This window comes from Bradyrhizobium canariense, from assembly GCF_018130465.1.
Taxonomy (GTDB): Bacteria; Pseudomonadota; Alphaproteobacteria; order Rhizobiales; family Xanthobacteraceae; genus Bradyrhizobium; species Bradyrhizobium canariense_C.
In genome coordinates this window covers 57,019-113,873 of record NZ_JAFCKJ010000005.1, presented here as the reverse complement: position 1 = coordinate 113,873, position 56,855 = coordinate 57,019, and the positions used below count along the sequence as shown (strand labels likewise).

The window sequence follows — 56,855 nt, the reverse complement described above, 5'->3', positions numbered from 1 at the left end:
CGCAAGGTTCGCTGGACTAAACCATGGCGCCGCGCCTGAAGCTGCGAGACATCGCGTTCTTTGAACGACCCGTGCATTTCGCGCGGCCGTTCCGCTTCGGCGCGATCACCATTAATGCAACGCCCCAGCTCTTCGTGCGGGTTGAGATCGAGGTCGAGGGTAGGGGAAGTGCGGTCGGTGCCAGCGCCGAATTGCTGGTGCCCAAATGGTTCGACAAGCGGCCGGAGTTGTCGCCGGCGCAGACCGTCGATGACTTGCGCCGCTCGCTGGAGATCGCGCGGGGGCTTTATCTTGCGCGAACCGGATTTCTGACGGCATTCGATCTGCATGCCTCGTGCATCGGTGCCCAGGTCGCAACTTGTGCGAAAAAGAACATTCCGGCGCTTGCGGCGGCTTACGGCCCCGCGGAAATCGACAAAGCGATCCTCGATGCGCTGCTCCGTGCCGCCGAGACCAATTTTTTCGACGGCATGGCCGGCAACATTGCCGGCATCGATGCGCGGCTGTCGCCCGACCTGAAGGAAGCGGATCTCACGACGTTTCTATCCGGCCGGAAGCCGCTGTCGCGTGTTGCCATCAGGCATACCGTCGGCCTCGACGATGCGGTTGAAGGTGAGGGTGGGGTTGCCGATGCCCGCGAGAACTCCGGTGTAAGATACTTCAAGCTGAAGCTGTCGGGTGACCCCGTAGCCGATGCGGCGCGGCTGGCGCGCATTGGCAAGGAGCTCGATGCGCTGGAGCGTGACTACAAGGTGACGCTCGATGCCAACGAGCAATATGCCGATCTCGCGGCCTTGCATGCACTGATCGGCCGGCTCGACCATGATCCCGCGCTGCGATCGATTTCATCCAGGCTGCTCTATGTCGAGCAGCCGATGCCGCGCGATGTCACGAGGCAGTCGCCGCTCGGCTCGCTCGCGGCGCGCGGCTTCATCATCGACGAAGCCGACGATTCCTACGACGCATTTCCTGCGGCACGCGCGCTCGGCTATTGCGGCATCTCCTCGAAATCCTGCAAAGGGCTTTACAAGTCCATCGTCAACGCGACGCGCGCGGCGAAATGGAGCGCGGGCGGCGAAAGAGTCTTCGTGACGGGTGAGGACCTCACCTGCCAGGCGGGCCTCGCCGTACAGCAGGACCTCGCGCTGGGCGCGTTCATCGGCATCGCCCACGCCGAACGCAACGGCCATCATTACGTCGACGGCTTCGGTGACACGCCTGCCGCTGAAGCCCAGGTCTTCGCCGCCGCGCACCCCGATCTCTACGTCAATGCCGGGCAGGGCATCCGCCTCTCCATTCACGACGGCGATCTCCTGACGGGATCGCTCAATGCAACGGGCTTTGCGACGTCGATCCATCCGGACTGGTCGGCACTGCGTACGCTCGAACAGCCAAAATCACTTCAGGAGCAATCGGCATGACCACCCAACGCCTCGGCCTCATCATGAACGGCGTCACCGGCCGCATGGGCCTCAACCAGCATCTGGTCCGCTCGATCGTCGCGATCCGCGAGCAGGGCGGCGTCCGCTTGAAGAACGGCGACCGCGTGATGCCCGATCCGATCCTGGTCGGCCGCAGCGCCGAGAAAGTCGAGGCGCTCGCGAAGAGATTCAACGTTGCGCGCTGGACCACCGACCTCGATGCGGCCCTCGCCGACAAGAACGACACCATGTTCTTCGACGCCGCGACCACGCAGGCACGGCCGGGTCTTTTGACCCAGGCCATCAATGCCGGCAAGCATGTCTATTGCGAGAAGCCGATCGCGACTAATTTCGAGGAGGCGCTCGAGGTCGTCAAGCTCGCCAACGCCAAGGGTGTCAAGCACGGCACGGTGCAGGACAAGCTGTTCCTGCCCGGCCTGAAGAAGATTGCCTTCCTGCGCGACTCCGGCTTCTTCGGCCGCATCCTCTCGGTACGCGGCGAGTTCGGCTATTGGGTGTTCGAAGGCGGCTGGCAGGAGGCGCAGCGGCCGTCATGGAATTACCGCGACGAGGATGGCGGCGGCATCATCCTCGACATGGTCTGCCACTGGCGCTACGTGCTCGACAATCTCTTCGGCGAGGTCGAGAGCGTGAGCTGCATCGGCAACACCGACATTCCCGAGCGTTTCGACGAGCAGGGCAAGAAGTACAAGGCGACCGCCGACGACTCCGCCTATGCGACGTTCCAGCTCAAGGGCGGCGCCATTGCCCACATCAACATGTCCTGGGTGACGCGCGTCTATCGCGACGATCTCGTCACCTTCCAGGTCGACGGTACGCTCGGCTCGGCCGTCGCCGGCCTCTCCGACTGCATGATTCAGGCGCGTCAGGCGACGCCGCGGCCGGTGTGGAATCCCGACGAGAAGCGGCTGCACGATTTCTACGGTGACTGGCAGAAGCTGCCGGATAATGTCAGCTACGACAACGGCTTCAAGGAGCAGTGGGAGATGTTCATCCGCCACGTCTATGAGGATGCGCCCTACAAGTTCACGCTGCTCGAAGGCGTCAAGGGCGTGCAGCTCGCCGAATGCGCCCTGAAGAGCTGGAAGGAGCGGCGCTGGATCGACGTCGCGCCGATCAAGGTCTGAGTCTACTGGATAAGTGTCGATGTCATTGAGCCGTCATTGCGAGCGAAGCGAAGCAATCCAGAATGCCTCCGCGGCGAGAGTCTGGATTGCTTCGTCGCTTCGCTCCTCGCAATGACGGGGAGAGGTCTGAAGTCATGAACAAGCCCGTCCAACCCAAGCCCGTCCCTTCAACGTCGTCATTGTCGCTCAAGCTGCCCAAGGCCGATCGGTCGATCGAGACCTATCGGCTTGCAGCATCGCGCACCTTTCCCGCAAAGCTCGAGGGCCCGCTGAACCGCATCGCGTTCTCGGCCGTGCACACGGTCGTCGATCCCTTCGCGGACAACGACCCGTGGCTCTCCGTTGCCGTCGACTGGGACAAGACCATCGCGTTCCGCGAGCATGTCTGGGACCTCGGGCTCGGCGTTGCGGAAGCCATGGACACCGCGCAGCGCGGCATGGGGCTGGACTGGCCGACCTCGCTGGAGCTGATCACGCGTTCGGTATCTGCCGCCAAGCGCCGCAACGCGCTGGTGTTCTCTGGAGCGGGCACCGATCATCTCGCGGTCGAGGATGCCAGGAATCTCGACGACGTGATCCGCGCCTATGAGGAGCAGATATCGGCGGTCGAAAAGGTCGGTGGCCGCATCATTTTGATGGCGTCGCGCGCACTGGCGAAGCTGGGCCGTAACGCCGACGACTACGCCAAGGTCTACGACCGAGTGCTGTCGCAGGTTCGGGAACCCGTGATCATCCACTGGCTCGGCGAGATGTTCGATCCGGCGCTGACGGGATATTGGGGCACCAACGATCTCGACAAGGCGATGGATACGGCGATCGCCATCATCAACGGCAACGCCGCCAAGGTCGACGGCGTCAAGGTTTCACTGCTCGACAAGCAGCGCGAGATCGATATGCGTCGTCGTCTCGACAAGCGCATCAAGATGTACACCGGCGACGATTTTAATTATGCGGAGCTGATTGCCGGCGACGGCGAAGGCTTTTCGCACGCGCTGCTCGGCATCTTTGATGCCATCGCGCCGGCGGCGTCTTACGCACTTTCGCGGCTCGCGGCCGGTGATGAAGCCGGCTTCCACGACGTGCTGGGACCGACGGTGCCGCTCTCGCGCCACATCTTCAAGGCGCCGACGCGCTTCTACAAGACCGGCGTTGTCTTCATGGCCTATCTCAATGGCCACCAGGATCATTTCACCATGGTCGGCGGGCAGGAGAGCTCGCGCTCGATGCTGCATCTGGCCGAGCTGTTCCGCCTTGTGGATCAGGCCGGCCTGCTCGCCAACCCTGAACTTGCGACGCGGCGGATGAAGACCGTGCTGGCCTCGCACGGAATCGAATCCTGATGCGTGATTTCTCGTCCGACCACCGCTGGCTGTCGCTGAACACGGCGACGATCCGCAAGCAGGGTAACCTCGTCGAGATCATCGACGCCTGTGCCAGGCACGGCATTCGCGCCATTGATCCCTGGCGCGACCAGGTCGCGACCGTCGGTCTCGATCGCGCGGTGCGCGCCGTGCGGGACGCCGGTCTCGATCTCTCAGGCTATTGCCGCGGCGGCATGTTCACCTCGGATGCATCGCGCCGGGGCGAGGTGCGTGACGACAACCGCCGCTGCGTCGACGAAGCCAAGGCGCTGGGCGCGCCCTGCATCGTTCTCGTCGTCGGTGGCCTGCCGCAATATTCGCGGCCTGGCAGCGAGGCGTCGAAGGACATCGCCGGCGCGCGGACGCAGGTCGAGGAAGCGCTCGCTGACATGCTCGACTACGCCAGACAGGCAAAGCTGCCGCTGGCGATCGAGCCGCTGCATCCGGCCTATGCGGCGGACCGCGCCTGCGTCAACACGACGAAGCAGGCGCTCGACATCTGCGATCGGCTTGATCCTGATCGCAGCGGCATGCTCGGCGTCGCGCTCGACGTCTATCACATCTGGTGGGATCCGGAGCTGATGGGGCAGATCGCGCGCGCCGGCCGAGACCGCCTGCTCGCCTTCCATGTCTGCGACTGGCTGGTGCCGACCAAGGACATTCTCAACGACCGCGGGATGATGGGCGACGGCGTGATCGACATCAAATTTGTGCGCGACGCGGTCGAGGCGCAGGGCTTTGCCGGCTATTCGGAGATCGAAATCTTCTCCAACGACTGGTGGGGCAAGCCGATGGATGAGGTGCTGCAAACCTGCATCGCGCGGCACAAAACGGTGGTTTAGGCTACCCCGGTATCCGTTGCGCGCAGTGTCGCTGATCGCCTGAACTATCAAATAGTTGCACGGAATTGCCCGGGCGTTCCGCGCCGGTAACCTTCTACTGTGCATGGGGTTGTTTTTCGCGTTTTTTGTTTTGAGGCCTCAGCCGATCGCGCAGGGCACGCTCAAAAAGCCGCGGAATCGCACCCGTCCGCCCCTGACCGGCTGGCCACTCACGGCATAGTTCGGGAAGCGCGCCAAAAAGCGTGAGACCGCGATGGCACCTTCCAGTCGCGCCAGCGCCATGCCGGCGCATTGATGCGCTCCGGTGGCGAAGGCGAGATGCCGGTTCGGCGTGCGCGCGATGTCGAAGCTCTCGGGGTCGGGAAACTGCGCCGGATCGCGGTTGGCAGCGCCGATGCACAGCGTGATCGACGTGCCGGCATCGAGCATGACGCCGCCGAGCTCGACCCGCTCCGTGGTCATGCGGTTGCCGAGCTGGTTCGAGCTCTCGTAGCGCAGCATCTCCTCGACGGCGGTCTTGATCAGCTCGGGGTTGTCGATCAGCCGCCGCTTCTGATCCGGGTTCCGGTCGAGCGCCACGAGGCCGTTGCCGATCAGGTTGGTGGTGGTCTCGTGGCCTGCATTGAGCAGGAAGATGCAATTGTGCAGCAACTCCTTCTCGGTCAGCCGCTCGCCGTTACCTTCTCCCTGGATCAGCCGCGTCAGCACGTCGCGCTCGGGGTTGCCGGGCCTCTCGCGCCGGCGCACCACCAGCGTCGAGAGATAGGCGAGGAAATCCTTCACGGCCTTGTTGCCGCGCGCGGCGGCCTCAGGTGACACCACGGGCTCCAGCGCTCCCAGGATCGCCAGCGACCAGTCGCGCAGCGGCGCGCGCTCGTCATGGGGAACGTCGAGCAGATTGCCAATCACCTCGATGGGAATGGAGGCGGCGAAGTCCTCGATCAGCTCGCAATTGCCCTTGGCGGCGATGGCGTCGAGCAGGCCGTCGACCAGCTTGATGATATCTGGCTCCATCCCCGCGATCGCGCGCGGCGACAGCGCGCCCATGATCAGGCGCCGCACGCGGGTATGCGCCGGCGGATCGTTGAAGACGAGGCTCGTGGTGTGATGCTCGTAGAGCGGGGTGTCGCCGTATTTGGGCGCGAACTCGCGCTTCTTGTCCGAGCTGAACGATCTGGTGTTCTTGTAGGTCGTGACGAGATCGTCATAGCGGGTCAGGAACACGGTGCCGTTGCGCAGGCGCTTGACCGGCTCGTTCTCCCGCAGTGCACGATAGGTCGGGTAGGGATTGTCGTAGAATTCCGCCGTCAGCTTCTCCAGATCGAAACTGGCCGCCAGTTCATTCGCACTTGCGTTCATGCCGCCATACTCGCCGGTTGAGCCCGATATGCTGTTTTCGCTCTTTTGAGCGGCGCGGTTCACCGTCTACAGTCGAGCCGTGATTTGCAAGCCGACCGGACAGGAAAATGCACGCCCGCGCTGACGCTGCCGATACGGCCGCCGAGTCCAGCACTCATTGGCCCGACGATATTTTCGCGACCTTGCAACGCTTCGACGTCCGGCAGGTGCCCTACGTGCCCGACGCCGGCCATTCGAGGCTGATCCAGCGCGTGCTGGCCTCGTCCACGATGCGTGGCATTCCGCTGACGACGGAGGAGGAGGGCGTGGCGCTTCTGGCGGGCGCCTGGGCCGGTGGACAGCGCGGCGTGCTGTTGATGCAGTCGAGCGGGGTCGGCAATTGCATCAACATGCTGTCGCTGATCCCGATTCTGCGCTTTCCCTTCCTCACGCTGGTGACCATGCGTGGCGAGTGGGGCGAGTTCAATCCGTGGCAGGTGCCGATGGGATCGACCACGCAGGGCGTGTTCGAGCTCTCGGGTGTCAAGGTGCTGCGGGCTTCGACCGCAGCCGAGGTGGCGGCCGTGCTCGAGGCGGCGGCCGCACAGGCCTACAACGCGCTCACGCCCACCGCCGTCCTGCTGTCGCAGCGCCTCATCGGCGCCAAGGTTTTCACCAAATGAGCAAGGCCAATCTCCTCGACCGCCGCCAGGTGGTGTCCACGCTGCTTGCCGACCGCAAGGACGTGGTTGCGATCGGCGGCCTCGGCGCCTCCACCAACGACATGTGCGCGGCCGGCGACCATGCGCGCAATTTCTATCTCTGGGGCGGCATGGGCGGCGCTGCCATGATCGGCCTCGGGCTCGCTTTGGCGCAGCCAAGGTTGCCGGTGCTGGTCATCACCGGCGACGGCGAGATGCTGATGGGCATGGGCAGCCTTGCCACCATCGGCCTCCAGAAGCCGTCCAACCTCTCGATCGCAGTGCTCGACAACGAGGCCTATGGCGAGACCGGTGGCCAGACCAGCCACACCTCTGCGACCGCCGACCTCGTCGGCGTCGCCAGGGCCTGCGGCATCGTGGATAGCCGGTCTGTTACGACCATGGCCGAGGTCGAGGCCTTCGCCAAAGCTGTCCACGACGTCACGGCCGGGCCGCGCTTTGCCAATGTAAAGATCGACAGCGCCAATCTGGAGCGGATTTTGCCAAGCCGCGATGGGACTTACATTCTCAACCGGATTCGCGGCGACCTCGGCTTCCAGCCGATCTAGGCGGGCCTTCCCGGCGTCCCCGTCCTGCACGGGGGCCGTGTGGGCAAGGTCAATTTCCACTGAAATCGCAACACATTCAGGTTGCGATGCAGCATAGTGCTTGACTTTTGCGTGGGTGAGTGCTTACTCACTAGCATGAGCTCATTGCGTATGACGAGCGACCTGAGGCGTCAATTGATCCTCGGCGCCGCAAAGCGTTGCTTTGCCCGACATGGCTATACCGGCACCACGACAAAGAGCGTGGCGGCGGCCGCCGCCATTTCCGAAGCGCTGCTGTTCAAGCATTTCCCCTCCAAGGCCGCGCTTTACGCCGAAATTCTCAGCGACGAATGCGAGGCGGACCCGGCGCTCATCGAGCTGCTCGAACGCGAGCCATCGACCGTCACGTTGGTCGAAGTGATCCGCGGCATGGTCGGGCATTTCCTTCACATCGCCGACGGGCCCGACCAGGAAGAGGCCCAGCGCCTGCGACTGATGGCCACGAGTCATTTGGATGACGGCGAATTTGCCCGTTTGCTATATGCCAAGATCGAGACGCTGATCGGGGCGGCCTTCGTCGCCTCACTCGAGCGCGCGGTTGCCGCCGGGGACGCGCGGCCATACAACGGCGAACCGCTCAACCTGTTCTGGTTTGCGCATCACACGGTGATGACGGCTGCGATGACCAGGCTGCCGGCCACGCCGTGTCTCGCTTACGGCAAGGCGAACGACCTCGAACGGCAGCTCTGTGAGTTTCTCCTGAGGGGTATCGGACTTAACGACGCCGCAATTGCTTCGCATTTGGGCCGCGATCAGGCCGCGTGTGCGGGCAAGACGGCGATTGCAGAGAGTGCATGACATGAACATCGTAACCGAACACAAGATTTCGGGCGAACCGATCGACAACAAGGCTCCCAAGCGTCCGGTCCGGCCGGTGCTCTGGTTCATCATCGTCGGCACGCTTCTGGGCGTTCTCGTCGGTGGCCTCGTCTGGTTCAACTATTTCCGCGGCCAGATGATCAAGCAGTTCTTCGCCAACAACAAGCCGCCGCCGACAGCCGTCAGCGCAGCCGAGGCGAAGTCCGAAGTGGTGCCGAATCTGTTGACCGCCGTCGGCGGACTCTTCGCCGTGCACCAGGTCGACGTCAGCGCCGACGTTAACGGCCGCGTCACCGAGATCAAGTTCGAGCCGGGCACGCATGTCGAGGCCGGCACTCCGCTGGTGCAGCTGTTCGACGCGCCGGAGCAGGGCGACCTCGCCAACTACAAGGCGCAGTCAACGGTCGCACAGCTGTCGCTCGACCGCGCCAAGCAACTGGCGTCGCGCCAGTTCGGTCCGCAGGCAACTGTCGATACCGCACAGGCCGCGTACGACCAGGCGCTGGCGGGTATCGCCAAGACCGAGGCAGTGATCTCGCAGAAGCTCGTGCGTGCGCCGTTCTCCGGCGATCTCGGCGTCCGCAAGGTCGAGGTCGGTCAGTACCTAACGGCTGGTACGGCGATGGTGTCGCTGACCGATTTGTCGGAGCTGTGGGCCAACTTCACTGTGACGGAGAAGGACTCGGGCAACCTGAAGGTTGGCCAGCCGGTTCGGCTCAAGGTCGACGCCTATCCGGGCCGCACCTTCGACGCCAAGATCACCACGATCGAGCCGCAGATCTCGACCGACACCCGCAACATCCGCGTGCAGGCGACCGTCTCCAATCCGGAGAAGATCCTGAAGCCCGGCATGTTCGTGACCACCACGGTGGTGCTGCCGGACAAGCCGGCCGTGGTCACCGTGCCGGAAACGGCGGTCGACTACACGCTGTACGGCGACTCGGTGTTCGTGATCACCGAGAAGAAGGAAGAGGACGGCAAGACCAGCCTGAGCGCGGTGCGCACTTTCGTGCAGACCGGCAACCGGGTCGAAGGCCGCGTCGAAATCGTCAAGGGCGTGAAGCCGGGCGACAAGGTCGTCGCCGTTGGCCAGCTCAAGCTGCAATCGGGCGCGGCGGTGTCGATTTCGACCGACCCGGCTCCGCAGATCCCGGCGCAGCCGCCGCGCTACTGACATCGTACACGTCGCAGCATGATCCGGCACGGCCGGGTCATGCGCTTTGCAAGTCAACGAAATCGAGATCGCCGCGATGCGCTTCACTGATATTTTCATCAAACGCCCGGTCCTGTCGGTCGTCGTCAGCCTGCTGATCCTGCTGATCGGTCTGCGCGCGGCGACGACGCTGCCGATCCGGCAATATCCGAAGCTGTCGAACACGGTCATCAACATCACGACCGTCTATCCGGGCGCGTCCGCGGACCTGATCCAGGGCTTCATCACCACGCCGATCGAGCAGGCGGTCGCTTCCGCCGAAGGTGTCGACTACATCACCTCGTCCTCGGTGCTCGGTACCTCGACGATCCAGGTCTACATCAAGCTGAACTTCGATCCGAACCAGGCGCTGACCGAGGTCCTGGCCAAGACGAACTCGGTCAAATATTTGATCCCGAAGGAATCCAACGACCCGATCGTCACCAAGACCACGGGCCAGACCACGGCCGTGATGTATCTCGGCTTCTCGTCCGAAGAGCTGTCGGGCTCGGCGATATCAGACTATCTGACGCGCGTTGTGCAACCGGTGCTGTCGACCGTCGACGGCGTGGCCTCCGCCGACATTCTCGGTGGCCAGACCTTTGCGATGCGGCTGTGGCTTGACCCCCTGAAGATGGCAGGCCGCAACGTGTCGCCTGCGGATGTCGCGACCGCGATCACCACCAACAACTTCCAGTCCGCGGCGGGGCAGACCAAGGGCTATCTCATCGTCTCGAACGTATCGACGAACACGGGCCTGACCGACGTCAACCAGTTCAAGAAGATGATCGTCAAGGCCAAGGACGGCGGCTTCGTGCGGATGGAGGACATCGCCACCGTCGAGCTTGCGGCCCAAAGCACGGACGCGAGCGTCGCCTTCAACGGCGAGCACGCGATCTTCATCGGCGTGCAGGCAACTCCGCAGGGCAACCCGCTGACGCTGGTCAAGGGCGTGCGGGCGCTGTTCCCCGAGCTCGAACGCAATCTGCCGCCATCGATGAAGATGAAGGTCGCCTATGATTCGACCAAGTTCATCCAATCGTCGATCGACGAGGTCGAGAAGACGCTGGGTGAAGCCGTGATCATCGTGATCGTGGTGATCTTCCTGTTCCTGGCGTCGTTCCGTTCGGTCATCATTCCCGTCGTCACCATCCCGCTGTCGATGATCGGCGTCTGCACGCTGATGCTGGCGCTGGGCTTCAGCTTCAACCTCTTGACCCTGCTCGCGATGGTGCTCGCGATCGGCCTCGTGGTCGACGACGCCATTGTCGTGGTGGAAAACATCCATCGTCATCTGGAGGAAGGGAAAACGCCGGTCCAGGCGTCGCTGGAAGGCGCGCGCGAAATCGTGGGTCCCGTCGTCTCGATGACCATCACGCTCGCAGCCGTGTACGCGCCGATCGGTTTCCTCGGCGGCCTGACCGGCTCGCTGTTCCGCGAATTCGCCTTCACGCTTGCGGGCTCGGTGGTCGTGTCCGGCGTGATCGCGCTGACGCTGTCGCCGATGATGTGCTCGGTGCTGCTGAAGAACACCGAAGAGGGCCGCTTCGCCAAGTTCGTCAACAAGGTGTTTGGCGCGCTGACGCGGTGGTACGGCCGAAGGCTCGACCGCTCACTCGACTACAAGGCCATCACCGGCCTGTTTGCGGTGACCATCCTCGGGCTCGTCGGCTTCCTCTACATGCACACGTCGAAGGAGCTGGCGCCTGAGGAAGACCAGGGCATCGTGTTCGCGGTGACCAAGGCGCCGAAATACGCCAACATCGACTACGTCGATTTCTACGGTGAAAAGCTCGACACGGAATTCCAGAAATTCCCCGAGACCGATCTGCGCTTCGTGTTGAACGGCATCAATGGCCCGCAGGGCGGTATCGCCGGCATGCTGCTCAAGCCCTGGGAGGACCGCAAGCGCTCGTCGATTCAGCTGAAGTCGCTGGTGCAGGCCGAGCTCTCCAAGATCGAGGGCGTGCAGGCGTTCGCGTTCAACCTGCCGCCGCTGCCGGGCGGCCCGGGCGGCCTTCCGGTGCAGATGGTGATCAACTCCACCGCGGGGTTCCAGGCGGTTTACGAGCAGATGGAGAAGCTGAAGGCCGCCGCTCGCAAGAGCGGCATGTTCATCGTCTCCGACAGCGACCTTGCCTACAACCAGCCGAACGTGAAGGTGACGATCAACCGCACCAAGGCGCAGGATCTCGGCGTCAACATGCAGAACCTCGGCAGCACGCTCGCGGTGCTGCTCGGCGGCAACTACATCAACCGCTTCAACCTCGAGGGTCGTTCCTATCAGGTCATCCCGCAGGTGCCGCGCGGCCAGCGGCTCTCGCCGGAATCGCTGTCCGGCTACTACGTGACGACCAACACCGGCCAGCAGCTTCCGCTGTCGACGGTGGTGTCAATCGAGACCAAGACCGAGCCGAATTCGCTGACACACTACAATCAGCTCAATTCGGCGACCTTCTCGGCGGTGCCGATGCCCGGCGTGACCGTCGGTGCGGCGGTCGACTTCCTCGAGAGCGAGGCCAAGAATCTGCCGCAAGGCTTCAGCCATGATTATCTCGCTGACAGCAGGCAGTATGTCCAGGAAGGCAACCAGCTCGCGATCACCTTCGGTTTCGCGCTGATCATCATCTTCCTGGTGCTGGCGGCGCAGTTTGAAAGCTTGCGTGATCCGCTGGTGATCATGATCTCGGTGCCGATGGCGATCGTGGGCGCGTTGATCCCGCTGTTCTTCGGCGTGGCGACGATGAACATCTACACCCAGGTCGGCCTGCTGACCCTGGTGGGCCTGATCACCAAGCACGGCATCCTGATGGTGGAGTTCGCCAACGAGCTCCAGATCAACGAGCGGCTCGATCGCCGCTCCGCCATCGAAATGTCGGCCCGCATTCGTCTGCGGCCGATCCTGATGACCACGGCCGCGATGGTGACGGGTCTGATCCCGCTGCTGACCGCGACCGGCGCGGGCGCGGCCAGCCGCTTCTCGATCGGTCTGGTGGTCGTCGCCGGCATGTCGATCGGCACGCTGTTCACGCTGTTCGTGCTGCCGGCGGTCTATGTGGTGCTGGCGACCGACCATCGCGCGGCGGCCGATTCCGAGCGAAACAAGCAGGTCAACGACCTCGACCTCAACGATAAGGCGCTGCGGCCGACCTGAGGTCGCAGGCAAGCGAACCCGAGGGCGGCAGCGGCCAATCCGCTGCCGCCCTTTTCTATTTGCATCGGGCGCCCCGGCTGCCATTAGAGCGTTTTCGAGCGAAGTGGATACCGGTTCGCGCGAGAGACAAGGTCCGGTCTTCTTGCTAGGTTCAGCGGGATGAGCCTTTCCCTCAATCCCGACACCCCGCAAGCACGGGCGCTGCCGAGCGCGGCTCCGGATGGCGTCGCGTCCGGTACGACGCCGGGGCAGGGGATCAGGACGCGGCTCTTCACCAAATATGTCGCGCTGTTCGTGGCCGTCGTCGCGATCGCGCTGCTGGCCAACGGGCTGTTCGAGGTCTTGTTCTATTATCGCGAGCACAAGGCCGCGCTGATCCGGGTCCAGCATGAACAGGCCGAGGCGGCCGCGGCCAAGATCGGTCAGTTCGTCAAGGAGATCGAGAGCCAGCTCGGCTGGACCACGCAGCTGCCCTGGGCGGCGGACTCGATCGAGCAGCGCCGGTTCGATGCGCTGCGGCTGCTGCGCCAGGTGCCTGCGATCACCGAACTCGCCCAGGTCGATGCGACCGGCAGGGAGCGGTTGCGGGTCTCGCGGCTCGCCATGGACGCGATCGACAGCGGGATCGACCTGTCGGGCGATCCGAAATTCACCGAGGCGGTCGCGCACAAGGTTTTTTACGGCCCGGTCTATTTCCGCAGGGAGTCCGAGCCGTACATGACCCTGGCGCAGGCCGGGTCGCGCAAGGATGCCGGCGTCAGCATCGCGGAGGTCAATCTGAAGCTGATCTGGGACGTCGTGTCCCAGATCAAGGTCGGCGAGCACGGACACGCCTATGTGGTCGGTCCGGAGGGACGCCTGATCGCGCACCCCGATATCAGCCTGGTCCTGCGCAACACCGACATGTCCAGGCTCGCGCAGGTGAAGGCCGCGCAGGCCGGCGGCGGCACCATGCCGGACGCGCTACAGGAGGCGACCAACATCCAGGGGCAGAAGGTTCTGACGGCGTCCGCCCCGATCCCACCGCTCGGCTGGACCATGTTCGTGGAATTGCCGGTCGAGGAAGCTTACGCCTCCCTCTACGCCTCGCTGCAGCGGCTCGCGATCGTGCTGCTTGCCGCGTCGATCTTCGCGGTGCTCGCGGGGGTTTTTCTGGCGCGCCGCATGGTCGGTCCGATCCAGGCGTTGCGCAGCGGCGCCGAACGGATCGGTGGCGGCGACTTCTCCCAGCGCATCTCGATCAAGACGGGTGACGAGCTCGAAGGGCTCGCCGACCAGTTCAACGATATGGGCGCGCGTTTGCAGGAATCCTATGCAGACCTCGAGAACAAGGTGGAGCAGCGGACCGCAGAACTCCGGCAATCCCTCGACGATCTCCGCGCCGCGCAGGACCGCCTGGTCCAGACCGAGAAGCTCGCGTCCCTCGGCCAGCTCACGGCGGGGATCGCGCACGAGATCAAGAACCCGCTCAATTTCGTCAACAATTTCTCGGCAGTGTCGACGGAGCTGATCGACGAGCTCAACGAGACCCTGCAAGCAGCCTCGCTTGGCGGCAAGACGAAGGAGGAGGTTGACGAGCTGACCGGCATGCTCAGGAGCAATCTCGAAAAGGTGGTGCAGCACGGCAAGCGCGCCGATTCCATCGTCAGGAACATGCTGCTGCATTCGCGCGAGGGTTCCGGCGAGCATTGCCCCAGCGATATCAACGCGGTCATGGAGGAGAGCCTCAATCTCGCCTATCACGGCGCGCGCGCCGAAAGGCCCGCCTTCAACGTCACCCTCGATCGCGACTTCGACCCCGCCGCCGGCATGGTCGATATCTACCCGCAGGAGATCGCGCGCGTCTTCCTCAACCTGATCTCGAACGGCTTTTATGCCACCGCCCAGCGCAAGGAGAGCACCGCGGACGCCTTCGAGCCCATCCTGCGCGCGACAACGAAAAATCTCGGCGACAGGGTCGAGGTCCGCATTCGCGACAACGGCACCGGGATTCCGGCCGAGGTGCAGGAGAGGATGTTCAATCCCTTCTTCACCACCAAGCCGGCCGGCGAGGGCACAGGGCTCGGCCTTTCCATGAGCCACGACATCGTGGTGAAACAGCACGGCGGCACGATCGACGTGAACACCGCACCCGGCGTATTCACCGAATTCATCATCACCCTGCCGCGCATGATGGCGGCGGGCGGCACTGCCGGAGGCAAGACTTGAACGTTTACATCCTGGTCGTCGATGACGAGCCCGACGTCGAGGCGCTGTTCCGGCAGCAGTTCCGGCGCGATTTGCGCGCCGGCCGCTTCCAGATGGAATTCGCGCCGTCCGCGCCCGATGCGCTGAAGCTCGCCGCCGAGGTGCGCGACCCCTCGTTGATCCTGATTCTGTCCGATATCAACATGCCCGGCATGAGCGGGCTCGACATGCTGCCGAAGGTGCGCGCCGCGCATCCGGATGTTCCCGTCATCATGATCACCGCCTATGGCGACGCCGAGACGCGCCGGAAGGCGATCGAACGCGGCGCAGTCGGACTTCTCACCAAGCCGATTGATTTCGCGCTGCTGCGGCAGGAAATCGACACGAGGCTCGAGCAAGCCGCATGACCGCGACCATCCTCTTCGTCGACGACGAGCCGGATCTCGAGGCGTTGGTCCTGCAAAAATTCCGCAGGCAGATTCGCGATGGGCTGGTGACTATCATATTTGCGCGCGACGGTCTTGAGGCGCTGCAGTCGCTCGAGCAGAATCCGCATGTCGACATGGTGGTCTCCGACATCAACATGCCCCGGATGGACGGGCTGTCGCTGCTGGCGAAGCTCCAGGAAGCCGAAGACAAGAAGTCCACCATCATCGTGTCGGCCTATGGCGACATGAGCAATATCCGCACTGCGATGAACCGCGGCGCGTTCGACTTCCTGACCAAACCGATCGATTTCGCCGACCTAGAGATGACGATCCAGAAGACCATCCGCCACATCGAAATGCTGCGGGAGGTGCGGCGCCGCCAGGTCGAAGCCGAGCGCGCCCACGCCGCGCTCTCGCGTCATTTCTCGCCCGAGCTCGCGAAGCGTCTGGCGGCAGGGGGCGAAGGTGAGGAGATCGAAGTGCAGTGGCGCGATGTCGCGACCATCTTCACTGATATTACCGGCTTCACCTCGCTGGTCGAGAGTGCGCCTCCCGAGACACTGGGCGCGCTTCTCAACGAATACGTCGGCGGCATGACCGAAATCGTCTTCGCGCATGAGGGGACGGTTGCCAAGATCATCGGCGATGCGATCCAGGTGCTCTTCAACGCGCCCGGCGATCAGCCCGATTATGCGACGCGCGCGGTCGCCTGCGCGCACGATCTCGACGCCTGGGCGGAGGATTTTTCCGCGCGCTGGAAGGCGAGAGGCGTGAATTTCGGCACCACCCGCATCGGCATTCACGCCGGGCCGGCACTGGTCGGAAATTTCGGCGGCAACCGGTTTTTCGACTACACCGCGTACGGGGACGCCATCAACATCGCGGCGCGGCTGGAGGCCGCGAACAAGCATCTGGGAACGCGGATTTGCGTCAGTGCCAGCATCGCCAACGCGGCTGAGAATTTTCGAGGTCGTCCCGTCGGTGAGCTTATGCTGCGCGGACGCAGCGAGCCGCTGCGCGCGTTCGAGCCGCTGGCGCCGGCCCAATTCGCTGCTCCGGAAACGGCGCTGTATTCCGAGGCTTTTGCCAAGATGGAGGCCGGTGATGCCGCGGCCATGCCGGCCTTCGCCGCGCTGGTCGGCATGCATGCCGACGATTCCCTGGCCGGCTTTCACCTGAAGCGCCTGCTTAACGGCGCCAAGGGCATTCGCATGCAACTGGAATAGGAGTCCGACATGATTGGTGAATTCTCCGCCGGCAATTACCGTTTCATTCCGTCCGTATTCCAGTATTCGGCCGGTGCGGCCGCTGATGACGGCTATGAGATCGAGCGCGTCCGCTTCGACCGGCTGGTGCCGCTCGCGGAAGGGTTTGCGCTCGCGGCGAAGTATATACAGGAGGCGGGGCGGCCGCTGACGGCGTTCTGTGCCTGCGAGCTGCGCTCACCGGCGGCCTTCAGCGAGGAAGGCTTTCGCGCGTTCAACATGCACTATGTGAAGACGCTGTCCGAATGGGGCATCTTCGACGGCACCACCAATCCGGTGGCGCGCAGCAATGTCTGTCCCGAGATCGATCCACCGGCCGAGCCGTCGTTCTACGCTTTCTCCTTCACGCGGCCGACAAGTTCGAAGATGCCGAGCTTCGTGATCGCCGGCGGCGCCGAGGCGCGCGAGGGCAGCGGGACCTATGTCGAGCGTACCGTGCGCTACCGCGACCTCAGCCCGGAAGGCCTTCGCGAGAAGGTGCGCTTTACGACGACGTCCCAGATGGAGAACAGGATGACGGCCTTCGGCTTCGGCTGGAAGGACACGACCGGCGTGCAGGCCTATTCCCTGCACGACTTCCATCACGCGCTGGTCGACGAGCTGGTCCGCCGCGGGGCGTTGCGCTCCGGCCTGACCTGGCACTATGCGCGGCCGCCGGTGGTCGATCTCGAATACGAGATGGATTGCCGCCGCGTGATGCGCGAGACCGTGATCTGAGGTCCTCGTCCTGAGGAGCGGCCGTCAGGCTGCGTCTCGAAGGATGGCCGCGGGAGCGGGGCCTTATGGTTCGAGACGCGCGCGAAGAGCGCGCTCCTCACCATGAGGAACGTTTAGCGCTGGCGCGGATCGAGCGCGTCGCGCAGGCCGTCGCCGAGCAGGTTCAGCGACAGCACCACGAGGAAGATAGCAAGCCCCGGCCAGATCGCCATCCAGGGCGCCTGGGTCAGGAAGCGCTGTGCCGCGTTGAGCATGCTGCCCCAGGACGGCGCCGGCGGCTGCTGGCCCAGGCCGAGGAAGGACAGCGCGGCTTCGGCGATGATGGCGGCCGCAATCGACAGCGTCGCCTGCACCAGCAGCGCCGGCAAGATGTTCGGCAGGATGTGCGAGAACGCGATCCGCCACGGCGGATTGCCGAGCGCGCGGGCCGCCTCGACATAGTCCTCGGCCTTGACGACAAGCACCTGTCCGCGGGTCAGGCGGATGAAGATCGGGGTTGCCGAGATGCCGATCGCGATCATGGCGTTGCCGAGGCTCGGGCCGAGGAATGCGGCGAGCGCGATCGCCAGGATCAGGAACGGGCAGGCCAACATCGCGTCGGTAATCCGACTGATCAGCGCATCGACGAAGCCGCCGCGATAGCCGGCAAGCAGGCCGAGCGGAACGCCGACGCCCAGCGCGATCGCGACCGAGATGAGGCCCGCGAGCAGCGACGCGCGAGCGCCGTAGACAACGCGGCTCAGGATGTCGCGACCGAGTTCGTCGGTGCCGAACCAGTGCGCCGCAGTGGGCGGCTTGCGGACCAGGCTCCAGCTCGTCGCGATGGGATCGTAGGGCACGACGAGCGGCGCGAGCAGCGCGACGCCGACGAACATCGTGATCATGACAAGTCCGAACACTGCGGCCTTGCGTTTGAATAGGCGCCGCCGGGCGCGCCGCGCCGGGCTGTCCAGCTCGTAAGCCTGCGTGATCGGAGCGGCGGGCAGGGCGGCATCGGTCATGAGTCTAGCCCCGCAACCGCGGATTAACGAGGATGTAGGCGACATCGGCAGCCAGGTTCAGCGTGATGTAGACCGTCGCCGTCACCAGCACGACGCCCTGTACGACCGCGTAGTCACGGTTGAACACGGCGTCCACGATCAGTTTGCCGAAGCCGGGAATGGAGAAGATCTGCTCGGTCAGAACCGCCCCCGACAACAGCGTGCCGAGCTCGAGCGCGCCGAGCGTGATGATCGGCGTGAGTGCGTTGCGCATGGCGTGCTTGAGGATGACGGAGCGTTCGGATAATCCCTTTGCGCGGGCGGTGCGGACATAGTCGCTTTCCAGCACCTGGAGCATGGCGCTCCGGGTATGCCGCATCAGGACCGCCGAAATCGCGTTGCCGAGCACGAAGGCCGGCATGATGGTGGCAGCTAAGCTCGCGCGCCAGTTCTCGGTCAACGGCACGTAGCCGGACGCCGGCAGCCAGCCGAGTTCGATCGAGAACAGGAAGATGAGCATGATGCCGAGCCAGAAATTCGGTGTCGAGATGCCCCACAGCGCGAACAAATTGGCGGCATAGTCCCAGACGGTGCCCTTTTTCACGGCGGAGACGATGCCGGCGGGAATGCCGATCAAGAGCGCGATCAACATTGCCATCGAGCCGAGCTGAAGCGTCACCGGCAGCTTCTGCGCGATCAGCTCGCGCACCGGCATCTTGTTGCGCAGCGATTCGCCGAAATTGCCGGTCAGGACGCCCTTGAGCCAGTAGACGTACTGCACGGGGATCGGCTGATCGAGCCGGTATTGCTGGCGGATCTGCTCGATCACGGCGGGATCGCGCTCCTCGCCGGCCATCACCAGCGCGGGATCACCCGGCAACAATTGCTGGAGCGAGAAGATCAGCACCGACACGAAGAACAGTGTCGGCACGATCTGCACAATGCGGCGAGCGAGGAAGTTCAACATGGTGCGACTCGTGTCCCGGGCGCGGCGCAACATGCAATGTTGCGCTGCTGAACCGGGACCCATCTATCACGACGAGCCCGCGCTATGGGTCCCGGCTCTGCGGTGCAGCGCTTACGCGCTGCGCCGCGTCCGGGACACGCACTCATCGGCACCACGCTCACTTGAACTTCAGTCCGACCACCCGCACCAGCCCGTCGGGCATCTGCTTGTAGCCCTGGAGCTTGGTCGTGTGCGCAATCAGAAGCGTGCGGTGGTAGATGTAGATGATCGGCAAATCGTCGAGCAGGATCTTGGTCATCTTTTCGTAGATCGCCTTGCGCTCGGCGACGTTGGCCGTCGTGCGTCCGTCTTCCATCAGCTTGTCGGCTTCCGGATTCGCGTAGCCGCCGTCGTTCTGCGGTGCCTTGCTGCGCATGAAGATGTAGGAGTTGCCGTCCGGGTCGATGCGGCCGCTCCAGTTGATCTGGAAGACCTGGAACTCGCCGGCCTGGGCCTGCTTGAAGGTGGTCGCAAATTCGACGGCGCGGATCTTGATGTCGAATCCCGCTTCCGCGGCCATAGACTGCACGACCTGAGCGACGGCCTCGTTCTCCGCGCCTTTGGGAATCATGTAGTCGACGGTCACCGGTGAAGTGACGCCGGCTTCCTTCAGAAGCGCCTTGGCCTTCGCGATGTCCCGGCCACGAACCGGAAATGCCTTCTGGTAGTAGGGATGTGTGGGGCTGACCCATTGATTGCCCGGCGTGAATTCGCCGTTGAATACGACCTGGTTGAGGGCTTCGCGGTCGATCGACAGATCGAGCGCCTGGCGGACTTTCGCCGACTGACTCAGCGGTCCCTTGGCCTTGTCGTTGCCGATGTTGACTGTGAGGCCGAGATAGCCGAGTTCCGGCGCCGTCGACAGCACGAGCCGCGAGTCCGCGCGCACGTCCTTGATGTCGGTGGCGAGCACGCGCTCGATCAGATCGAGCCCGCCGGACTTCAGGTTTGCGAGCCGCACCGTGGCATCGACGATCGGCAGGAACACGACGCGGTCGATATGGATATTGTCCTTGTTCCAGTAGTCGGCGAACTTCTCGAATACCATGCGGTCCTGCTGGACGCGCTCGACGAATTTGTAGGGACCAGCGCAGACCGGATGCAGGCCGAACTTGTCGCCGGCTTCCTTGGTTGCCTTGGGCGACACCATCATGCCGGAGCGGTCGGTCAGCTGGGCGATCAGCGGCGAGTAGGGGGTCTTGAGCACCAGCTTGATCGTCAGCGGATCGACGACCTCGACATGGTCGACGCTGGCGAGCTCGGATTTGCGGAACGAGGTCGGCAGCGTCATGTGACGCTCGATCGAGAATTTTGCAGCTTCCGCGTCGAGCGGCTCGCCGTCGTGGAATTTCACGTTCGGCCGGAGCTTGATCGTCATCTCCTTGCCGTCGGCCGACGTCTCGTGGGACAGCGCAAGCTGCGGCACGATGTTGAGCTTCTCGTCGATGTCGAACAGCTTGTCGCAGAAGGCGGAGAACACGATGCGGCCGACATAGGTGCGGCCGATGCTGGGGTCGAGGATGTCGGGGTCCTCGGCGATGCCGATGCGAAGGGTGCTCTGAGCCTGGGCGGCACCCACGAGCGACGTCAGCAGGGCCGACGCCAGGATGGTCAAACGCATGATACTCATCGCTCTCAACCTCTGTTTTGCGGCTATGCCGGGTCTGTTCCCAATGAACTAACCCCGCGGCCGCGGACTGCTTCCGGGCCGCCGCTGAAGGCGGCGACCAATTTTTCAAGGACCGGCGAAAAGCCGCCGTCGGTGGGGACGATCGCCGCGGAGGACGGCAGTTCCGACGTTCGGTGGCACGCCGTTGCATGTCTGGTGCCATCCTGCACGAGCAGAGGCATTTCGCTGCGGCAACGGTCGACCACGTAGGGGCAGCGGGTGTGGAAGCGGCATCCCGGCGGCGGATTGAGCGCGCTGGGGATCTCTCCCTGCAGCACAATCCGGCTGCGCTTTGCCCGCGGTTTAGGCACCGGGATCGCGGACAGCAGGGCACGGCTATAGGGATGACGCGGCGCGGCGAACAGCGCATCCGCCGCCGCCGTCTCGACGATCTGGCCGAGATTCATCACCGCCACGTGGTCGGCGATGTGCTTGACCACCGCGAGGTCGTGCGAGACGAAAATGTAGGCCAGCCCAAGCCGGTCCTGGAGCTCGCGCAGCAGATTGAGGATCTGCGAGCGGATCGAGACGTCGAGCGCCGAGACTGGCTCATCGCAGATGATCAGTTTCGGCTCGACCGCGAGCGCTCGGGCGATGGCGATACGCTGGCGCTGGCCGCCGGAGAACTCGTGCGGGTAACGCCGCGCCAGCCGCGGCTCCAGCCCGACCAGCCGCAAGATCTCCTCGACACGTTCGCGCCGCCGGGCGGGCGGCACCAGATTGTGCAGCGCCAGCGGCTCGGTCAGGATCTGGCCGACGGTCATGCGCGGATTGAGCGAGGCGTAGGGATCCTGGAAGATGATCTGTGCCTCGCGGCGAAAGGCGCGCAGCGCGCCGGCGTCGAGGGAGAGGAGATCGCGGCCTTCGAAACGGATCGTGCCTGCATCCGGCTCGATCAGCCGCAGCACCAGGCGGCTCACGGTGGATTTGCCGCAACCGGATTCGCCGACCAGGGCCAGCGTCTTGCCGGCCTCCAGCGAGAAGGAAACGCCGTCGACGGCTTTGACGTGCGCCAGCGCCCGGCCGAACAGCGAGCGCTCGGCGACGAAATGCTTGACCAGGCCATCGACCTCGAGGAGAGCGGTCATCGTTCGCGCTCCCCAGGAAGCTCGGTCTCGTGTCCCGGGCGCGGCGCAGCACGAAGTGTTGCGACGCTGAACCGGGACCCATTTCGTTGCCACTTGGCCCCCGGTTCAGCAGCGCACCACGGCGCTTCGCTTGTGCTGCGCTGCGCCCGGGGCACGAGAGGAGAGAACGAGGCCATCACGACACCAGACGTTCGAGCGGCGCGCGGATGCAGCGCGAGAGGTGGCCGGGGCTGATTTCGACCAGCGGCGGCGGCGCCTTGGTGCAGGCGTCCAGCACGAAGGGGCAGCGTGCGGCGAAACGGCATCCAGCGGGCGGCTGCGCCATGTTCGGAACCATGCCCTCGATCGTGGCAAGCTGTTCGGCGCGATGGTCGAGCCGCGGGATCGAGCCGAGCAGGCCGACGGTGTAGGGATGCTGCGGCGCCGAGAACAGCTCGTCCACCGGCGCGCGCTCGACGATCTCGCCGGCATACATCACCGCGACCTCGTCGCAGACTTCGGCGACGACGCCGAGATCATGAGTGATCAGGATGATGGCGGCGCCGCTCGCCGCCTTCAACTCTCGCATTAGTTCGAGGATCTGCGCCTGCAAGGTGACGTCGAGCGCGGTGGTCGGCTCATCCGCGATCAGCAGCCGCGGGTCGCAGGCCAGCGCCATCGCGATCATGACGCGCTGGCGCATGCCTCCGGAGAGCTTGTGCGGGTATTCGTCGATCCGCCGCTCGGGCGATGGGATGTGGACGCGACGCAGCAGATCGATCGCCCGCTCGCGCGCACTCCTGCGCGAGCCGCCGCGGTGGCGCAAAATCGTCTCGATGATCTGATCGCCGATGGTGAAACTCGGATTAAGCGAGGTCATCGGCTCTTGAAAGATCATCGCGAGCCTGTTGCCGCGGAGGTCGCGCAGCGTCTGGTCCGACGTCTTAAGCAGGTCGAAACCGTCAAAACGGATCGCGCCGGAGATTTCCGCGCTCTGCTTCGGCAGCAGGCCCATGATCGCCAGCGACGTCACGCTCTTGCCGCAGCCGGATTCGCCGACGAGGCCGAGCGTCGCGCCATGGGCGACGCTGAGATCGACGCTGTCGACCGCGTGGGTGATGCGGCCGTCGTCGCCGTGAAAACGAATGCGCAGATCCGTGATCTCGATGAGGGGGCTCGCGTTCATGATCGGTTTGCGCGCGCTGCGGCGATGCTGGCGTCGATGACGCTGCGATCGGTGTTGCCGGCCGGGTTCTGCCGCGTCGGCATCGAGGCGCGGAAATGTACCCAGAGCTCGTGGCTGACGCGCTCGAGCCGCTCGAGCTCGCCGAGCGGATCGGGATGATCGTCGGCGCGCAGGTCCAATGCCGGCCATTCCTCCTCGCCGTGGATCAGGAGCGCGGCGGACTGCTTGCCGCGCTTGTCGCCGCCAGCGGCTTCGCCCGCGCGCATCGCCGCGAGCAGGCGGCGCGGGAAGGGCAGGCTGTCATTGGCGATATAGGTTTTTGCGGTCTCGTCGAGCACGTCTGCGCCCGCGAGCATGTTGCCGGCGATCGAGAAGCCGCTGCCCGCGATGTGTCCGCACCAATCGACGCAATCGCGCCCGGTATGCGCGGCAATCGCGCCACTCGCGTCCATGATGTGGATCTGGCGGCTCTCGCGGCCATCGTCGGTCGCAAGCAGGGCGGCCAGCACGTCGTGCGCGTTGAGACCCTCACGCAGCAGCTTGACGCCGTCGATGCCGTAATAGGGATTGACGAAGGCCTGCGTCGCGATGGCGCCGAGGCCCGCCGCGATGTAGGGGACACGCGCGCCGACGGCGAAGAAGCGCGTGGCAACGGCGATGCCAAACTGGCCGGTGGCGGGATCGCGCGCGATGATCGACCAGGTCATGTGCTGCCTTTAGCGCCCTGCGGCGTAGCCTTGCATGCCGCGCGGATTGGCGGCGGCGCGGCGGCGCGGACCGACGCGCGAGGCCGCGGTGAGACGGCCTTCCGACCAGTCCGGTCCGACCTCGACGATATGTCCGCGTTCGCGAAGATTCTCGATCGTCGCCTTCGGCACGCGGTTCTCGACCACGAGCACGCCGGGGCGTGCGGTGCGGGGCCAGAACGAGATCGGGAAATGCTCGGAGTGCCAGGCCGGGGCGTCGATGGCTTCCTGGAGATTCAGATTGCAATGGACATGGCGCAGGAAGAACTGCGTGATCCACTGGTCCTGCTGGTCGCCGCCGGGCGAGCCCCAGGCGAGGTAGGGTTCGCCATCGCGCAGCGCCATGGTCGGCGACAGCGTGGTGCGTGGCCGCTTGCCGGGCGCGAGCGAGCTCGGTTGGTTCTCCTCCAGATCGAACATCTGCGCGCGGCTGCCGAGGCAGAAGCCGAGCTCGGGAATGATCGGCGATGATTGCAGCCAGCCGCCTGATGGCGTCGAGGACACCATGTTGCCGGCCTTGTCGATGATGTCGAAATGCACGGTGTCACCGCGCACCTCGCCGAAGCGGCCCACCGTCGGTTCACCGGCACCGAGCGCTCCGACAGCCTCGCGCTGGCCTTCGGCGCGGCGCAGCTTGACCACGCCGCCAAAGCCCTCGATCGCACCGGGCCGGAGATCGAGCGAGGCCTTGTCGGTGACGAGCTTGCGGCGCTCGTTGTTGTAGGCATCCGACAGCAGCGTTCCGATCGGGATCTCGCTGAACTTGGGATCGCCGTAGAATTTTTCGCGGTCGGCGAAGGCGAGCTTGGCGCATTCGATCTGGAGATGGATGAATTCTGGCCCCGTCGGGTCGAGCCCATCGAGCGCAAAGCCCTTCAGCAGCGCGAGCTGCTGCAGCGTCACCGGACCCTGGCTCCAGACCCCGGCCTTGCAGACAGTGTAGCGGCCATAATCGTAGGTGAGCGGGGCCTCGACCGTCGGCTGCCAGCGCGCCATGTCATCGGCCGACAGCACACCGCGATGCGGCGAGCCGCTGACGTCCATCACCTCCTGCGTCCGGCAGAACTTGTCGATGGCTTCCGCGACAAAGCCCTGCGACCAGGCCTTGCGTGCGCGCTCGATCTCGGCGTCGCGGCCGCCGCCGCCGCTTTCGGCTTCGCCCAGGATTCGTGCGTAGGTCTCAGCCAGCGTCTTGTTGGTGAAGAGCGTGCCGGGCTTCGGCACTTCGCCATTCGGGAGATAGACGGCGGCTGATGTCGGCCAGTGCTTGCGGAACAATTGCTCGACGGTCTGGATCGTGGCGCAGGCGCGCTCGACCAGCGGATAGCCATCGCGCGCGTAGGAGATCGCAGGCTCCAGCACGTCGCGCACGCGCATCGTGCCGTAGTCACGCAGCAGCATCATCCAGGATTCGAATGTGCCGGGGACGCAGGCCGCGAGCAGGCCGGTGCCGGGCACCATGTCGAGGCCTTCGCTCTTGTAATGCGCGATGGTGGCGCGGGCCGGTGCCGGACCTTGGCCGCAGATCACCTCGGTGCGGCCGCGTTTCACGTCGTGCACGATGATCGGGACGTCGCCGCCGGGGCCGTTCAGATGCGGCTCGACCACCTGGAGCGTGAAGGCGGTGGCGACGCCGGCGTCGAAGGCGTTGCCGCCCTTTTCCAGGATGGCCATGCCGACGGCGGTAGCGATCCAGTGCGTGGTGGCGACGACCCCGAAAGTGCCCTCGATCTCGGGGCGTGTCGTGAAGGGATCGGGATTGACGTTGCTGGCCATAGACTACCTCATTTGCGGCGCGCGCAATTGATCACAGGGCCAGGCCGCCGCCAAATGCGCAGGCTGCATGGCACGCGCGCGTCACGCCGGTATCGGCGCGGTGTTGACCGCGTGGCAGGCGACGCCGTCGATCAGGCTCGGTGCTTCCTTGCGGCAGAGATCGAATGCCAGCGGACAGCGCGGATTGAAGGCGCAGCCGGGGGGCGGATTGATCGGGTTCGGGATCTCGCCCTTGACCGGAATGCGCTGGCGGCCGCTCATGGCGAGATCAGGCACGGCGCCGAGCAGCATCTTGGTGTAGGGCATGCGCGGGCGGGTGAACAACTCCTTGCCTTCCGCGATCTCGACGATGCGGCCGAGATACATCACGCCGACTCGGCTCGCCATGTGGCGGACCACGGCGAGGTTGTGGCTGATGAACATGTAGGTCAGGCCGAACTTGTCCTGGAGGTCGCGCATCAGGTTGAGGATCTGCGCCTGCACGGAGACGTCGAGCGCCGAGGTCGGCTCGTCGCAGACGATGAACTCGGCGTCGGAGGCAAGCGCGCGCGCGATGGCGATGCGCTGACGCTGGCCGCCGGAGAATTCATGCGGAAATTTCAGTCGGTCGTCGGGGTGCAGGCCGACGAGGCTGAGCAGTTCGCCGACGCGCGCCTGGATGTCGCGCTCGCCCTGGATCAGGTCGAAGGCGCGGATTGGCTCGGAGATGATGGCATCGACGCGGAAGCGCGGATTCAGGCTTGCATAGGGGTCTTGAAAAATCATCTGGATGCGGCGGCGCAGTTTTCGCCGCGCCATCGCGTGCCGCGGATCGGCCATCGGGATGCCGTCGATCAGGACGTCGCCGGAGCTTGGCGGCAGAAGGCCAACCACCATCCGTGCTACCGTGGTCTTGCCCGAGCCGGACTCGCCGACCAACGCAAAAGTCTCGCCCTTCCTGATGTCGAAGGTAACGCCGTCGACAGCCTTGAGATATTCGAGCTGCCCGCCTTCGAGCACACGGTTGAGCCAGGGCTTCGAGACGTCGAAGACGCGGCGCAAATTGGTGGCCTGGACGAAGGGGGCGCTCATGCCGCGCTCTCCGCCGGCACGCTGTCATAGAGATGGCAGGCGACGGATTGCGTGCCGCGCGGCAGCGGCTCCGGCCGGTCGATCCGGCAGCGATCGAAAGCGGACGCACAGCGCGGATTGAACGAGCAGCCGCGCGGGATCGCCGACAGCCGCGGCATCGAGCCGGGAATTTGCACCAGGCGCTTGTCCTCGCCGGCAAGCGTCGGGATCGCGCCCATCAGGCCTTTGGCGTAGGGATGCAGCGGATTCCTGACGACGTCCTGTACCGGGCCGATCTCGGCGACGCGGCCGGCATACATCACGGCGACGCGGTCCGAGGTCTCGGCGATCACGCCCATGTCGTGCGTCACCAGCATCACCGCGGTGCCGTGGTCGCGGCCGAGCCGCTTGATCAGCGAAATGATCTGGGCCTGCACGGAGACGTCAAGCGCGGTGGTCGGCTCGTCCGCGATGATCAGCTCCGGCTCGGCGCAGATCGCCAGCGCAATCACCACGCGCTGGCGCATGCCGCCGGAGAATTCGTGCGGATAGCCGTCGATGCGCTTGTCCGGTGCGGGAATGCCGACCTCGGCGAGCAGGTCGATGGCGCGGCGGCGCGCGGCCGTCTCGGACAAGTTCAGATGAGTTCTGATCGTCTCCACGATCTGGTCGCCGACCCGGTAGAGCGGATTGAGCGAGGTGAGGGGATCCTGGAAGATCATGCCGATGCGTTTTCCCCTGACGCGGCGCATGTCCTCGGGCGGCAGATTGTCGATGCGCAGGCCCGACAGGCGGATCTCACCGCCCGAGATGCGTCCGGGCGGATCGATCAGGCCGATCACGGCGAGGCCGGTGACGGATTTGCCGGCGCCGGATTCACCGACCACCCCTAACACTTCGCCCTTGGCGATGTCGAAGGAGACGTCGTCGATGGCGCGCAGCGTGCCGCGGCGGGAGGTGAACTCGACCTGGAGATTACGTACAGAGAGAACGGGTTCGGTCATGGGCAACGCATACTCATCGAAGTTTCGGGTTGAGCGCGTCGCGCAGCCAGTCGCCCAGCAGATTGATCGACAGGATCAGCGTCGCGAGTGCGATTCCGGGGAAGGCGACGATCCACCATTCGCCTGCGAACAGATAGCCGTTGCCGATGCGGATCAGCGTGCCGAGCGACGGCATGGTCTCGGGCATTCCCGACCCGAGGAACGACAGCGTTGCCTCGGTGATGATGGCGAGCGCGAGGTTGATGGTCGCGATCACGAGGATCGGTCCCGTGGTGTTCGGGAGCACGTGGCGCAGCATGATCACGGGGGCGGGCAGGCCGATCAGCTGTGCGGCTGCGACATAGTCCTTGTTCTTCTCGACCATCACCGAGCCACGCACCGTGCGCGCGTATTGCACCCAAAAGCTCAGGCCGATCGCGAAGACCAGGACCGCCAGCATGCTCATCTCGTCGAGCTTGTTGCCAAAGACCGATTTGGCGATGCCGTTGATCAGGAGCGCAATCAGGATAGCCGGAAATGAGAGCTGCACGTCGGCGATGCGCATGATCAGCCCGTCGACGGCGCCGCCGAAATAGCCGGCCGTCAGCCCGAGCATGATGCCGAGCGCGCCAGACAAGACGACGCCGAGGACGCCGACGAGCAACGAGATTCGCAGACCGTAGAGGATCGCGGACAACACGTCGCGGCCCTGCTCGTCGGTGCCGAGCAGGAACGGGCTCTGACCATCGGCAGTCCAGAGCGGTGATATCCGCGAATTCATCAGCTGGAGCTGCGCCGGGTCGAACGGATTTTGCACCGACAACACCGAGGCGAAGATCGCGATCAGGAAGAACAGTAGCGTCACCGCAGCCGCGATCATGGTGATCTTGGAGCGGCAGAACGAATAGAACAGGTCGCTGTCCAGTGCGCGCCTGAACCAGCCGGGTGCGGCGGCAGCGCGCTTCTCGGTTGCGTGGGGAACGACGGCCTCGCTCATGTCAGTGCGCCCGGCTGACCGTCGAGCGCAGCCGCGGATCGACGATAGTGTAGAGGATATCAACCACGAGGTTGATGGTGACGAAGATCAGGGACACCATCATCAGATAGGCCGCCATGATCGGGATATCGACGTTCTGAACGGCCTGAACGAACAGAAGTCCCATGCCAGGCCACTGGAACACTGTCTCGGTGATGATGGCGAAAGCAATGACCGAGCCAAATTGCAGGCCGGCGACGGTGATGACGGGAACCAGCGTGTTGCGCAGCGCATGGCCGAAATGGATCGCCCGCGTGGTGAGCCCACGGGCGCGGGCGAAGCGGATGTAGTCGGTGCGCATCACTTCCAGCATCTCCGCGCGGACGAGGCGCATGATCAGCGTCATCTGGAATAGGCCAAGCGTGATGGAAGGCATAATCAGCGCCTTCAGGCCGGACAGTGTCAGGAGTCCCGTCGTCCACCAGCCGATATGTACGACGTCGCCCCGCCCGAACGAGGGCAACCAGCCGAGGGTCACCGAGAACAGGTAGATCATGAGAATGCCGATCAGGAAGGTCGGCAGCGAAATGCCGATCAGCGAGACGGCTTGGAATGCATGCGCGAGCCAGCTGTCACGGCGCAGCGCCGAATAGACCCCCATCAGGATGCCGCTGAGCATTGCGAAGATGGTGGCGCAGATCGCGAGCTCTAGCGTTGCGGGCATCCGCTCTATCAGCAGGTTGGAGACCGGCAGACGGAACTGGTAGGAGATGCCGAACTTGAACTGCGCGGCGTTGCCGAGGTAGTGGCCGAACTGCACGATCACGGGATCGTCGAGGCCGAGCGACTTGCGGATCGAAGCGCGTTCTGCGCCCGACGTATCCATCCCGACCATCTGGTTTACGGGATCGCCGGCGAAACGAAACATCGAGAACGAAATAATCCCGACGGCGATCATGACACCGACGGCCTGGATGGCTCGGCGCAGTGTGAAAGCGAGCATTTGTTCCTTTCACATCTCTTCAGCAGCACGCATCATTGCGTTAGCCCGAAATAGCAAGTCCCGGAAGCCAGGGCTTCCGGGACTTCACAACTTGTCGACACCTACTCGTCCTGCTTGGTCGCCCAGTAGAGCAGCACCTGGTTGTCCGCGCGCTGGGTCAGCTTCACCTTTTTGGACACGCCCCAGGCCAGCGCCTGCTGATGCAGCGGCACGTAGGCCCAATCCTTCATCGAGATCTCCCAAGCCTGCTTGATCAGCAGATCGCGCTTGGCCGTATCGAGTTCCAGGAGAACCTTGTCCGCGAGTTCGTCGAATTGCTTGTTGCAGTAACCGGCGAGATTGGCTTCGCCGCGGTTGGGGTCCTTGGGATCATCGCGGCAACCCATGATGTCGTGCAGGACGTTGTGGGAGTCCAGCGTATCGGGGGTCCAGCCCAGCATGAAGAACGAGGTCTTGTAGCCGCCGGGCTTCAGAACCTTGGCGAAATACTGGGCCTTGGGTTGCGCCAGCAGCTCCACTTTGAGGCCGATGCGGGCGAGCATGCCGACGACGGCCTGACAGATCGCGGCGTCATTGACGTAGCGATCGTTGGGGCAGTCCATCGTGACCTCGAAACCCTCGGGATAGCCGGCGTCAGCCAGGAGCTTCTTGGCGGCGTCGGGATCGAGCTTCGGCCGGGTGAAATCCTTCGCGGCAAAGATCTCTGGTGCGACCATCAATGCGGACGGCGTGGACAGTCCGCGCATGACGCGATTCTTGATCAGGTCGACGTCGATCGCCCGGTAGACGGCTTCGCGGACGCGAACGTCCTTGAACGGATTCTTGCCCTTGATGTTGGAATACAGGAGCTCGTCGCGCGCCTGATCCATGCCAACGAAGATGGTGCGGAGCTCGGGCCCTGTCAGCACCGTGGCGTTGGGGCTTGCTTTGACGCGGTCGATGTCCTGGACCGGAACCGGCTCGATCACGTCAACCTCGCCCGACAACAGCGCCGCGACACGCGTGGCCGGGTTTGCGATCGGCGTGAAGATGATCTCCTTCAGATTATGTTCCGGCTTGCGCCACCAGTTCGGATTGGCCTTGAAGACGGTCTTCACGCCAGGCTGATGGCTCTCGATCGTGAAGGCGCCGGTGCCGTTCTCATGGAGCGAGGCGTAGCTCGGGGTCGTCGCGGCTGCGGGCGTCGGTGCCACTGCATCGTTCGCCTCTGCCCATTTCTTGTCCATGATGTACCAGGTCGCCCACAGCGCTGTCAGGATGGGATTGGGCGAGGTCAGGATGAAATCGACGGTGTAATCGTCGATCTTGACGGCCTTGGCATCGGCGGGAACGCGGCTCTGGAAATTCGAGCCTTTCGCTCGCACGCGCTCGGCTGAGAACACCACGTCGTCCGCGGTGAAGGGGTCGCCATTGTGGAATTTCACGCCCTTGCGCAGGTGAAAGCGCCAGCGTGTCGGCTCCGGCGTCTCCCAGCTTTCGGCTAGCGCCGGGATGATCTTCAAATCCTTGTCGCGGGCGACTAGGCCCTCGTAGACATGGCCGAGATGTGCACTGGTGGTCGACTCGTTCAGCGTGTAGGGGTCGAGCGATTTGAGCTCACCCTGGTTGGCGTAGCGCAGCGTCTGGCTCGATGCCGGCGAGGCCGCCAGCGCAAGCATACCGGCGAGCGTCGCCGCAAACAGACTTCGTCCGACTGACATTCTTGACCCTCTCCACTCGCCCGCACCGTCATTTTTGATTGTTCGGCGGGGCTGATCGATCCATGTTGCCCAGAGTTCTCGACCCGTGCAAGCGCCATTCCAGCAAGGAACGCGCCAAGTTGCACCGCTGTGCAGCAATGCTGACCGGCATTGACGGGTGGATGGGCGCGGGCGCGAGCGATTTTGATTGACCATATCCGCCGATCGCGGAAGCCGGAGCGCCGCGACCGGCCTCAGGTCGCTTGCGTTGCACACCGTCTCGCGGCGATACTGCGGCAGGGCGCTCGAATCTCATCCGGAGGGGACATGAAAGTTAACATCGAAATCGACTGCACCCCCCTCGAAGCCCGTCAGTTCATCGGATTGCCCGATCTGGCACCGATGCAGACGGCGGTGATGGACAAGCTGCAGCAGCAGGTTCTGAGCAATATCGACAAGGTCTCGCCGGAATCGCTGATCCAGAGCTGGTTCACCTTCGATCCGAAGCTCGCCGAGCGGTTTCAGGACATGTTCGTCACCATGGCCGGCCTCGGCGGCACGCGCAGCGGTGATAAGAAGAAATAATGCCGCCCGGTCCGGACGGACCGCAGACCCCAAGCCGGCTTCGTCCGCCGGGTCTTGGTTTGCTGCTCGCCGAAGCCCGTGGGCTGTTCGAGCTCAACGCCAGCCTGCTGCTGTCGCCGATCCTGATGCGGGCGCCCAAGGGCGATGGCCATCCAGTGCTGGCGCTGCCGGGCTTCCTCGCCAGCGACCTCTCGATGGCGCCGATGCGGCGCTATCTCAGCGAGCTCGGCTATGAGGCACATGCCTGGCAGATGGGCCGTAATTTCGGCGGGCTCGGACGAATGCGGGATTCGTTGCGCGCCCGTCTCGCCGAAATCCACGCCGCGAGCGGACGCAAGGTCAGCCTGGTCGGATGGAGTCTCGGCGGCGTCTATGCGCGCGATCTCGCGCTCCAGGTGCCCGACATGGTCCGCAATGTCATCACGCTCGGCAGCCCGTTTGCCAATGACGTGCGGGCGACCAATGCCACGCGGCTCTACGAGATGATGTCCGGCGAGCGTGTCGAGGATTTTGCCGAACTGCGCGAGGCGATCGCCGGCGATCTTCCGGTGCCGGCGACGTCGATCTATTCGCGCGCGGACGGCATCGTGAACTGGCGGACCTGCCTGCTGCGTCCCTCCGACCGTGCCGAAAACATCGAGGTGCACCTGGCGAGCCATATCGGGCTCGGGGTGAATCCGGCAGCGCTGTGGGCCGTGGCGGACCGCCTTGCGCAACCGGAGGGGGAGTTCTGGCCATTTGACAGGGCAGGGCCGTTTGCCATTGCATATGCCCCGCCGGAACAGGCAGTATTGGCCTGACGAGAAGCGCCACCTAAGGCGCCCGTCAAATACTCGGGAGGGAACTATGCCTGACGGTAAGAAGCTGTCGTCGCTGGACGCGTCGTTTCTCTATCTGGAAACGCCGGAAATGCCGATGCATGTCGGGAGCATGGCGATCTTTCGCCTGCCGGACGACTACAAGGGCGACTTCTTCGAAGATTTCAAGGCGATGATCCTCTCGCGCCTGCACATCGCGCCGATCCTCAAAGCGCGGCTGGAGAAGGCGCCCCTCGACATCGATCATCCCTCCTGGGTCGAGGACGATCAGTTCGACATCGACCGTCACATCTTCCGCGCCAGCCTGCCGCAGCCGCGCGACCGCGCCACGCTCGAACGCATCGTCGGCTGGATGCACGCCAAGCTCCTGAATCGCGCTCGCCCGCTCTGGGAGTTCTACGTGTTCGAAGGCATGAAGGACAACGAGGTCGGGCTTTATTCGAAGATGCATCATGCCGCCATCGACGGCGGCGCGGGTGCTGCGCTGACCAACATGATCTACGACATCTCGCCGATCCCGCGGAAGGTCGATCCGCCGACCGCGGGAGCCAAGCCCGGACAGGAGCCGCGCGACATCGCAGCGAACCTGGTCGATTCCTACCAGCAGCTCTTCACCCAGCCGCTCGATGCGTCGGCGGCCGCGAAGAATCTGCAACTGCCGCGCACCGGCAAGAGCGACATCGGCTCGATCCTGTTCGACAATGCGATGTACCAGATCGAGAGCGCAGTGCGCTTTGCCGGCAATATCCCGACCATGGTCAAGAGCGTATCGGACGTGCTCGGCAAGATATCCGATCCAAAATCGCGCGAGAGTCTTGCCAGCATGGTGTCGCCGCCGACCATGCTCAACAAATCGATCTCGTCCGAGCGCAGCTTCGCCGGCGTGTCGATTTCGCTGTCGCGATCCAAGGCGCTGGCCAAGCAGGCTGGCGGCAAGCTCAACGACGTCGTGTTGGCGCTCGCCTCCGGCGTGGTCCGGCGCTACCTTCAGCAGTACAGCACGCTTCCCGCGAAATCGCTGACCGCCGCCGTGCCGATCTCGCTGCGCGAGGAGGGCAATACCGAGGCCAACAACCAGGTGTTCGGCATGATCTGCTCGATCGCGACCAACATCGACGATCCCAAGGAGCGGCTGCAAGCCATCATCGCGCAGTCGACCAAGTCCAAGGAGATGTCGCATCCGCTGCGGGCCCTGATGCCGCAGATATCCAATATCTCGATGCTGGGTGCGCCGATGATGATGCAGGTTCTGGCGCTGGTCTACAGCCGCTCGAACCTCTCGGACGTGTTGCCGCCGGCTGCGAACATCACGGTGTCCAATGTGCCGGGGCCGCGGCAGACGCTTTACGCCGCGGGCGCGGAGTTGTTGCACATCTTCCCGGTGTCGATCTCGACGCATGGACAGGCGCTCAACATCACCGTGCAGAGCTATCGCGACCAGCTCGATTTCGGCTTCATCGTCGGCGCCAACATCATTCCGCACGTGCAGGTGATGTGCGACATGCTGCCGGAAGAGTTCGCCGCGCTGGAGGCGGCCTATGCTTCGCCCGCGGCGGACATCAAGGGCGCCGCTGAGTAGGAATGTTCCGATGATTGAAATGCCACCGCTCAAGTTCGTGCAGACGAACGGAATCCGCATGGGCTACTACGAGGCGGGCCCGGTCACAGACAGGCCACCGATCGTGCTGTGTCATGGCTGGCCCGAGCTCGCATTTTCCTGGCGCCACCAGATCAAGGCGCTGAGCGAGGCCGGCATCCGCGTGATCGCGCCGGACCAGCGCGGCTACGGCGCGACCGACCGGCCAGAGCCGGTCGAGGACTACGACATCGAGCACCTGACCGGCGATCTGGTCGGACTGCTCGACCATCTTCAGATCGACAAGGCGATCTTCGTCGGCCATGACTGGGGCGGCTTCATCGTCTGGCAGATGCCGCTCCGGCACATCGACCGGGTCGCCGGCGTGGTCGGTATCAATACGCCTCATACCAACCGCGCCTGGGCCGATCCGATCGAGCTCCTGCGCGCGCGCTTCGGCGAAAAGATGTATATCGTGCAGTTCCAGGACCCGGCGCGTGAGCCCGACAGGATTTTTGGCAGCCGCGTCGAGCAGACGTTTGATGCGTTCATGCGCAAGCCGGCTCCGCGTGCACCCGACGCGCCGGCAGAGGAAGTGGTTGCCGGTGTCGGCGCTTCGCCGCGGGTCAATCTGGCATTTCCGCAGATGATTGCCGGCTATGACGCAAAGCACGATCCGCGCACGCCGATCCTGTCGCCGGACGAGAAGAAGGTGTTCGTCGACAACTTCACCAGGACCGGATTTACCGGCGGCATCAACTGGTACCGCAACATGTCGCGCAATTGGGTGCGCTCCGAGGGGCTCGATCATACGGTGCGCGTGCCGTCGTTGATGATCATGGCCGAGAATGATGCGGTGCTGCCGCCGTCGTCCGCCGATGGCATGGAGAAATTCATTCCGGATCTGGAAAAGTACCTGGTCCGCGATAGTGGCCATTGGACGCAGCAGGAGAAGCCGGAGGAGGTCAGCGCGAAGCTGATCGAATGGCGTAGAAGGCGGTTTAGCTAGCTCGCAACGACGGCGTTGAATACCGAGGCAGGGGAAGCACTTTTAATGTCATCGAAGAACCGTCTGGACCCGATCCCGCAGCCGCCGACCAAACCGGTGGTCGGCAACATGCTGTCACTGGATTCCGCCGCGCCGGTGCAGCATCTGACTCGGCTTGCCAAGGAGCTGGGTCCGATCTTCTGGCTCGACATGATGGGCTCGCCGATCGTGGTCGTCTCCGGCCACGATCTCGTCGACGAGCTCTCCGACGAGAAGCGCTTCGACAAGACGGTGCGCGGTGCGCTGCGGCGGGTGCGCGCGGTCGGGGGTGACGGACTGTTCACCGCCGACACCAGGGAGCCGAACTGGAGCAAGGCGCACAACATCCTGCTCCAACCCTTCGGCAACCGCGCCATGCAATCCTATCACCCGAGCATGGTCGACATCGCCGAGCAGCTCGTCAACAAATGGGAGCGGCTCAACGCCGACGACGAGATCGACGTCGTCCACGACATGACGGCGCTGACGCTGGATACGATCGGCCTGTGCGGCTTCGAGTACCGCTTCAATTCGTTCTACCGGCGCGACTACCATCCCTTCGTCGAATCGCTGGTGCGCTCGCTCGAGACCATCATGATGACGCGCGGCCTGCCGTTCGAGCAGCTCTGGATGCAGAAGCGGCGCAAGACCATGGGCGAAGACGTCGCCTTCATGAACAAAATGGTCGACGAGATCATTGCCGAGCGGCGCAAGAACGCGGATGCGATCGACGACAAGAAGGACATGTTGGCCGCGATGATGACCGGTGTCGATCGCTCGACCGGCGAGCAGCTCGACGACGTCAACATCCGCTACCAGATCAACACCTTCCTGATCGCCGGCCACGAGACCACCAGCGGCCTGTTGTCGTGCACGATCTATGCGCTGCTAAAACACCCCGATATTCTCAAGAAAGCCTATGACGAGGTCGATCGCGTCCTCGGTCCCAATGTCAATGTGCGACCGACCTATCAGCAGGTGACGCAGCTCACCTATATCACGCAGATCCTGAAGGAGGCGCTGCGGCTGTGGCCGCCGGCGCCGGCCTATGGCATCTCGCCGCTGAACGATGAGACCATCGGCGGCGGCAAGTACAAGCTTCGGAAGGGTACGTTCATCACCATCCTGGTGACGGCGCTGCATCGAGACCCTAACGTCTGGGGGCCGAACCCGGATGCTTTCGACCCCGAGAACTTCAGTCGTGAGGCCGAAGCCAAGCGGCCGATCAATGCCTGGAAGCCGTTCGGTAACGGCCAGCGTGCCTGCATCGGCCGCGGCTTCGCCATGCACGAGGCCGCGCTCGCGCTCGGCATGATCCTTCAGCGCTTCAAGCTGATCGACCACCAGCGTTACCAGATGCATCTGAAGGAAACGCTGACGATGAAGCCGGACGGCTTCAAGATCAAGGTCCGTCCGCGCGCCGATCGCGAGCGCGGTGCCTATGGCGGGCCTGTCGTGGCTGCGGCGCCCAAGGCGCCGCGTCCGCCGACCGCGCGGCTTGGCCACAACACGCCGATGCTGGTGCTCTACGGCTCCAATCTCGGCACCGCCGAGGAACTCGCCACGCGCATGGCCGACCTTGCCGAGATCAACGGCTTTGCCGTGCATCTCGGGCCGCTCGACGACTACGTCGGCAAGCTGCCGCAGGAGGGCGGCGTGCTGATCATCTGCGCCTCCTATAACGGCGCGCCGCCTGATAATGCGACGCAATTCGTCAAATGGCTCGGCGACGAGCTGCCGAAGGATGCGTTTGCCAATGTGCGCTACGCCATGTTCGGCTGCGGCAACAGCGACTGGGCTGCGACCTATCAGTCAGTGCCGCGCTTCATCGACGAGCAGTTGTCGGCGCATGGTGCGCGCGCGGTCTATCCGCGCGGCGAAGGCGATGCGCGCAGCGATCTCGACGGCCAGTTCCAGAAATGGTTCCCGGCGGCTGCCCAGGTCGCGACCAAGGAATTCGGCATCGACTGGAATTTCACCCGTACCGCGGAGGACGATCCGCTCTACGCGATCGAGCCGGTCGCGGTGACCGCCGTCAACACCATCGTCGCCCAGGGCGGCGCGGTGGCAATGAAGGTGCTGGTCAATGACGAGCTTCAGAACAAGGCCGGTTCCAATCCGTCAGAGCGTTCGACACGCCACATCGAGGTGCAGCTGCCGTCCAACATCGCGTACCGCGTCGGCGATCATCTGAGTGTGGTCCCGCGCAACGATCCGACGCTGGTGGATTCGGTTGCCCGTCGCTTCGGCTTCCTGCCGGCTGACCAGATCAGGCTCCAGGTCGCCGAAGGCCGCCGCGCGCAATTGCCGGTCGGCGATGCCGTGTCAGTCGGCCGCCTGCTCAGCGAGTTCGTCGAGCTCCAGCAAGTGGCGACACGGAAGCAGATCCAGGTCATGGCCGAGCACACCCGCTGCCCGGTGACCAAGCCGAAGCTGCTGGCCTTCGTTGGCGAGGAGGCCGAGCCGCTCGAGCGTTATCGCAGCGAGATTCTTGCCAGGCGGAAATCGGTGTTCGACCTGCTGCTCGAATATCCGGCCTGCGAATTGCCGTTCCACGTCTATCTGGAAATGCTCTCGCTGCTGGCGCCGCGTTATTATTCGATCTCGTCTTCGCCGTCGGTCGACCCGGCGCGTTGCAGCGTCACGGTCGGCGTGGTCGAAGGGCCGGCCGCCTCCGGCCGCGGCACCTACAAGGGTATCTGCTCGAACTATCTCGCCAATCGACGCGCGGGCGATGCGATCTACGCAACCGTGCGTGAGACCAAGGCCGGCTTCCGGCTCCCGGATGAGTCGTCCGTGCCGATCATCATGATCGGCCCAGGCACGGGACTGGCACCGTTCCGCGGCTTCCTCCAGGAGCGCGCCGCGCGCAAGGCGAAGGGGGCGGCGCTTGGTCCGGCCATGCTGTTTTTCGGCTGCCGCCATCCCGATCAGGATTTTCTCTACGCGGACGAGCTGAAGGCGCTGGCGGCAAGCGGCATCGCCGAGCTGTTCACGGCGTTCTCGCGCGCGGAGGGCCCGAAGACCTATGTGCAGCACGTCCTTGCCGCGCAGAAGGACAAGGTCTGGCCGCTGATCGAGCAGGGCGCGATCGTCTATGTCTGCGGCGACGGCAGCAAGATGGAGCCCGACGTGAAGGCGGCGCTGGTCGCGATCCATCGCGAGAAGAGCGGCAGCGATGCCGCCGCGGCTGCGCGCTGGATCGAGGAGATGGGCGCCAAGAACCGGTATGTGCTGGACGTGTGGGCGGGAGGTTAGCGCGAGCCGCGCCTTGTAGCCCGGCTGGGGCGTAGCGAAATCCGGGCTACGAAGCTACGAAGCAAATCGTGCTAAGGCTCTCGCATGATTCCCTGGGAAAAGATCGATACCGCCAAAATCCCCGGCTCCGATGAAGAACTTCGCCTGATGCGGCGCGGCAAGGAGTTTTCCATCAAGCTCGGCACCAACGAGCTGATGAACAACCGCCTGTCAGGCTCGGAAGCCGCACTCGCCACGCTCGCGGCGAAGCAGATCGAGACGGTCGCAAAACCTGTCGTCCTCATCGGCGGCCTCGGCATGGGTTTTACGCTGCGAGCGGCGCTCACCGTGCTCGGAAGCAAGGCGAAGATCGTGGTCTCCGAGCTCGTGCCGGCGGTGGTCGCCTGGGCGCGGGGCCCGATGGCGCAGGTGTTCGGCGACAGTCTCGATGATGTCAGGGTGAGCATCCGGGAAACCGACGTCGGCGAAATCATCCGGGCGCAGCGGTCGGCCTTCGACGCCATTCTCCTCGACGTCGACAACGGGCCGGAAGGCCTGACCCGGAAGGGCAATGATGCGCTCTACAATGCGAGCGGATTGAAGGCAGCGAAGACGGCGCTGCGCCCGGGAGGCGTGCTCGCCGTCTGGTCCTCGGGACCCAACCCGGCCTTCACCAAGCGGCTCGGGAGCGCCGGCTTCGACGTCAACGAAGTCAATATCCGCGCCACGGGAAGAGGCGGCGGCGCGCGTCACGTGATCTGGATGGCCAGGAAGAGCTAAGCCGTCTGCCCAGCCACCAGTTCAATCCGTCAGAACATCGTGTTGTTGTTCGCGGGAGTGTCGGGGATGGCCTGAACGACGTCCCAGTGTTCGACGACCTTGCCGTTCTCCAGCTTGAAGATGTCGACGATCGCGTTGCCCCTGCTGCCGGGCTCGCGAACCGCGTGAACGTGCAGGATGACGTAGTCGCCATCCACGAAGCTGCGCTTGATCTCGCTGTGCGAGTTCGGGAATTTATCGCGGAGGAAGCCGATGAACTTTCGGAAGCCGTCCGGACCATCGGCCGCGTTTGGATTGTGCTGGACGTAGCGGTCGCCGACATAGGCGAGGGCTGCATCGGCGTCCTTTTGATTGAGCCCCTTCTCGTAGAAGGCAAGGACGGTTTTGCGATTGGCTTCTTCTTGCGCGCTACCAGCCATCGCGGCCCCGCTGGCGAGGGATAGCATGATAGCTGAAGCGGCGACGATTGCGGCCGACCGGACGATGAGATGCATGTGAACTCCGAGAGGCCGCAGCCTCTTTCTTGGCGATTGAGGGAGGCCTGTATAGCTTTCGTGCCGGTTTGCGTTAAGAGAGTAACCGGCAGCTCACATGGTCACCGTGCGGAGACCTTCTGCGCCGGTCTACGCCGCCTGCGTCGCCGCGCCACGTGCGTGCTTGTCGATGGCGCCGATGATCTCGGGCCAGAACCGCATCGGCAGCGCGTGGCCCATGCCGTCGATCATCAGCAGCTTTGCGCCCGGAATTGACTCTGCCGTGTCCCTGCCGCCTTCGGGACGGACCAGGGGATCGACGGTGCCGTGGATGACGAGCGTCGGTAACTTCACGCCGTGCAGCCGCTCCTTGCGGCTGCCGGAGGCGAGCACCGCGCGGAGCTGCCGGCCGACGCCGGCCGGATTGAGCCCGCGCGCGAACACGCGCTCCGCACGATCGGGATCGAGCGCCTCTTCTTCCGGAAAGGACCCTGCGCGCAACACCTTCCAGGTCTGGCCGAAACGTACGATGAACTCCTCCTTGCTGGTGGGGGGCGGCGCCATCAGCATCGCGGCGGCCTCGCGTGTCGGCGGCGGTACACGCGGATTGCCTGTCGTCGACATGATCGACGTCAGCGACCGGACGCGATCGGGAAACGACAGCGTCGCCTCCTGCGCGATCATGCCGCCCATGGAGGCGCCGACCAGATGCGCCGACTTGATGCCGAGCGCGTCCATCAGCCCGACCGTGTCTTTGGCCATGTCGATCAGCTTGTAGGTGGCCGCAACGGGAATCCTGAGGAAGCGGAGCTTCAACAGCTCGAGCGGCGTCAGGCGCTTGCCGCCTGTGAGATGGCTCGACTTGCCGATGTCGCGATTGTCGAACCGGATGACGCGAAAGCCGTGCACGGCGAGCTGCTCGCAGAACGCATCGTCCCAGTGGATCATCTGGGCGCCTAACCCCATGATCAGCAGCAGCGGCTCGGCATTGTCGTTGCCGAAAATCTCGTAACAGATGTCGATGCCGTTGGCGCGGACGGTTTGCGGCGGCTGATGGGCGTTCACGGGTGCGTTTCCCTTGGCTTTTGATCAATGCTGTATCGCACGGTTTCCCCTCGCAATGAAGCCGCGTCCGCGACACCGGACCCGCTGCTTGCCGGTTGACCGGCACCGCGCAACGGTGTGGTATGGCGCAAAAAGGAAGGGCATCGAAGCTCTCGATTTCAGGAGGACGCCGATGACCGACAAGACCAACGACCCAGTTGCCATGTGGCAGAAGATGGTTGGCGAGATGGAGAAGGGGTTCAACTCCTTCGCCAACCAGGCCATGTCGTCGCCTGAGTTTTCGCAAGCCGTGAACCGGGCCGGCGGCGTTGCTGCAGGTGCTCAGAAGCAGCTCGGCGAGCTCATGGAGAAATATCTGGTCTCCATGAATCTGCCGAGCCGGGATCAGGTCACCGGCCTTGCGGAACGGCTGCAGTCCATTGAAGGACAGATCGGTGAGATCAAGTCGATGCTGAGCCAGATGGCGGCAAGTTCCGGCGTGTCTCAGGGCTCCGATGCCGCATTGCGCCCGCCGCGCACCAAGCGCCCGCCATCTGAAGGCGGAGAGCAGGCATGAATGCAGCCGCCGGATTAGATTTCGCAGGGATCCCGGAGCGCATCCAGTCCGAGGTGCAACGCGCCATCCAGCGCAGCATCAAGGGCGTCGAATATTTTTCGACGTCCGGTCCGACGCTCGGCTCGACGCCGAAGGACGTGCTGCATTCGCGCGGTACGATGAGCCTCTACCATTATCGGCCGATGTCCGACGAGATCTATCGAATTCCGATCTTGATCGTGATGGCGACCACTAATCGCGGCTACATTCTCGACCTCGTGCCCGGCCAGAGTTTCATCGAGTTCCTCTTGAAGCGCGGCTACGACGTCTACATGCTCGACTGGAGCGCACCACGACCGGAGGAGAAGAGCCTCCGCATGGAGGACTATGTCCTCGACTTCATCCCGGACTGCATTCGCCGCGTGCAGCAGGATTCCGGCGAACAGGACGTCTCCGTCATCGGCTATTGCTTCGGCGGCGTGCTGTCGCTGCTCTACGGCTCGATCCACAGGGACGGGCCGATGAAGAATTTGATCTGCTTCACCACGCCGATCGACTTTCGCGAGATGAAACTGTTCTCGAACTTCTCCGACCGTCGCTATTTCGACGTCGATCGCCTCGTCGACAGCGTCGGCAACGTGCCGCCGGAGATGATCCTGTCGTCGTTCGAGATGCTGCGCCCGGCCTCGCGCACGGTCAGCCAGATCCAGCTCTGGGAAAACATCTGGAACGACGAGTTCGTCAAGTCCTACCGGATGTTCGACCGCTGGGCGACCGACACGCTGCCGCTGGCCGGCGAATATTTCCGCACCATCACCAAGGACCTGATGTGGGACAACAAGCTGTTCAACGACACCATGTCGGTCGGCGGCCGTGCGGCGAAGCTCGAGGACATCAAGGTGCCGTTCCTGCATGCGGTCGCCGAGCATGACCACATCGTGCCGTATGAGGCGGCAAAGCACCTGATCGCCAAGATCGGATCCGAGGACAAGGAAGAGGTGATGCTGAAGGGCGGTCACGTCTCGCTCGTCGCCGGCGCAAATGCGGTGAAGCGGCTATGGCCGAAACTGGATTCCTGGCTGGGGAAGAGATCGATATGAGTGAGCAGCGTTCCTATCCGCGTCATGTCAAGACGGACGCCGGCGATATCGAGATCCGCCTGATGTCGCCCGCGGACGAAGCCGCGGTGCTCGCCTTCGGCAAGGGCCTGCCGACCCACGACCTGTTGTTCCTGCCGCGCAACATCAGTGAGCCGAAGGTGCTCTCCGCCTGGGTCAAGGAGATCGAGCGCGGCGCGATCACGAGCTTGCTCGCGGTCAGGGGTGGCACGGTCGTCGGCTGCGGCACGCTGGTGCGCGACCCGCACTCCTGGTCGCCCCATGTCGGCGAAATCCGGATGGTGGTTTCGCTCGACGTGCGCGGGAAGGGGGTGGGACGGACGCTGTCGCAGGAGACTTTCGCACTCGCGCTCGGCGCCGGCCTCGAAAAGCTCTCGGTCCAGATGACGGTCGATCAGCAGGCGGCGATCACGCTGTTCGAGAGCCTCGGCTTCAAGGCCGAGGCTCTGTTGCGCGATCACGTCCGGGACATCGATGGCAAGACCCACGACATCGTCGTGCTCGGCCACAACATCGCGCAGGTCCAGGCCCAGATGGAGGCCTACGGGCTGCCTGGCGCCGTCCAGCACTAGGATGGGGAGCGAATTGGTCAGGGAGGCACCAGGTTGCCTCTCATTAAGGCTGTTCACGGTTTCGTGATATCGCACTGCAATATGTATATTGCATTGCACAATTAACTATGCCATATAGGTCCTGCCCCGGGCCAAAGCCGGACGGGGTGAGCCCATAGCTCAACCCAATGAGGATGGAGAGACCCCAATGACCACCGAAACCAATACCGCTTTCGAAGGCTTCAAGGACGCGTTCAAGAACATCCAGAACCTGGAAGTTCCCGAGGCCGCCCGTGAGTTCGTCAAGAAGTCCGCCAATACCGCCAAGGACCGTGCTGCCGAGGTGTTTGCTGGCTCCGAGCGCGTGACCGCCGCCGTCGAGAACGCGGTGACCGAGTCCGTCACCGAGGCCGGCAAGATCAGCCGCAACATCCAGCAGGCGATCTACGAGGACGCCGAGGCGTTCTTCGCGGGCATCGACAAGCTCGCGTCCGCCAAGTCGTTCAGCGAAGCTGTCGAGATCCAGTCCGGCCTGCTCCGCGCCCGCGGCGAAGCGTTCGTCTCGCGCGCCAAGGCGACCACCGACTATTTCGGCAAGCTCGCCGCGAACGGTGCGAAGTCCGCTCAGGACAATTTCGCCAAGGTCTACAACAAGACCGCCTGATCTGGCGCCCTGAGTCAAAACTGAAATTTGAGGCCCGCTTCGGCGGGCCTTGTTTTTTGCGCCGTCGTCATTGCGAGCGAAGCGAAGCAATCCAGAGTGCGTCTGCGGAAACGATTCTGGATTGCTTCGCTTCGCTCGCGAGGACGAGTAGGGTGATGCAGTCATGACTCCACCCACCACCTTCTCCTTCGATTCCCCAGGCGACGCCGAACGCGCGGCCGAGCTTCGTCGCGTCAAAGCGCTGGCGACGCTGGTGCTGGGCTCGACGCTTGTCCTGTTCGTCGTCGCGAAATGGCTGCTGCCCGTGCATCCCGTGTTCGGATTCATCGCCGCGTTCGCGGAAGCCGCGACCATCGGCGGGCTCGCGGACTGGTATGCGGTGGTGGCGCTGTTCAAGCGGCCGCTCGGTTTGCCGATCCCGCACACCGCGATCATCCAGAGCAACCAGGCCCGTATCGCCGACAAGCTCGGCGAGTTCATCCAGGTGCATTTCCTCGAGGTTGGTCCCGTCGAGGCCAAGCTGAAGGAGATCGATTTCGGCTCCTTCATCGCCGACTGGCTGCGCGATCGCAAGCGCAGCGATGACCTCGCGCGCTTTGCGTTGCGCCTGCTGCCGGAGGCCGTCTCCGCGACCGAGAGCTCCGGTCTGATGACCTTTATCATCCGCCGCATGTCCTCGCAGCTCCAGGCGATCGACTTGGCGCCGCTCGCGGCCGGAACGTTGCGTGGTTTCGTCGCGGAAGGGCGACACCAGATTCTGTTCGACGATCTCCTGCGCGTGATGCACGAGACGCTGAATCAGAAAGACACGATGGCGATGATCCGTGAGAAGGTGCGTGCGGAATTGCCGACCTTGCTCAGGCTCTATCGCGCCGACAAGTTTCTGGTGAACAAGATCGTGGCCTCCGCCACCGCTTTCTTCGATGAGGTGCGCGCCGATCCCAAGCACCCGTTCCGCAGCGAGTTCGACCGCATGGTGCTGAGCTTCGTCGATCGGCTCGGCACCGACCAGGCCTATATCGACCGCATCGACGGCTTGAAGCGCGATCTGCTCGCGCGTCCCGAGCTCGCCGATCTTGCCCGCACCGTCTGGGCCAACACGCGGTCCTTCATCGAGCGTAGTGCAAGCGGCGAGACGCAGGTGCTACAGCATCATCTCGCCGGCATGTGTGTCGCGGCGGGCGAAGCGCTTGCCGGCGATGCCGAGCTGCGCGGCGAGATCAACAAGGGCCTGGTAGCGGTGCTGCGCAGTTTCGTCGCAGACCAGAAGAGCGGCGTTTCGACCTTCATCTCCGACCAGGTCAAGTCGTGGGACATGGCGCAGCTGATTTCGCTGATTGAAATCAACATTGGCCGCGACCTGCAATACATCCGTTTCAACGGCTCGCTGATCGGCGGCCTCGCTGGCCTTGCGCTTTACTCCGTAGAATTCCTGCTTCGATTGTTGTGACTTTTGCGTCACGGACGTCAGCATTAACGCGCGGACCTATTGTGGCCCGGTGTGTCTCCCGCTTGAATGTCGGGAACCCGCTGCCTAGCTGATTCATGTTGCGCTGCGGAACGATCAAGAAGCCGGCGTGTTGGAATCCCATACCCTTTTTGCCGGTACGCGACCGGTGGCCTTTCAGCAATTCTTCCTAGGGGACCATTGATGACCGCTACTGCCCAGACGCTGAGTCCGCCGTCCCGTACCCTGATGTTCCTGGAAGGGCGAGCGATCCACGAGTTCGGTGCATTCCTCGGCGCGCTGCCGCTGCTCAGCCTCGCGCCGCGCGGCGATGGCCATCCGGTGCTGGTTCTGCCGGGCCTCGTGGCCTCCGACGCATCCACGCGCGCGTTGCGCACGTTTCTGTCGGGCAAGGGCTATGCGGTGAGCGGCTGGCGCCAGGGCCGCAATTACGGCCTGCGCGAGGGCGTGCAGCACGCGATGGTGGATCTGGTTGAGGAGCTCAGCGACAGGAACGGCCGCAAGATCAGCCTGGTCGGCTGGAGCCTCGGCGGTCTCTATGCGCGCCAGCTCGCCAAGATGATGCCCGACCGCGTGCGCCAGGTGATCACGCTCGGCAGCCCCTTTGCGGGCGATCCGCATTCGACCAATGCCTGGCGCGTCTATGAATGGGCGAGCGGGCGGAAGTCCGACGAAGTCGATCCGCAGTTCGGCGGCGAACTTGCCGTCCCGCCGCCGGTGCCGACCACGGCGATTTTCAGCCGCACCGACGGCGTCTGCGCCTGGCAGGGCTGCATGGAGAAGACGGGCGCGCAGACCGAGAGCATCGAGATCGAGAGCAGCCATTGCGGCATGGGCCATCACCCGGCTGCGGTCTATGCCGTCGCCGATCGCCTCGCCCAGAAGGAAGGCCAATGGCGGGCCTTCGACCGTAGCGGCTGGCGCAGCGTGGTCTATCCCGATCCGCATCGGTAGGGCTCTTCTTCACCTCTCCCCGCAAGCGGGGCGAGGTCGGATCGCATCTCCGATGCGATCCGGGTGAGGGGGACTCTCCGCGAGTCCAACTCCCACCGTTTCTGAGGAAGCAGCCCCTCACCCCAACCCTCTCAGCGCGAGCGAAGCTCGTCGCGGCCCCGTAAGGACGGGGAGAGGGAGAAACAAGAGCGTCGCACCCGTCCATTGTCGCGCCCGCACCAAACGCGCTATGCCTCGCGCATGGCGCATCCGTTGTCCCGCATCATCGATCAGCTCAAGCGCGAGCCGTCGCGCACCGGCTCCATCGTCATCACCGTCTTCGGCGATGCCATCGTGCCGCGTGGCGGCTCGGTATGGCTCGGCACGCTGCTGGAATTCTTCGAGAGCCTGGACATCGACAGCGGCGTGGTGCGTACCGCGATGTCGCGGCTTGCCGCCGATGGCTGGCTGACGCGCGAAAAGGTCGGCCGCAACAGTTTCTATCGCTTGGCCGACAAGGGCCGCCAGATCTTCGAGGCCGCGACACGCCATATCTACGATCCGCCGCCGTCCGACTGGACCGGGCGCTTCGAGCTGCTTCTGATCGGCAATGGCGAGGATCGCGACGCCTCGCGCGAGGCGCTCCGCAATGCCGGCTTCGGCAGCCCGCTGCCGGGCGTGTGGGTCGCGCCGTCAGGCGTGCCAGTGCCGGACGAGGCCGCGGGCGCCATCCGTCTGGAAGTCTCGGCCGAGGATGACAGCGGCCGTCGGCTGCTCAGTGCGAGTTGGCCGCTGGATCGCACCGCGGACGCCTATCTCAAGTTCATGAAGACGTTCGAGCCGCTGCGCGCCGCGATCGCGCGCGGCACGGACTTGTCCGAGGCCGACGCCTTTACGGCGCGCATCCTCATGATCCACTATTACCGCCGCGTCGTGCTGCGCGATCCGCTGCTGCCCGAAAGCCTGCTTCCGGCGAACTGGCCGGGCAAAGCCGCCCGCGCGCTGTGCACCGAAATCTATCGCGCGCTGCTTGCTCCATCGGAACAATGGCTTGATGGCCACGGAACCAATGAAAAGGGGCCATTGCCGCCGGCGCGAAAACTCCTGGAGCGGAGGTTCGAGGCCTGATCGTTATGTTACAGAAATATCTTGCATGAGATAATTCTTGTTATATATTGCCTCCCAATAAAACGGGAGGACGCGCATGTATACCCAGGCGCTGAACACGGCCGAGGCGGATGATCGCGGTCTCGAGGACGCGGCCAAGGCCGTGCAGTTTCAGGCGCGCATCGATGGCGAGGAGCGCATCGAGCCAAACGACTGGATGCCGGCGGCCTATCGCAAGACGCTGACCCGCCAGATCTCCCAGCACGCACATTCCGAAATCGTCGGCATGCTGCCCGAGGGCAACTGGATCACGCGCGCGCCGACGCTGCGCCGCAAGGCCGCGCTGCTTGCCAAGGTGCAGGACGAGTGCGGCCACGGGCTCTATCTCTATGCCGCCGCCGAGACGCTCGGCACTTCGCGCGAAGAACTGGTCGATGCCATGCTCGCGGGCAAGGCAAAATATTCCTCGATATTCAACTATCCGACGCTGACCTGGGCCGACATCGGCACCATCGGCTGGCTGGTCGACGGCGCCGCGATCATGAACCAGATCCCGCTGTGCCGTTGCTCCTACGGCCCCTACGCGCGCGCGATGATCCGCGTCTGCAAGGAGGAGTCGTTCCACCAGCGTCAGGGCTATGAGATCATGCTGACGCTGTGCCGCGGCTCGGACGAGCAGAAGGCGATGGCGCAGGATGCCTTGAACAGGTGGTGGTGGCCGGTGCTGATGATGTTCGGGCCGCCCGATGCCACCAGCCAGCACAGCGACACCTCGACGAAATGGAAGATCAAGCGCTTCTCCAATGACGAGCTGCGCCAGAAATTCGTCGATGCCACCGTGCCGCAGGCGCAATATCTCGGCCTCACCATTCCCGATCCCGGCATGATTCAGGATGCGGACGGGCACTGGCGCTACAGCGAGATCGACTGGACAGAGTTCAAGCAGGTGCTCGCCGGCAACGGCCCGTGCAACCGCGATCGGCTTGCCGCGCGCCGCAAGGCGCACGACGAAGGCGGCTGGGTGCGCGAGGCGGCCGCGGCCTATGCCGCAAAGCGCGCGCAGCGTCGGACTGCACAAGCAGCAGAGTAGGGAAAACGCGATGGCCACGCCGAACACGCCGCTGTGGGAAGTCTTCATTCGCAGCCGCAACGGGCTCGCGCACAAGCACGTCGGCTCGCTGCATGCGAGCGACGCCACGATGGCCTTGCAGGCCGCCCGCGATATCTACACTCGTCGCGGCGAGGGTCTTTCGATCTGGGTCGTGCCGTCGACGGCGATCACCGCAAGCGATCCCGCCGATAAGGGCATGATGTTCGAGCCGGCGGAATCGAAGATCTACCGGCACCCGACGTTCTACGAGGTGCCCGACGAAGTGGGGCACATGTGATGAACGTGGCGAACATCCAGGTCTCGGAGACGCCGCTGGTGCTCTACGCATTGCGCCGCGCCGACGACGCGCTGATCCTCGGGCACAGGCTGTCGGAATGGTGCGGACATGCGCCGATGCTGGAAGAGGACATGGCGCTCTCCAACATCGCGCTCGACCTCCTCGGCCAGGCCCGCGAGCTCTACTCTTACGCCGCCAAGGTCGAGGGCAAGGACAACGACGAGGACAGGTTCGCGTACCTGCGCGACGTCAGGCAGTACCGCAATCTGCTGCTGGTCGAGCAGCCCAATGGCGATTTTGCCCAGACGCTGGTGCGGCAGTTCTTCTATTCCACCCTCGCCGATCTCTACTGGCGTGCGATGACGGCTTCCAGCGACGCGACACTGGCGGCCATCGCCGCCAAGTCGGAGAAGGAGAGCGCCTACCACCTTCGCCATGCCTCGGAGTGGATCATCCGGCTGGGCGACGGCACGGTTGAAAGCCACGCCCGCGCGCAGGCCGCGATCGATCATCTCTGGGCTTTTACCGGTGAGATGTTTGCCGTCGATGAAGGCGAACGCGCCCTGATCCATGCCGATATCGCCATCGATCCCGGAAGCTTGCGCGGTCGCTGGCTGACGACGCTCTCGGGTGTGATCAGTGAAGCCACGCTTGAGCTGCCGCAGACCGACTGGATGCAGCAGGGCGGTCGTTCCGGGCGGCACAGCGAGCATCTTGGCCATCTTCTGTCCGAGCTGCAGTCGATGCAGCGCACTTTTCCGGGGCAGACATGGTGACGGTGCTCGAACGCGAAGCCGATCTGCGCCAGCGCGCCTGGGAGGCCGCGGCGACCGTGGTCGATCCGGAAATTCCGGTGCTGACCATCGCCGATCTCGGCGTGCTCCGCGATGTCGTGCTCGACGGCGATCATGTCGAGGTCGCGATCACGCCGACTTACTCGGGCTGTCCGGCGATGAACATGATCGCGCTCGAAATCGAGCTTGCGTTGGAGCGTGCCGGCTTCCGTCAACCCAAAGTACGCACGGTGCTATCGCCGGCCTGGACCACCGACTGGATGAGCGAGGAGGGTCGCCGGAAGCTTCATGCCTACGGCATCGCGCCGCCGCAAGCCTCGAATTCACGCCGCGCGCTGTTCGGCGAGCAAGCCGTTGCGTGCCCGCAATGCGGCTCGGCGAATACCGAGCTGCTGTCCGAATTCGGCTCGACCTCATGCAAGGCGCTCTGGCGCTGCAAGGCCTGCCGCGAACCCTTTGATTACTTCAAGTGTCATTGACCATGTCCGCAGCCGCACCGCGCTTCCATCGCCTGGCCGTCAACGATCTCCGCCGCGAGGCGTCGGACGCCGTATCGCTGACCTTTGCCATCCCAACGGAGCTTGCGACCGACTACGCCTTCACGCCCGGCCAATACCTCACGCTCCGCACCGTGCTGGATGGCGAGGAAGTGCGCCGCTCCTATTCGATCTGCTCCGGCCCCGACGACGGCGAGATACGCATCGCCGTCAAAAAGGTTGATGGCGGCGCGTTTTCGAGCTGGGCAGCGGACGATCTGAAGCGTGGCGACGAGCTCGACGTGATGACGCCGACCGGGCGATTCGGCGTGGTCGCGCTGGCCGGCGCCGGCCGCATCCATGTCGGCTTTGCCGCGGGCTCGGGCATCACGCCGATCCTGTCGATCGTCAAGGGCACGCTTGCGCGCGAACCGGACAGCCACTTCTTCCTGTTCTACGGCAATCGCGCGACCGACAACATCATGTTTCTCGAGGCGCTTGAAGAGCTCAAGGATCGCTTCATCGACCGCCTCTCGATCTTCCACGTCATCTCCGGCGAGGAGCAGGACATTCCGATCCTGCACGGCCGGCTCGACGGCGACAAGGTGAGGGTGCTGCTGCGCTCGCTGGTACCGGCCGATAGCATCGATCACATCTTCATCTGCGGACCCCTTGGCATGAGCGAAGAGATCGAGGCGACCTGCCGAGGGCTCGGCATCGCGGACGAGCGTATCCACGTCGAGCGGTTTGTCTCCGAGTTTGGCGGCAAGCCGCGGCCGAAGAAGATCGTTGCGCCGGACGCGCCGCCGAAAGCGATGGCGTCGCTGATCATCGACGGCAAGCGCCGCGACGTGCCAGTCGCCGAGGACGAGGCGATTCTCGATGCCGCACTGCGCGCCGGCGTCGATCTGCCGTTCGCCTGCAAGGGCGGCATGTGCTCGACCTGTCGTGCAAAACTGGTCGAGGGCGAGGCGCCGATGGACATCAACTACTCGCTGGAACCCTGGGAGCTGAAGGCCGGCTTTATCCTGACCTGTCAGGCGAAGCCATCGTCGGAGCGGGTCGTGGTCGATTACGACCACGTTTGACAGCTTGGACCAACCAGCAGAACATCATGTGCAAACAATTGGCGGGGAGAAGCGCGTGAACGTCAAAGTCTCGTCGCCTGAGGACGTTGCCCGCGCCTGCGCTAGCGCGATGTGGGCGGAGGACGATGCCTCCAAAGGCCTCGGCATGGAGATCGTCGAGATCGGACCCGGCTTTGCGTCGCTGGCGATGAATGTGCGGCCGGACATGGTCAACGGCCAGCGCATCGCCCACGGTGGCTTCATCTTCACGCTCGCCGATTCCGCCTTCGCTTTCGCGTGCAACTCGCACAACGACCGCGTCGTGGCGGCGCAGGGCCAGATCACCTTCATCAAGCCGGGCAAGCTCGGCGATCGCCTCGTCGCAAAAGCGCGTGAGGTTACGCGCGGTGGTCGCTCCGGCATCTATGACGTGCGCGTCACCGCCGGCGATACAGTCATCGCCGAATTCCGCGGGCATTCGCGGGTCATTCCCGGCAATTGGCTGCCGGCGCAGGATCAATAAAAGAAAAGAACAAACCAATGATGTGGGGAAATGAGGATGGCTCTGACGAGGCTCAAGGAAGGTGGCAACACCTATAAGGCCGAGCTGGATGCGCACGAGCGCGCATCGCGCGACGAGATCATGGCACTGCAGACGCAGCGGCTGGCCTGGTCGCTGAAGCACGCCTACGACAACGTCGCGCACTATCGCAAGGCCTTCGAAGCGGCCGGCGTGCACCCGTCGGACTTTCGAGAGCTCCCGGATCTGGCGAAATTTCCGTTCACGGTGAAGACGGACCTGCGCGACAACTATCCCTTCAACATGTTTGCCGTGCCCCGTGAAAAGCTGGTGCGCGTGCATGCCTCCTCCGGCACGACGGGCAAGCCGATCGTGGTGGGCTATACGCAGCGCGACATTGACACCTGGTCGGAAGTGATGGCGCGCTCGATCCGCGCCGCCGGCGGTCGCACCGGGATGATCATCCACAATGCCTATGGCTACGGTCTCTTCACCGGCGGGTTAGGGGTGCACTATGGCGCCGAAAAGCTCGGCTGCACCGTGGTGCCGATCTCCGGGGGCATGACCGAGCGGCAGGTGCAGCTCATCAACGATTTCCGGCCCGACATCATCACGGTGACGCCGAGCTACATGCTGGCGATCCTCGACGAGTTCAAGCGCCAGAAGCTCGATCCGCGTCAATGCTCGCTCAAGGTCGGCATCTTCGGCGCCGAGCCCTGGACCAATGCGATGCGCGGCGAGATCGAGGACGCCTTCGACATGGATGCGACCGACATCTACGGTCTTTCCGAGGTGATCGGGCCCGGCGTTGCGCAGGAATGTATCGAGACTAAGGACGGCCTGCACATCTGGGAAGATCATTTTTATCCTGAAGTCATCGACCCCGAGACCGGTGCGGTGCTGCCCGACGGGGAGAAGGGCGAACTGGTCTTTACCTCGCTCACCAAGGAAGCATTTCCGGTGATCCGCTATCGCACCCGCGACCTGACGCGGCTCCTGCCGGGCACGGCGCGGCCGGGCATGCGGCGGATGGAGAAGGTCACGGGCCGTTCCGACGACATGATCATCCTGCGCGGCGTCAATCTGTTCCCGACCCAGATCGAGGAGGTTCTGCTCGCCACCGACTGGTGCGGCGGACATTTCATTCTGGAACTGACCCGCGAAGGACGCATGGACGAGTTGACCATCATTGCCGAGGCGCGGCCGGAGAGTTGGGACGGCCGGGGTCTGGTCGATCATGCCGACCGTATCTCGACCCACATCAAGAACACGATCGGGATCAGCTCCAACGTGCGGGTTGTGGCGCCTGCGACGCTGGAACGTTCGCTCGGCAAGGCCAGGCGCCTCTACGACAAGCGGCCCAAGGATTGACTTGACCGCCCCCAAAGGCGACAAGGCCCGCGAGAAATCGCGGGTCTTTTCCATGTCATCAGCTGATCCCAAAGCCGTCGAGGCGCGCTGCGTCCGCCTCAATGCCAAGGCCGAGAACGCCGCCGCGCTTGCCCCTGGCGTCGAGCGCCATACGCTCACGCGTGGTCCGAATGATCTCCTGATCGAGGTCAAGGCTGCCGCCGTCAATCCGTCCGACGTCAAGGCCGCGACCGGGCTGATGCCCTATGCCGTCTTCCCGCGTACACCGGGTCGCGATTACGCGGGTGTGGTGATCGACGGGCCGGCCGGGACGATCGGCCGCGAGGTGTTCGGCTCTTCCGGCGATCTCGGCATCCGCCGCGACGGCACGCACGCCAGCCATCTCGTCGTTGAATCTGACGCGGTGGTAGACAAGCCGAAGACCGTGTCCTGGGACGAGGCCGCCGGCATCGGCGTGCCCTTCGTCACCGCCATGGAGGGCTTTCGCCGCGCCGGCGTTCCAAAGCCCGCGGAAACGGTGCTGGTGTTCGGCGTCAACGGGAAGGTCGGCCAGGCGGCGGTGCAGATCGCGACCTGGCAGGGAGCGCGTGTCATCGGCGTGGTGCGCAAGGCGGAAGCTTATGAGGGCCATACCAACGCGTCCATCGAGGTGATCGACGCTTCGGTGACCGATGTCGCCACGCGCGTGCGTGAATTGACCGATGGCAAAGGCGCCGACATCGTCTTCAACACGGTCGGCGATCCCTATTTCCAGGCGGCGCACAAGTCGCTCGCGCTTCGCGGCCGCCAGATCCTGATCGCCGCGATCGACCGTATCGTGCAGTTCAACATTCTCGAATTCTACCGCGGCCAACACACCTATGTCGGCATCGACACGCTCGGTCTGTCGTCGGCGGCGACAGGTGCTGTGCTGCGCGACCTCGGCCCGGGCTTCGCGAGTGGGCATCTGAAGCCGTTCCCGATCAAGGCGAACGCCGTCTATCCGCTCGAACGCGCGAAGGAGGCCTATGTCGCCGTTGCCGGCTCGTCGCGGGATCGCGTGATCCTGAAGCCTTGATCATGGAGTCGTCCACCCAACCCGTCATCCTCGCCGGCCTCGTCATTGGCCTGGTCTACGGCGCCGTCGGACTGCTCAGCGGCTTCTGCCTGATGAGCAGCATGCGCGGCTGGCTGTCGAAGGGGGATGGCCGGTTGGTACGAACCTATGCGTTGGCGATCGCGGTTGCGACCGCAGCGAGCCAATTCCTCGCCGGCAACGGCATGGTCGATCTCGGCAAGTCGATCTATCTGCAGCAGTCCTTTTCGGTGCCGGTGCTGTTTCTCGGCGGACTTCTGTTCGGATACGGCATGGTGCTGTCCAACGGCTGCGGTTCGCGCGCGCTGGTGCTGCTCGGTCGCGGCAATCTCCGCTCCTTCGTCGTGGTGGTCGTGCTCGCCATCGCCGCGCAGATGACGCTCAAGGGCCTGATCGCGCCGGCGCGCATCGCGCTGGTCCAGGCCTCGCAAACCACGGTCAACGTGAATTCGCTGCCGTCACTGTTGGCCATGTTCGGTCCGGCTGAAGCGGTTTCGCGTGCGATGGCTGCTGCTCTCATCGTCGTTGTGCTGATCCTGTTTGCTTTCGCGCACCCGGCGTTCCGGCGTTCGCCCGGCCAGATCGCAGCCGGTGTCATCGTCGGTCTCCTCGTCGCCGGCGGCTGGTTCGTCACGGGCTATCTCGGCGCGGATGACTTCAACCCTGTCCCGGTGACCTCGCTCACCTTCATCGCGCCGATCGCGGACAGCCTGCAATACGCCATGCTCTCGACCGGTCTGACGCTGAATTTCGGCATCGCGACGGTTGCCGGCGTCTTCGCTGGCAGTCTGGTCACCGCGCTTGCTACGGGCCGTTTCCATCTCGAAGGCTATTCCTCGCCAAACCACATGCTGCGCTCGGCCGGTGGCGCCGCGCTGATGGGCATCGGCGGCGTGATGGCGTTCGGCTGTTCGATCGGGCAGGGGCTCACCGGCGTGTCGACGCTCGCGCTCGGCTCGTTCGTTGCGCTCGCCGGCATCCTGCTCGGCACGACGGCGGGCCTGCGCGGAAGCTTGCGCGTTCAGCCGCTCGCGGTGGCCTGACGGCGCAGCAGCCGGTCGCCCAACGTCGCAAGGCCGATGCCGGCGACGATCAGTCCGGCCGCTACGGCAAGGCTCATGTCGATGGGCTCACCCAGCAGGATCGCCGCGCTGGCGATGCCGACCAGCGGCGTCGCGGTGGTGCCAAGCGACGTCGTCAGCGCCGAGATGCTCTTGTTGACCATCGACATCGCCCAATAGGCCAGCGCTGTCCCGATCAGGCCGGAATACAGGAAGAGCAGCACGAGTCTCCACGACCATTCCGCGTGCGGCAGGCCATCCGTGACCACCGCCGAACCTGTTAGCACGATCGTTGCGACGAGCACCTGCCAGATCAGGAGCTGGAGCGGGGACGCAATCCAGCGATGCGCCCGGATATAGATGATGTTCGCGGCCCAGGAGATCGCGGCCAGGATCACCATGCCGGCGCCGAGCACGACGTTTGTATTGGCCCAGTCAATCGAGGTCGGGTTCAGGATGACGACGAGGCCGATCAGCCCCAGCAGCGCGCCGGCGAGTTTCGGCGCCGTTAGGGTGTCCTTCCCCAGCAGGGGGGGCAGCGAGCGCGACCCAGAGCGGCGTGGTGTAGCCGAGCACGATGGCCTTGCTCGCGGGCAAGAAGCGCACACCAGCCGCGACCAGGACCGAGAACACCGTCATGTGCAGCAGCGCCACACTCAGGACCACAGGAATGTCGCGCCGCTCCGGGATCACCAGATTGTTGCTCGGTCCGAGGATCACGAACAATCCAGCCAGCGCGATCCAGCTCCGGATCGCCGAAGTCCACAGGGGCGGAAGGAACTGGACGAGCTGCTTCGTCACCGACCAGTTCACGCCCCAGGCCAGCACGACGATGAGGAACAGGCCAATGGCCGCGCGGGGTGACAGGGAGTTCATCTCGGAGGTCCTTGAAGCAGTCCAGTCCAGCGGATAGCATCCCGATTGGCACCTGAAAAAGTGCCAGATCTGAAAGGAATAAGGTGCCAGTTTCGGAGAGCATGATCCCCGCCCTGATCGACCTGAAGCGCGCCGACGAGGAGGGGCTGGCGGCTCAGCTGACGAGCCAGCTCAGGAGCTTGATCGCGACCGGCCGTCTCGGCAAAGGCCGCACGCTGCCGTCGAGCCGCCGGCTTGCGAGCGATCTCGGCGTCTCGCGCAACACCGTCACCTATGCGTTCGAGCAGCTTGCCGCCGAGGGATATATCGAGGCCTCGCACGGCCGCCGTCCGATGGTCACGGTCGACGGCAGCGGGCGCGTCGAAGACGCGGGCGCCGTGGCATCTCGCATGCGCCCCGGCAAGCCGCGGCTGTCACCCTGGGCTGCGAGCCTCACACAGACCGACTGGCCGATGTCCTATCAGGCGCGACTGAGACCCTTGCGTCCCGGGCACGGCGATTTCAGGGAATTTCCGAACGAGGTCTGGGCGCGCTGCCTGCGCCGCAGCGCCGTGCGCGCGGCCAAGCGGGAGCTCGGACCAGTCAACCGGACGCGCCTGCGCGAGGCGCTGGCGCATTATCTCGCGACCAGCAGGGGCGTGCGCGCGACGGCGGATCAGATCCTGATTCTGCCGAGCGCGCAGGCTGCGCTGACCTTGATTGCGGCCGCCGTCATCACGCCCGGCGACGACGTCTGGGTCGAGGATCCCGGTTATCCCGGCGCCGCGGCCGCCTTCCGCGCGTCCGGTGCGCACGTGATCGGGATGAGGTTGGACGAGCAGGGCATGCAGCGGATTCCGGGACTGGCAGCCCCGAAATTGATCTTCATGACGCCGTCGCACCAGCACCCGACCGGCCGCCTGATGTCACTCTCGCGCCGCACCGAATTTCTTGGCCTGAGCAGGCCAGGCAAGACCTGGATCGTGGAGGACGATTACGACGGCGAATT

The 56,855-nt window shown here is 64.2% G+C and carries 52 protein-coding genes and 1 pseudogene (2 of these 53 only partly in view); 37 read left to right on the top strand and 16 right to left on the bottom strand.

The window, feature by feature from the left end:
- The 5 genes from JQ591_RS16160 to JQ591_RS16140 all read left to right on the top strand — a co-directional run.
- Positions 1-20: the 3' portion of an ABC transporter ATP-binding protein gene (locus JQ591_RS16160; protein WP_211397007.1), read on the top strand. Its footprint begins 829 nt before the window's first position; the window shows 20 of its 849 coding nt (coding positions 830-849); its start codon lies off the left edge, out of view; it ends in the stop codon at positions 18-20.
- Positions 21-23: 3 nt separating this feature from the next.
- Complete coding sequence (locus tag JQ591_RS16155) at positions 24-1,421, top strand: hypothetical protein (protein WP_211397006.1); 1,398 nt, start codon at positions 24-26, stop codon at positions 1,419-1,421.
- The gene (locus tag JQ591_RS16150; RefSeq protein WP_211397005.1) at positions 1,418-2,569 is read left to right on the top strand and encodes a Gfo/Idh/MocA family protein; all 1,152 of its coding nucleotides are present in this window, start codon (positions 1,418-1,420) and stop codon (positions 2,567-2,569) included. The genes JQ591_RS16155 and JQ591_RS16150 overlap by 4 nt, the downstream gene beginning before the upstream one ends.
- Before the next feature lie 134 nt (positions 2,570-2,703).
- Positions 2,704-3,909, top strand: coding sequence for a dihydrodipicolinate synthase family protein (locus JQ591_RS16145; RefSeq protein ID WP_211397004.1), 1,206 nt, complete (start codon positions 2,704-2,706; stop codon positions 3,907-3,909).
- Positions 3,909-4,772 carry a sugar phosphate isomerase/epimerase family protein gene (locus JQ591_RS16140; protein ID WP_211397003.1) on the top strand — a complete coding sequence of 288 codons (864 nt, stop codon included), beginning with the start codon at positions 3,909-3,911 and terminating at the stop codon, positions 4,770-4,772. Before JQ591_RS16145 ends, JQ591_RS16140 begins: the two co-directional genes overlap by 1 nt.
- A 138-nt stretch (positions 4,773-4,910) precedes the next feature.
- Here JQ591_RS16140 and JQ591_RS16135 read toward each other — a convergent pair whose 3' ends face one another.
- A complete protein-coding gene (locus tag JQ591_RS16135) occupies positions 4,911-6,131 on the bottom strand; it encodes a cytochrome P450 (RefSeq protein ID WP_211397002.1) in 1,221 nt (406 codons plus the stop codon).
- 107 nt (positions 6,132-6,238) lie between these two features.
- Between JQ591_RS16135 and JQ591_RS16130 the strand changes: the two genes are divergently transcribed.
- From JQ591_RS16130 to cnbZ, 9 genes are all read left to right on the top strand, one after another.
- On the top strand, positions 6,239-6,793 hold the full coding sequence (locus JQ591_RS16130; protein WP_211397001.1) for a phosphonopyruvate decarboxylase: 555 nt from the start codon (positions 6,239-6,241) through the stop codon (positions 6,791-6,793).
- Positions 6,790-7,380 (top strand): thiamine pyrophosphate-dependent enzyme, encoded by a 591-nt coding sequence (locus JQ591_RS16125; protein ID WP_211397000.1) that lies wholly within the window; start codon positions 6,790-6,792, stop codon positions 7,378-7,380. Before JQ591_RS16130 ends, JQ591_RS16125 begins: the two co-directional genes overlap by 4 nt.
- 135 nt (positions 7,381-7,515) lie before the next feature.
- On the top strand, positions 7,516-8,217 hold the full coding sequence (locus JQ591_RS16120; RefSeq protein WP_211397253.1) for a TetR/AcrR family transcriptional regulator: 702 nt from the start codon (positions 7,516-7,518) through the stop codon (positions 8,215-8,217).
- A 1-nt stretch (position 8,218) separates the two neighbouring features.
- The gene (locus tag JQ591_RS16115; protein ID WP_211396999.1) at positions 8,219-9,412 is read left to right on the top strand and encodes an efflux RND transporter periplasmic adaptor subunit; all 1,194 of its coding nucleotides are present in this window, start codon (positions 8,219-8,221) and stop codon (positions 9,410-9,412) included.
- Positions 9,413-9,488: 76 nt separating this feature from the next.
- Positions 9,489-12,584, top strand: coding sequence for a MexW/MexI family multidrug efflux RND transporter permease subunit (locus tag JQ591_RS16110; protein ID WP_211397252.1), 3,096 nt, complete (start codon positions 9,489-9,491; stop codon positions 12,582-12,584).
- Positions 12,585-12,743: 159 nt separating this feature from the next.
- Complete coding sequence (locus JQ591_RS16105) at positions 12,744-14,792, top strand: sensor histidine kinase (protein WP_211396998.1); 2,049 nt, start codon at positions 12,744-12,746, stop codon at positions 14,790-14,792.
- The gene (locus tag JQ591_RS16100) at positions 14,789-15,178 is read left to right on the top strand and encodes a response regulator (protein ID WP_211396997.1); all 390 of its coding nucleotides are present in this window, start codon (positions 14,789-14,791) and stop codon (positions 15,176-15,178) included. Before JQ591_RS16105 ends, JQ591_RS16100 begins: the two co-directional genes overlap by 4 nt.
- A complete protein-coding gene (locus tag JQ591_RS16095; protein WP_211396996.1) occupies positions 15,175-16,425 on the top strand; it encodes an adenylate/guanylate cyclase domain-containing protein in 1,251 nt (416 codons plus the stop codon). The genes JQ591_RS16100 and JQ591_RS16095 overlap by 4 nt, the downstream gene beginning before the upstream one ends.
- Before the next feature lie 9 nt (positions 16,426-16,434).
- Positions 16,435-17,181, top strand: a complete 747-nt coding sequence (gene cnbZ / locus JQ591_RS16090; RefSeq protein WP_211396995.1) for a 2-amino-5-chloromuconate deaminase CnbZ — start codon at positions 16,435-16,437, stop codon at positions 17,179-17,181.
- A gap of 113 nt (positions 17,182-17,294) precedes the next feature.
- Here cnbZ and JQ591_RS16085 read toward each other — a convergent pair whose 3' ends face one another.
- The 12 genes from JQ591_RS16085 to JQ591_RS16030 form a co-directional block, all read right to left on the bottom strand.
- Complete coding sequence (locus JQ591_RS16085; RefSeq protein WP_211396994.1) at positions 17,295-18,182, bottom strand: ABC transporter permease; 888 nt, start codon at positions 18,180-18,182, stop codon at positions 17,295-17,297.
- Positions 18,183-18,186: 4 nt separating this feature from the next.
- Positions 18,187-19,128: an ABC transporter permease gene (locus JQ591_RS16080; RefSeq protein WP_211396993.1), complete on the bottom strand. Its 942-nt coding sequence runs from the start codon at positions 19,126-19,128 to the stop codon at positions 18,187-18,189.
- A 157-nt stretch (positions 19,129-19,285) separates the two neighbouring features.
- Complete coding sequence (locus tag JQ591_RS16075) at positions 19,286-20,797, bottom strand: ABC transporter substrate-binding protein (protein ID WP_211396992.1); 1,512 nt, start codon at positions 20,795-20,797, stop codon at positions 19,286-19,288.
- 23 nt (positions 20,798-20,820) lie between these two features.
- The gene (locus JQ591_RS16070) at positions 20,821-21,924 is read right to left on the bottom strand and encodes an ABC transporter ATP-binding protein (protein WP_211396991.1); all 1,104 of its coding nucleotides are present in this window, start codon (positions 21,922-21,924) and stop codon (positions 20,821-20,823) included.
- 175 nt (positions 21,925-22,099) lie between these two features.
- Entirely contained in the window at positions 22,100-23,089 is a 990-nt protein-coding gene (locus JQ591_RS16065) for an ABC transporter ATP-binding protein (RefSeq protein WP_211396990.1), read from the bottom strand.
- Positions 23,086-23,796, bottom strand: a complete 711-nt coding sequence (locus JQ591_RS16060) for a DUF1028 domain-containing protein (RefSeq protein ID WP_211396989.1) — start codon at positions 23,794-23,796, stop codon at positions 23,086-23,088. The genes JQ591_RS16065 and JQ591_RS16060 overlap by 4 nt, the downstream gene beginning before the upstream one ends.
- A 9-nt stretch (positions 23,797-23,805) precedes the next feature.
- On the bottom strand, positions 23,806-25,611 hold the full coding sequence (locus JQ591_RS16055) for a gamma-glutamyltransferase family protein (RefSeq protein ID WP_211396988.1): 1,806 nt from the start codon (positions 25,609-25,611) through the stop codon (positions 23,806-23,808).
- An 81-nt stretch (positions 25,612-25,692) separates the two neighbouring features.
- Positions 25,693-26,682, bottom strand: a complete 990-nt coding sequence (locus JQ591_RS16050) for an ABC transporter ATP-binding protein (RefSeq protein WP_211396987.1) — start codon at positions 26,680-26,682, stop codon at positions 25,693-25,695.
- Positions 26,679-27,665, bottom strand: coding sequence for an ABC transporter ATP-binding protein (locus JQ591_RS16045; RefSeq protein WP_211396986.1), 987 nt, complete (start codon positions 27,663-27,665; stop codon positions 26,679-26,681). The genes JQ591_RS16050 and JQ591_RS16045 overlap by 4 nt, the downstream gene beginning before the upstream one ends.
- A gap of 13 nt (positions 27,666-27,678) precedes the next feature.
- Positions 27,679-28,641, bottom strand: a complete 963-nt coding sequence (locus tag JQ591_RS16040; RefSeq protein ID WP_211396985.1) for an ABC transporter permease — start codon at positions 28,639-28,641, stop codon at positions 27,679-27,681.
- 1 nt (position 28,642) lies between these two features.
- On the bottom strand, positions 28,643-29,623 hold the full coding sequence (locus JQ591_RS16035; RefSeq protein WP_211396984.1) for an ABC transporter permease: 981 nt from the start codon (positions 29,621-29,623) through the stop codon (positions 28,643-28,645).
- Between the two features lie 101 nt (positions 29,624-29,724).
- Positions 29,725-31,323, bottom strand: a complete 1,599-nt coding sequence (locus JQ591_RS16030; RefSeq protein ID WP_211396983.1) for an ABC transporter substrate-binding protein — start codon at positions 31,321-31,323, stop codon at positions 29,725-29,727.
- A 306-nt stretch (positions 31,324-31,629) separates the two neighbouring features.
- On the opposite strand from JQ591_RS16030, the gene JQ591_RS16025 reads away from it, so the two are divergent.
- From JQ591_RS16025 to JQ591_RS16000, 6 genes are all read left to right on the top strand, one after another.
- Positions 31,630-31,887 carry a DUF6489 family protein gene (locus JQ591_RS16025; RefSeq protein WP_007593837.1) on the top strand — a complete coding sequence of 86 codons (258 nt, stop codon included), beginning with the start codon at positions 31,630-31,632 and terminating at the stop codon, positions 31,885-31,887.
- Entirely contained in the window at positions 31,887-32,687 is an 801-nt protein-coding gene (locus JQ591_RS16020) for an esterase/lipase family protein (RefSeq protein WP_211396982.1), read from the top strand. The genes JQ591_RS16025 and JQ591_RS16020 overlap by 1 nt, the downstream gene beginning before the upstream one ends.
- A gap of 46 nt (positions 32,688-32,733) precedes the next feature.
- Positions 32,734-34,284, top strand: a complete 1,551-nt coding sequence (locus JQ591_RS16015; protein ID WP_211396981.1) for a wax ester/triacylglycerol synthase family O-acyltransferase — start codon at positions 32,734-32,736, stop codon at positions 34,282-34,284.
- A 10-nt stretch (positions 34,285-34,294) separates the two neighbouring features.
- A complete protein-coding gene (locus tag JQ591_RS16010) occupies positions 34,295-35,290 on the top strand; it encodes an alpha/beta fold hydrolase (RefSeq protein WP_211396980.1) in 996 nt (331 codons plus the stop codon).
- 45 nt (positions 35,291-35,335) lie between these two features.
- A complete protein-coding gene (locus tag JQ591_RS16005) occupies positions 35,336-38,566 on the top strand; it encodes a bifunctional cytochrome P450/NADPH--P450 reductase (protein WP_211396979.1) in 3,231 nt (1,076 codons plus the stop codon).
- 84 nt (positions 38,567-38,650) lie between these two features.
- A complete protein-coding gene (locus tag JQ591_RS16000; RefSeq protein WP_211396978.1) occupies positions 38,651-39,325 on the top strand; it encodes a spermidine synthase in 675 nt (224 codons plus the stop codon).
- 29 nt (positions 39,326-39,354) lie between these two features.
- Here JQ591_RS16000 and JQ591_RS15995 read toward each other — a convergent pair whose 3' ends face one another.
- Together JQ591_RS15995 and JQ591_RS15990 are read right to left on the bottom strand one after the other, a co-directional pair.
- Positions 39,355-39,819, bottom strand: coding sequence for a nuclear transport factor 2 family protein (locus tag JQ591_RS15995; RefSeq protein WP_211396977.1), 465 nt, complete (start codon positions 39,817-39,819; stop codon positions 39,355-39,357).
- 129 nt (positions 39,820-39,948) lie between these two features.
- A complete protein-coding gene (locus tag JQ591_RS15990) occupies positions 39,949-40,863 on the bottom strand; it encodes an alpha/beta fold hydrolase (RefSeq protein WP_211396976.1) in 915 nt (304 codons plus the stop codon).
- A 172-nt stretch (positions 40,864-41,035) separates the two neighbouring features.
- Here JQ591_RS15990 and JQ591_RS15985 point away from each other — a divergent pair, with 172 nt between their 5' ends.
- The 16 genes from JQ591_RS15985 to JQ591_RS15910 all read left to right on the top strand — a co-directional run bounded on the left by JQ591_RS15985 (position 41,036) and on the right by JQ591_RS15910 (position 54,973).
- On the top strand, positions 41,036-41,419 hold the full coding sequence (locus JQ591_RS15985; protein WP_211396975.1) for a hypothetical protein: 384 nt from the start codon (positions 41,036-41,038) through the stop codon (positions 41,417-41,419).
- The gene (locus tag JQ591_RS15980; protein WP_211396974.1) at positions 41,416-42,498 is read left to right on the top strand and encodes a PHA/PHB synthase family protein; all 1,083 of its coding nucleotides are present in this window, start codon (positions 41,416-41,418) and stop codon (positions 42,496-42,498) included. Before JQ591_RS15985 ends, JQ591_RS15980 begins: the two co-directional genes overlap by 4 nt.
- Positions 42,495-43,088 carry a GNAT family N-acetyltransferase gene (locus JQ591_RS15975; protein ID WP_211396973.1) on the top strand — a complete coding sequence of 198 codons (594 nt, stop codon included), beginning with the start codon at positions 42,495-42,497 and terminating at the stop codon, positions 43,086-43,088. Before JQ591_RS15980 ends, JQ591_RS15975 begins: the two co-directional genes overlap by 4 nt.
- A gap of 187 nt (positions 43,089-43,275) precedes the next feature.
- On the top strand, positions 43,276-43,731 hold the full coding sequence (locus tag JQ591_RS15970; RefSeq protein WP_027568907.1) for a phasin: 456 nt from the start codon (positions 43,276-43,278) through the stop codon (positions 43,729-43,731).
- A gap of 163 nt (positions 43,732-43,894) precedes the next feature.
- Positions 43,895-45,181: a DUF445 domain-containing protein gene (locus JQ591_RS15965; protein WP_211396972.1), complete on the top strand. Its 1,287-nt coding sequence runs from the start codon at positions 43,895-43,897 to the stop codon at positions 45,179-45,181.
- A 201-nt stretch (positions 45,182-45,382) separates the two neighbouring features.
- A complete protein-coding gene (locus JQ591_RS15960; protein ID WP_211396971.1) occupies positions 45,383-46,153 on the top strand; it encodes an esterase/lipase family protein in 771 nt (256 codons plus the stop codon).
- A gap of 240 nt (positions 46,154-46,393) precedes the next feature.
- Positions 46,394-47,260 carry a phenylacetic acid degradation operon negative regulatory protein PaaX gene (gene paaX, locus JQ591_RS15955; RefSeq protein ID WP_211396970.1) on the top strand — a complete coding sequence of 289 codons (867 nt, stop codon included), beginning with the start codon at positions 46,394-46,396 and terminating at the stop codon, positions 47,258-47,260.
- Between the two features lie 76 nt (positions 47,261-47,336).
- Positions 47,337-48,329 (top strand): 1,2-phenylacetyl-CoA epoxidase subunit PaaA, encoded by a 993-nt coding sequence (gene paaA / locus JQ591_RS15950; RefSeq protein ID WP_211396969.1) that lies wholly within the window; start codon positions 47,337-47,339, stop codon positions 48,327-48,329.
- 10 nt (positions 48,330-48,339) lie between these two features.
- The gene (gene paaB / locus JQ591_RS15945; RefSeq protein WP_211396968.1) at positions 48,340-48,627 is read left to right on the top strand and encodes a 1,2-phenylacetyl-CoA epoxidase subunit PaaB; all 288 of its coding nucleotides are present in this window, start codon (positions 48,340-48,342) and stop codon (positions 48,625-48,627) included.
- Positions 48,627-49,403, top strand: a complete 777-nt coding sequence (paaC, locus tag JQ591_RS15940) for a 1,2-phenylacetyl-CoA epoxidase subunit PaaC (RefSeq protein ID WP_211396967.1) — start codon at positions 48,627-48,629, stop codon at positions 49,401-49,403. The genes paaB and paaC overlap by 1 nt, the downstream gene beginning before the upstream one ends.
- On the top strand, positions 49,397-49,900 hold the full coding sequence (paaD, locus tag JQ591_RS15935; protein ID WP_211396966.1) for a 1,2-phenylacetyl-CoA epoxidase subunit PaaD: 504 nt from the start codon (positions 49,397-49,399) through the stop codon (positions 49,898-49,900). The genes paaC and paaD overlap by 7 nt, the downstream gene beginning before the upstream one ends.
- 2 nt (positions 49,901-49,902) lie before the next feature.
- A complete protein-coding gene (gene paaE / locus JQ591_RS15930) occupies positions 49,903-50,985 on the top strand; it encodes a 1,2-phenylacetyl-CoA epoxidase subunit PaaE (RefSeq protein WP_211396965.1) in 1,083 nt (360 codons plus the stop codon).
- A gap of 55 nt (positions 50,986-51,040) precedes the next feature.
- Complete coding sequence (gene paaI / locus JQ591_RS15925) at positions 51,041-51,487, top strand: hydroxyphenylacetyl-CoA thioesterase PaaI (protein ID WP_211396964.1); 447 nt, start codon at positions 51,041-51,043, stop codon at positions 51,485-51,487.
- 36 nt (positions 51,488-51,523) lie between these two features.
- Positions 51,524-52,855: a phenylacetate--CoA ligase PaaK gene (gene paaK / locus JQ591_RS15920; RefSeq protein WP_211396963.1), complete on the top strand. Its 1,332-nt coding sequence runs from the start codon at positions 51,524-51,526 to the stop codon at positions 52,853-52,855.
- A gap of 52 nt (positions 52,856-52,907) precedes the next feature.
- Positions 52,908-53,912 (top strand): quinone oxidoreductase family protein, encoded by a 1,005-nt coding sequence (locus JQ591_RS15915; protein WP_211396962.1) that lies wholly within the window; start codon positions 52,908-52,910, stop codon positions 53,910-53,912.
- Positions 53,913-53,914: 2 nt separating this feature from the next.
- A complete protein-coding gene (locus tag JQ591_RS15910) occupies positions 53,915-54,973 on the top strand; it encodes a YeeE/YedE family protein (RefSeq protein WP_211396961.1) in 1,059 nt (352 codons plus the stop codon).
- Here JQ591_RS15910 and JQ591_RS35750 read toward each other — a convergent pair.
- Positions 54,952-55,867, bottom strand: a pseudogene (locus JQ591_RS35750) (DMT family transporter). The gene JQ591_RS15910 and the pseudogene JQ591_RS35750 overlap by 22 nt on opposite strands.
- A gap of 101 nt (positions 55,868-55,968) precedes the next feature.
- On the opposite strand from JQ591_RS35750, the gene JQ591_RS15900 reads away from it, so the two are divergent.
- On the top strand, positions 55,969-56,855 hold the 5' portion of the coding sequence (locus tag JQ591_RS15900; protein WP_211396960.1) for a PLP-dependent aminotransferase family protein. The gene runs 544 nt beyond the window's last position; only the first 887 of its 1,431 coding nucleotides appear in the window; it begins with the start codon at positions 55,969-55,971; its stop codon lies off the right edge, out of view.

What these genes read in the sequence shown, in the direction of transcription:
- JQ591_RS16115 (WP_211396999.1), top strand. Translation starts at nt 8,219, where the DNA reads ATGAACATCGTAACCGAACACAAGATTTCGGGCGAACCGATCGACAAC.
- JQ591_RS16050 (WP_211396987.1), bottom strand. Translation starts at nt 26,682, where the DNA reads ATGAGCGCCCCCTTCGTCCAGGCCACCAATTTGCGCCGCGTCTTCGAC.
- JQ591_RS16125 (WP_211397000.1), top strand. Translation starts at nt 6,790, where the DNA reads ATGAGCAAGGCCAATCTCCTCGACCGCCGCCAGGTGGTGTCCACGCTG.
- JQ591_RS15970 (WP_027568907.1), top strand. Translation starts at nt 43,276, where the DNA reads ATGACCACCGAAACCAATACCGCTTTCGAAGGCTTCAAGGACGCGTTC.
- JQ591_RS16095 (WP_211396996.1), top strand. Translation starts at nt 15,175, where the DNA reads ATGACCGCGACCATCCTCTTCGTCGACGACGAGCCGGATCTCGAGGCG.
- JQ591_RS16140 (WP_211397003.1), top strand. Translation starts at nt 3,909, where the DNA reads ATGCGTGATTTCTCGTCCGACCACCGCTGGCTGTCGCTGAACACGGCG.
- JQ591_RS16105 (WP_211396998.1), top strand. Translation starts at nt 12,744, where the DNA reads ATGAGCCTTTCCCTCAATCCCGACACCCCGCAAGCACGGGCGCTGCCG.
- JQ591_RS15910 (WP_211396961.1), top strand. Translation starts at nt 53,915, where the DNA reads ATGGAGTCGTCCACCCAACCCGTCATCCTCGCCGGCCTCGTCATTGGC.
- JQ591_RS16080 (WP_211396993.1), bottom strand. Translation starts at nt 19,128, where the DNA reads ATGTTGAACTTCCTCGCTCGCCGCATTGTGCAGATCGTGCCGACACTG.
- JQ591_RS16005 (WP_211396979.1), top strand. Translation starts at nt 35,336, where the DNA reads ATGTCATCGAAGAACCGTCTGGACCCGATCCCGCAGCCGCCGACCAAA.
- paaC (WP_211396967.1), top strand. Translation starts at nt 48,627, where the DNA reads ATGAACGTGGCGAACATCCAGGTCTCGGAGACGCCGCTGGTGCTCTAC.
- JQ591_RS15915 (WP_211396962.1), top strand. Translation starts at nt 52,908, where the DNA reads ATGTCATCAGCTGATCCCAAAGCCGTCGAGGCGCGCTGCGTCCGCCTC.
- JQ591_RS16085 (WP_211396994.1), bottom strand. Translation starts at nt 18,182, where the DNA reads ATGACCGATGCCGCCCTGCCCGCCGCTCCGATCACGCAGGCTTACGAG.
- JQ591_RS16060 (WP_211396989.1), bottom strand. Translation starts at nt 23,796, where the DNA reads ATGACCTGGTCGATCATCGCGCGCGATCCCGCCACCGGCCAGTTTGGC.
- JQ591_RS16130 (WP_211397001.1), top strand. Translation starts at nt 6,239, where the DNA reads ATGCACGCCCGCGCTGACGCTGCCGATACGGCCGCCGAGTCCAGCACT.
- JQ591_RS16035 (WP_211396984.1), bottom strand. Translation starts at nt 29,623, where the DNA reads ATGCTCGCTTTCACACTGCGCCGAGCCATCCAGGCCGTCGGTGTCATG.
- JQ591_RS15975 (WP_211396973.1), top strand. Translation starts at nt 42,495, where the DNA reads ATGAGTGAGCAGCGTTCCTATCCGCGTCATGTCAAGACGGACGCCGGC.
- JQ591_RS16065 (WP_211396990.1), bottom strand. Translation starts at nt 23,089, where the DNA reads ATGAACGCGAGCCCCCTCATCGAGATCACGGATCTGCGCATTCGTTTT.
- JQ591_RS15995 (WP_211396977.1), bottom strand. Translation starts at nt 39,819, where the DNA reads ATGCATCTCATCGTCCGGTCGGCCGCAATCGTCGCCGCTTCAGCTATC.
- JQ591_RS16135 (WP_211397002.1), bottom strand. Translation starts at nt 6,131, where the DNA reads ATGAACGCAAGTGCGAATGAACTGGCGGCCAGTTTCGATCTGGAGAAG.
- JQ591_RS16075 (WP_211396992.1), bottom strand. Translation starts at nt 20,797, where the DNA reads ATGAGTATCATGCGTTTGACCATCCTGGCGTCGGCCCTGCTGACGTCG.
- paaB (WP_211396968.1), top strand. Translation starts at nt 48,340, where the DNA reads ATGGCCACGCCGAACACGCCGCTGTGGGAAGTCTTCATTCGCAGCCGC.
- JQ591_RS16070 (WP_211396991.1), bottom strand. Translation starts at nt 21,924, where the DNA reads ATGACCGCTCTCCTCGAGGTCGATGGCCTGGTCAAGCATTTCGTCGCC.
- JQ591_RS16110 (WP_211397252.1), top strand. Translation starts at nt 9,489, where the DNA reads ATGCGCTTCACTGATATTTTCATCAAACGCCCGGTCCTGTCGGTCGTC.
- paaK (WP_211396963.1), top strand. Translation starts at nt 51,524, where the DNA reads ATGGCTCTGACGAGGCTCAAGGAAGGTGGCAACACCTATAAGGCCGAG.
- JQ591_RS15980 (WP_211396974.1), top strand. Translation starts at nt 41,416, where the DNA reads ATGAATGCAGCCGCCGGATTAGATTTCGCAGGGATCCCGGAGCGCATC.
- JQ591_RS15965 (WP_211396972.1), top strand. Translation starts at nt 43,895, where the DNA reads ATGACTCCACCCACCACCTTCTCCTTCGATTCCCCAGGCGACGCCGAA.
- JQ591_RS16155 (WP_211397006.1), top strand. Translation starts at nt 24, where the DNA reads ATGGCGCCGCGCCTGAAGCTGCGAGACATCGCGTTCTTTGAACGACCC.
- JQ591_RS16020 (WP_211396982.1), top strand. Translation starts at nt 31,887, where the DNA reads ATGCCGCCCGGTCCGGACGGACCGCAGACCCCAAGCCGGCTTCGTCCG.
- JQ591_RS16055 (WP_211396988.1), bottom strand. Translation starts at nt 25,611, where the DNA reads ATGGCCAGCAACGTCAATCCCGATCCCTTCACGACACGCCCCGAGATC.
- JQ591_RS16025 (WP_007593837.1), top strand. Translation starts at nt 31,630, where the DNA reads ATGAAAGTTAACATCGAAATCGACTGCACCCCCCTCGAAGCCCGTCAG.
- JQ591_RS15985 (WP_211396975.1), top strand. Translation starts at nt 41,036, where the DNA reads ATGACCGACAAGACCAACGACCCAGTTGCCATGTGGCAGAAGATGGTT.
- JQ591_RS16010 (WP_211396980.1), top strand. Translation starts at nt 34,295, where the DNA reads ATGATTGAAATGCCACCGCTCAAGTTCGTGCAGACGAACGGAATCCGC.
- JQ591_RS16030 (WP_211396983.1), bottom strand. Translation starts at nt 31,323, where the DNA reads ATGTCAGTCGGACGAAGTCTGTTTGCGGCGACGCTCGCCGGTATGCTT.
- JQ591_RS16145 (WP_211397004.1), top strand. Translation starts at nt 2,704, where the DNA reads ATGAACAAGCCCGTCCAACCCAAGCCCGTCCCTTCAACGTCGTCATTG.
- paaE (WP_211396965.1), top strand. Translation starts at nt 49,903, where the DNA reads ATGTCCGCAGCCGCACCGCGCTTCCATCGCCTGGCCGTCAACGATCTC.
- JQ591_RS16000 (WP_211396978.1), top strand. Translation starts at nt 38,651, where the DNA reads ATGATTCCCTGGGAAAAGATCGATACCGCCAAAATCCCCGGCTCCGAT.
- paaA (WP_211396969.1), top strand. Translation starts at nt 47,337, where the DNA reads ATGTATACCCAGGCGCTGAACACGGCCGAGGCGGATGATCGCGGTCTC.
- paaD (WP_211396966.1), top strand. Translation starts at nt 49,397, where the DNA reads ATGGTGACGGTGCTCGAACGCGAAGCCGATCTGCGCCAGCGCGCCTGG.
- JQ591_RS16040 (WP_211396985.1), bottom strand. Translation starts at nt 28,641, where the DNA reads ATGAGCGAGGCCGTCGTTCCCCACGCAACCGAGAAGCGCGCTGCCGCC.
- JQ591_RS16045 (WP_211396986.1), bottom strand. Translation starts at nt 27,665, where the DNA reads ATGACCGAACCCGTTCTCTCTGTACGTAATCTCCAGGTCGAGTTCACC.
- paaX (WP_211396970.1), top strand. Translation starts at nt 46,394, where the DNA reads ATGGCGCATCCGTTGTCCCGCATCATCGATCAGCTCAAGCGCGAGCCG.
- JQ591_RS16150 (WP_211397005.1), top strand. Translation starts at nt 1,418, where the DNA reads ATGACCACCCAACGCCTCGGCCTCATCATGAACGGCGTCACCGGCCGC.
- JQ591_RS16120 (WP_211397253.1), top strand. Translation starts at nt 7,516, where the DNA reads ATGAGCTCATTGCGTATGACGAGCGACCTGAGGCGTCAATTGATCCTC.
- JQ591_RS16015 (WP_211396981.1), top strand. Translation starts at nt 32,734, where the DNA reads ATGCCTGACGGTAAGAAGCTGTCGTCGCTGGACGCGTCGTTTCTCTAT.
- JQ591_RS15960 (WP_211396971.1), top strand. Translation starts at nt 45,383, where the DNA reads ATGACCGCTACTGCCCAGACGCTGAGTCCGCCGTCCCGTACCCTGATG.
- cnbZ (WP_211396995.1), top strand. Translation starts at nt 16,435, where the DNA reads ATGATTGGTGAATTCTCCGCCGGCAATTACCGTTTCATTCCGTCCGTA.